The sequence below is a fragment of the Cognatilysobacter terrigena genome (genome assembly GCF_004361065.1).
GTDB classification, from domain to species: Bacteria; Pseudomonadota; Gammaproteobacteria; order Xanthomonadales; family Xanthomonadaceae; genus Cognatilysobacter; species Cognatilysobacter terrigena.
The window spans coordinates 1-54352 of record NZ_SELT01000006.1; the positions used below are offsets into that span (position 1 = coordinate 1).

The window sequence follows — 54352 nt, forward strand, 5'->3', positions numbered from 1 at the left end:
CGGGCCAGACTGAACCTGCCAAGGCTGATGCAGACATGTCGGGGATGGATCACTCGACGATGGACATGTCGGGCATGGACCACAGCGGCATGGACATGTCCGGCATGGACCACGGCGCCGCGACGAAACCGGCGCCCCCGGCAACGCCTGCAACACCCGCGAAGGGCGAGGCGGCGATGTCGGGCATGGACCACAGCGCCATGGACATGTCGGGCATGGACCACGGCGCGATGGCGATGCCACCGGGCCAGACTGAACCTGCCAAGGCTGATGCAGACATGTCGGGGATGGATCACTCGACGATGGACATGTCGGGCATGGACCACAGCGGCATGGACATGTCCGGCATGGACCACGGCGCCGCGACGAAACCGGCGCCCCCGGCAACGCCTGCAACACCCGCGAAGGGCGAGGCGGCGATGTCGGGCATGGACCACAGCGCCATGGACATGTCGGGCATGGACCACGGCGCGATGGCGATGCCACCGGGCCAGACTGAACCTGCCAAGGCTGATGCAGACATGTCGGGGATGGATCACTCGACGATGGACATGTCGGGCATGGACCACAGCGGCATGGACATGTCCGGCATGGACCACCGCGCCATGGCGATGCCGGGGATGCAGGCACCCGCCGACCTCCCCGCCGATGCGGCCCCGCGCACGCCGATCCCGGCCGTGACCGAGGCCGATCGCGCGGCCGCGTTCATGCCGCTCGGTGCCGGTCACCCCGCCCACGACAAGCGCAGCAACTCGTTCTGGCTCGTCGATCGGCTCGAGGTTGCCGACACGGCGAAGTCCGGTGGCTGGGAAGGGCTTGCGTGGATCGGCGGCGACGTCCATCGCACGTGGCTGCGCACCGAAGGCGACGTCGAGGACGGCCGGGTGGAGCAGGGCAACCTGGAAGTGCTTTACGGCCGCAGCGTCACCCCGTGGTGGGACCTCGTGGCCGGCGTTCGCCAGGACGTCGGCGAGGGCCCGGATCGCACCTGGGCCGCCTTCGGCGTCCAGGGCCTGGCGCCCTACAAGTTCGAAGTCGAGGCCACCGCCTACATCGGCGGCAGCGGCCGCACCGCGGCGACGCTTGAAGCCGAGTACGACACGTTGCTGACCAACCGCTTGATCCTGCAGTGGCAGGGCGAAGCGAATCTCTACGGCAAGAGCGATCCCGCGCGCGGCCTGGGGTCCGGTCTGTCCACCGTCGAGGCCGGCGCACGTCTGCGCTACGAGATCACGCGTCGGTTTGCGCCCTACATCGGCGTCGAGGTCGAGCGCGCGTTCGGCGAGACCGCGCGTCTGCGGCGCGATGACGGCTTCGATGCCACCGACACCCGCGTCGTCGCGGGCATCCGTTTCTGGTTCTAGGGGAGGACCTTCCATGAGACCGCACCACCGCAAATGGGCCACGTCCGCCGTGTTCGCCGTCGCCGCGCTGGCACTTGCCACGGGCGCCGCGCTCGGCTTCGTGCGCGCCGGCGTCTACAACATCGCCGCCGACGATCCGCACTACCCGATGACCTACGCGATGCTCGAGCAACTGCGCGATGCATCGATCAAGAAGCGCGCCTCGCAGCTCACGCCGCCGAAGGACCTGATGAGCGAGGCGCGCATCCGGCAGGGCGCTGGCAACTACAACGCGATGTGCACGCAGTGCCATCTCGCGCCGGGTATGGCGGCGACGGAACTGTCCAAGGGGCTGTATCCCACGCCACCCAACCTGACCCGCGAAACGGTCGATGCGGCCGAGGCGTTCTGGACGATCAAGCACGGCATCAAGGCGTCGGGCATGCCGGCCTGGGGCACCAGCATGGGCGATGAGTACCTCTGGAACATGGCCGCGTTCCTGCAGCGCCTGCCCAAGCTCGACAAGGCCGGCTACGACGCGCTGGTGGCGACCAGCGGCGGCCATTCGCACGGTGGCGGGGAGACGGGTGAGGGCGCCGAACCCCATCACGGCGAAGGCGAGCCGTCGCACGAGGACATGGCGATGGACATGCCGATGCCCGGCGGCCACATGCATGCGCCCGGCGCGCCGGCGCATGACGACCCGGCGCCGACGCACACGCATGCCCCGGGCACGCCGCCGCATGACGACGCGCCGCCGGCCGGTTCCGCGCCCGCCCACACGCACGCACCCGGCACGCCGCCGCACACCGACGCACCCAGGCACGTCGATCCGCCCGGCACGCCGCCGCATTCGCATTGACCCAAGGGGAACCGCCATGAAGACCACGCTCTTGTTGACCGCGCTCCTGCTCGCTGCGCCGACCGCGCTTGCGCACGAGGGAAAGGCACATGCCGCGCCCGCGTCGACGCCGTCCAACAATGACGCGCTCGCGCCCGTGATCGCCACCGCCGAGCGCTTCGGCGCTGCTATCAAGGGCGCCGACTTCGACACCGTCCGCACGCTGCTCGACGAAAAGGTGCTGATCCTGGAAAGTGGCGGCGCCGAACGCTCGCTTGAGGAATACCTGGGTCACCACGCGATCGCCGATGCGGCGTTCCTCGCGGGCGCCACGGTCAAGGTGACCCACCGCGCGGGTGAGATGCAGGGCACCACCGCCTGGCTCGCGACCGAGAGCGAGATCACGCCTGCGGCCGGCAGCGATGCAAAACCGCTGCTGAGCACGGAAACGCTGGTGATGCGCAAGGCCGGCAATGCCTGGCGCATCGTGCACGTGCACTGGTCGTCCCGCACGAACAAGGCGGCCACGCCATGAGCCGGCTCGTGCTCATGGCCGCGCTCGCGTTGCCGGTGCTGGGCGCGTGCACGCCGGCGCCGGAGACCGCCACAGATGCCGCTCCGGTCACGCCGGTCGCTGCCGCAGAGCGCACGCCGGATGTGACAGGCCCTGTGAAAACGCCAACCAGTTCAGCGATCGCCGCGAACACGGCGAGCGCGTCCGGCCTTCCCATCGCGCTCGTGCACAAGAGCCCGACCTGCGGCTGCTGCACGGCATGGGTCGAGCACTTGCGCAAGGCAGGCTTCACCGTCGAGGTCGACCAGCGCGAGGACCTGGAGCCGTTGAAAAAGCGCCTGGGCGTGCCGCTGGGCAAGGGCTCGTGCCACACCGCCGAGATCGGCGGGCTCATCGTCGAGGGCCACGTGCCGGCCGAGGACATCAAGCGCCTGCTCGCGAACCGCGGCAGCGCGCGCGGCCTGGTCCTGCCCGGCATGCCGATGGGCTCGCCCGGCATGGAGGCCCCCGACGGGCGCGTGCAGCGCTACACGGTGGAGATGATCAATGCGGACGGTGGCACGACCCCGTTCGCCACGCATGGGGAGTAGCACCCGGGGCGGCGTGGCGGGCGCGCCGATCCACGCCCGCACCCACAAGGAGTTACCACCATGAGCCATCACACCGCCGAGCACCGCAGCACCGAGATGAACCAGTGCATCACCAACTGCTTCAACTGCGCCGCGATCTGCATCGAGACCATCAGCCACTGCCTCCAGATGGGCGGCGAGCACGCCAAGCCCGAGCACATCGGGCTGATGCAGACCTGCGCGGAGATCTGCACCGTGTCGGCCAACGCCATGCTGCGCGGCGTGCAGGCGCACACCGCCACGTGCGGCGCCTGCGCGGAGGTCTGCCGCATGTGCGCGCAGGCGTGCGAGTCGATGGGCGATGACGCGGCGATGCAGCGCTGCGCCGAAGCCTGTCGCCGCTGCGCGGAGAGCTGCCGTGCGATGTCCGGTGGCATGTAACCGCCCCATGCGAACGGCCCCGCCGAGGCGGGGCCGTTCCACGTGCGTGTCGCACCGGCGGTTACTTCTTCGCCGGCGCCTTGTACTTGGCCATGATCCGGATTTCCTCGGCCTGCGCCGCCTTCATCTTCTGCGCCAGGGCACGAAGCTCGGCGTTCTTGCCGTACTTGAGCAGCACGTCCGACATCTGGATCGCCTGCTGGTGATGCATCGTCATCATCGTGGCGAAGTCGGTGTCGACGTTGCCGGTCATGGGCATGGGTCCCTGCATGTGCATCTTCATGCCCTTCATCATGACCTCGTGCAGCTGCTTGCTGCCCTCGCTCATGTTGGCCATCCCGGCCATGTCGTGGTTCATGCCCGCCATCGAATGACTCTGCGCTGCGGGCTTCTTGTCGGTCTCGTGCGCGACCGCGATCGCCGCGCCGCCGAGCGTGGTGGCCAGTACGAGCGCGAGGACGGTCAGTCGGTTCTTGGTGCTCATGGTGATCTCCTTGCCGATCCGCCGGGGGTAGCGGTGGGCGTTGTTTCGCATCCGCGCGGTGCAAGTGCAGTGAACCGCACGCGTCAAACACCGGACTCTGGACTCGTGTCCCGAGTGCGCACTCAACACGATGGATCGGGGAGCACACGATCATGAAGATCGGCGAACTTGCGCGGCGCGTCGGGATTCCGATCGACACCGTCCGCTACTACGAACGCAACGGCCTGCTGCCACCGCCGGCGCGGCGTGCGTCCGGCTATCGCGAGTACGAGGAGGCCGACATTCCGCGCCTGCGCTTCGTGCTGCGTGCAAAGCAGCTCGGGTTCTCGCTCATCGAAATCCGCGAGCTGCTCGAGCTGTCCGACGAACACGTCGGCAACGTCGGCAACCTCAAAGCGGCGGCAAGCGCGAAGCTCGGCGAGATCGAGGATCGCATCGGCCAGCTCACCCGCATCCGCGACGCGCTGCGCACGATGATCCAGGCGTGCCCCGGACACGGTCCCGTGACCGAGTGCCCGATCCGTTCGGCGTTGCTCGACGATGAAAGGCCCCGCGCATGAGCCAGGCGCGCACCGCGACGGACCCGGTTTGCGGCATGCACGTGCCGCCCGACTCGCCGCATCGCTTCTCCTATGGCGGCGGTCTATTCGTGTTCTGCTCCGAGTCGTGTCGCGAGCGCTTTGCGCAGACACCGGATCGCTACCTTGTGTCGGCGTCGGCCGACGTTGCGGCCGCCTCACCGCCCGTTGCGTTCCCTGCGGTGGCTGCGCACCCGCACGCCGAGCCCTACGTGCACGCCCAGCCGCACAGGCACGCGCACACGGACGCCTCTGCCGCTACGCCGGTTGAAACGGTGAGGGCCGGCACGGTGTACACGTGCCCGATGCATCCGCAGATCCGGCAGGACGTGCCGGGCAGCTGTCCGATCTGCGGCATGGCGCTTGAGCCGTTGATGCCGACGGCCGACGAAGGTCCGGTGCCTGAACTCGTCGACTTCACGCGCCGGTTCTGGCGGACGCTGCCGCTGACCCTCGTCGTGCTGGTGCTCGCAATGGCGGGGCACCGGATTCCGGGGTTGTCCGCGGCCGCGCGCAGCTGGATTGAGTTGGTGCTGTCCACGCCGGTCGTGCTGTGGGCCGGCGCGCCTTTCTTCGTGCGCTGGGCGCACTCGATCGCGAACCGCAGTCCGAACATGTGGACGCTGATCGGCACCGGCGTGGGCGCGGCGTACCTCTACAGCGTCGTGGCCACCGTCGCGCCCGGGCTGGTCCCCGCAGCGTTCTATGCGCATGGCCGCGTCGGTGTGTACTTCGAGGCGGCCGCCGCGATCGTATCGCTCACGCTGCTCGGCCAGGTGCTCGAGCTTCGCGCGCGCTCGCAGACCTCGGGCGCGATCCGCGCGCTGCTGGGCCTCGCGCCCAAGACGGCGCGTCGGCTGGGCGCGGATGGGACCGAAGAAGACGTGGCGCTCGAGGCCGTGCAGGTCGGCGACTGCTTGCGCGTACGCCCCGGCGAGAAGGTGCCGGTCGATGGCGTCGTCCTGGAGGGGCAGTCGAACGTGGATGAGTCGATGCTCACCGGCGAACCGGTTCCGGTTTCGAAGGCGCCGGGCGCGAGCGTGATCGGCGCGACCTTGAACACCACCGGCAGCCTGGTCATCGAGGCGCGTGCGGTGGGCGAGGGCAGCGTGCTAGCGCAGATCGTGCAGCTGGTGGCCACTGCGCAGCGTTCGCGTGCGCCGCTGCAGCGCCTGGCCGATCGGGCCGCCTACTGGTTCGTGCTGGCCGTGCTCGCCATCGCGGTGGCCACGCTGCTGGTGTGGGGTTTGTTCGGCCCCGAGCCATCGTGGACCTACGGGCTACTCAACGCGGTGGCGGTGCTGATCATTGCGTGCCCGTGCGCGCTGGGCCTCGCCACGCCGATGTCGGTGATGGTCGCGACGGGCCGCGCCGCCCACGCCGGCGTGCTGTTCCGCGACGCGGAGGCGCTCGAGCGCCTGCGCGAGGTCGACACGCTGATTGTGGACAAGACCGGCACGCTAACTGAGGGCCGGGCCCGCTTTTTCGACCTGCTGGCCACCAACGGCTTTGTTGCGACCGACGTGCTGCGCCTGGCAGCCTCGCTGGATGCCGGCAGCGAGCATCCCCTCGCCGCGGCCATCGTCGCCGAGGCCCACGCGCGGCACCTGCCGCTGTCGCCGGCGGCCGGGTTCGAGTCGGTTACCGGGCTCGGGGTGCGCGGGCAGGTCGAGGGCCAGGCGTTGCGCTTGGGCAACACGCAGCTGATGGTCGATGCTGCGATCGATGTCACGCCGCTGCGCGAGGACGCCGAGCGCCTGCGCGGGCAGGGCGCCAGCGTTATGTTCCTGGCCGTGGACGGGCAAGCGGCGGGGCTGATCGCGGTCGCCGACCCGATCAAGGACAGTGCCGGTGTCGCCCTGCGTGAGCTGCTCCAGGTCGGGATCCGGGTCGTGATGGCGACCGGCGACGGCGTCACCACCGCGCAGGCCGTCGCGCGCACGCTCGGCATCGAGGAGGTGCACGGCGAGGTCCGGCCCGAGGACAAGGCCGCGCTGGTGGCCGAGCTCAAGGCGCAGGGCCGCGTGGTCGCGATGGCCGGCGACGGCATCAACGATGCACCCGCGCTTGCCGCAAGCGACGTCGGCATTGCGATGGGCACCGGCACGGACGTGGCCATGTCGACGGCGCACGTGACGCTGGTGCGCGGTGACCTGCGGGCCATTGCGCGTGCGCGGCACATTTCGCAGGCGACGGTCTCCAACATGCGACAGAACCTCGCGTTTGCGCTGGTCTACAACGCGCTCGGCGTGCCGCTGGCCGCGGGCGTGCTTTACCCGGTCACCGGCTGGCTGTTGAGCCCGATGATCGCCGCGCTCGCCATGAGCCTGTCCTCGTTCTCGGTCGTGGCCAATGCGCTACGGCTCAACCGCATTACCGAACCCGCGACGCCGGCGCCGCCGTCGCCGCCCCCCTCGCAGCGCGCGTCATGCCATTGACCCTCGTTCCCGATGGCATGCCGCGCTGCACCTGTTCCCGACCGACCCGGTCTTTCCCCCAAGGAGTCACCCCATGAAGACGATCCTGCTAGTCCCCCTGCTGCTCGGCACCACGCTCGCGCTCGGCGCGTGCGCCAACAACGCCGATACCAACGCGGACACCGCGTCGGCGACGCCCACAACGGATGCGGCCGCCGCCGCACCGGCGGCCACGCCGGCCACGACCGATGCGACCGCGAGCACAACCGCCGACGCGGCACCGGGCGCCGCCGACCCGATGGCGGGCATGAGCGCGCAGGAGCACGCGGCGATGGACGCGGCCACCAAGGCCCACGGCGACGGACATGCCGCGGCGGACGCCGCCAAGGGCGCGACCGGCATGAGCACCAGCACGCAGGCCGGCTGGTACACCGCCGGCACGTTCCGCGCCTGCGGCAGTGCGCAGGCGATGAAGGTCGACAACACGGCCGAGATCGACGCGCAGATCAAGAAGGGCGGCATGAATGCTGGCGATCCGGTCTACGTGCAGGTCGAAGGCATGCCGATGGGCCAGAGCTACATGCTCACACGCGTGGTGCAGGTCGGCTCCAAGACGCCGGTACGCGACTGCCCGATGACGGGCACCACGACGCAGACCGGCGGCTGAGCCTGCGGCGGCGCCCGCACCGGGCGCCGCCCTTCAACGGAGAATGGCGATGAACATGGATCCGCACGCCGCGCATGGCGCACCGTCGACCACCGCCGGCGGCGCGAAAGCACCGTCGCACTACCGGCGCCTGGCGCTGATGGCGCTGGTCTCGTTCGCGGTGATGTACGTGCTGATGTACGCGATGGTCGACTCGATCGGCAGCGTGTACATGAGTTCGAACCAGGTCTACATGGCGGGCCTGATGGCCGCGCCGATGGTGGCGATCGAGCTCGCGCTGATGGGCATGATGTATCGCGACCGCCGGCTCAACGCGATCCTGATCGGCGCAAGCCTTCTGCTGACCGCCGTGCTCTGGATGTTGATCCGCACGCAGGCGGGCATCGGCGATCGGCAGTTCCTACGCTCGATGATCCCGCACCACTCCGGCGCGATCCTGATGTGCGGCAAGGCGAAGATCACCGACCCGCGCATCAAGGCGCTGTGCGCCGACATCATGGTCGGCCAGCGCCGCGAAATCGACCAGATGAAGGCCCTGCTGGCCGAAGGCGCGCGCTGATGGAGGACGCCGAGTTCCGGCAGTACGTGCAGGCCACGCAGCAGATGATCGGCCAGCTGCATGGGCGGGTCGGCCAGCTCAACGACACGCTCGGCGGCGTGCAGTCGGCGCTGACCGCGAGCGGGGCGGCGGCGACGCAGCAGATCCAGCTCGCGGCCGGTGCCTACGACATGGCGTACCTGGCCGTGCGCGCGATGGCGGACATGAGCCCGGAATTCCGCACGGTGCTGCTGCGCATCGCGCAGGAGCCGGCCATCGTCGAGGCGGCGCAAGGCCACCGCGACGCGCTGCGCGAGGCGCTCGCGGGTGCGCACCGCGCGCTGGGCGAGCGCCCCCGGTTGCGGCCCGTGCCGCCGGATGCCGATGCCTGAGGCGGGGCGGGGCACGGAGGCGGGGTCGACGACGCCACCCCGCAACGGGCGCGCCTGGCGCCAGCTCCACCGCGTGCTTGCGCTGGTGGTGGGGCTGCAGGCGCTGTTGTGGATGGCCAGCGGCCTGTACATGACGGCGATCTCCATCGACGTCATCCACGGCGACCACGTGACCCGTCATCGGCCCGCACTGCTGCCCGCCGGGCCCTTCGTCCCGCCCGCCACCGATGACGCGGTCGAGGCCGTGCGGCTCAAGGCGCTCGCCGACGGACGCGCCGTCTACGAGATCCGCGGGGCCGGCCGCACGCAGTTGCAGGACGCACGCACCGGCGCATCGATCGCCCCGCTCGACGCGGCCGGCGCGCGTGCACTCGCCCAACAGCTCTACACCGGCCAAGGCGCGATCGCCGATGTGCGCTGGCTGACGCACGCTCCGCGCGAGGTGGGCTCGCGCCCGGCGCCGATGTGGCAGGTCACCTTCGACGATGCGATCGCCACGACGCTGTACCTCGCGCCGGACACGCACGAACGGCTGGCCACGCGCCACGATCTGTGGCGCGCGTTCGACGTGCTGTGGATGCTGCACATCATGGATTACCGCGAGCGCGAGGACATCGGCACGCCGTGGCTTCGCGTGCTGGCCGCCCTCGGCCTTGCCTTCGCACTCGCGGGCGTGGGCCTGTTGCGTTTCACCGTCGGGCGGCGTCGATGAAGCCGTGGCTCGCGCGCGTGCATCGCTGGCTGGGCCTCGTCATCGGCCTGCAGGTCGTGCTGTGGCTCGCCAGTGGGTTGACGATGAGCCTGCTCGATCCGGCCGCGGTCGAAGGCGCCGCGACGCGCGCGCCGGCGCCGGCGACGCGCACGTGGCCTCAAGGCACCCGCACGCCCGGAGAGATCCTGGCCGCGCATGGACGATCCGCCGAGCGCATCGAGTCCGCATGGCTGCTGGACACGCCGGTCTGGCGCGTGAGCCACGGCGAGACCAGCGTGCTGCGCGATGCCTATACCGGCGCGACGATCGAGATCGACCCCGCGACCGCGCGCACGATCGCCAGTCGCGACTACAGCGGCGCCGTAGGGCCCGGCACGCCGGAGCGACTGGAGCGCGCGCCGCTCGAGGCGCGCGGCCACGCCGGCCCGCTCTGGCGAGTTCCGTTCGCCGACGACGCCCACACCACGCTCTACGTCAGCGCGCAGGACGGCCGGATTCTCGAGCGCCGCACCGACGCGTTCCGGTGGTTCGACATCGCCTGGATGCTGCACATCATGGATTACACCGGGCGCGCCGACTTCAACCACCCGCTGGTGGTGGCCACCGCGGGCGGGGGTGTGCTGCTGGCGATCAGCGGCCTGTGGCTGCTGGGTTTCAGCGTCGCGCAGGGCGAGCTGCGGCCGCGCGCATGGCGCCGCCGCGGTGGGCTGCGCGTGCTGCACGCCGACGATGCACTCGGCGTTACGGTGCCGGCGCGCGAAGGTGAAACGGTCCTTGCGGCGCTCGCCCGTGCCGGGCTGCACCTGCCGTCGCAGTGCGGGGGCGGGCAGACCTGCGGCCAATGCGCGGTCAAGGTCGACGGCCGCGTGCCGCGGCCGGGTGCGGGCGATCGGGCGCGGCTGCCGCGCGAGCGCCTGATCCATGGCGAACGCCTCGCATGCGCGTTGCCCGTGCGCGAGGGCCTGTCGGTGCACGTGCCGACGCGCGACGCCATGGCCTTGCATGTGGCGCGCATCGAGCGCATCACCCCGATCAGCCCGACGCTGCGCGAGATCGTGCTGCGACCGGCGTCCGCGCTGCCGCCGCTGGCGGCCGGCCAGTTCATCGAGCTCGACATCCCGGCCTTCGAGGTCGACGCGGAGGCGGTCTCCGACCCGCGCGCGCCGTTGCCGGCGTCACTGCTCGCGCATGCGCGTCCAATCGCGTTCGCGCGCAGCCTGGTGCGCGCGTACTCGCCCAGCCTGACCCCGAGCCTGAGTGACGGCGCGTTGCCCCTTCTTGTGCGCCTGGAGCACGGCCTGCCCGACGCCGGCTGGATCGGACGCGGGTCGGGTTATCTCTTCAGCCGTCGAGTCGGGGATCGAATGCAGTTCCGTGGGCCGTTCGGCGCGTTCCGGCTCAAGCCGGGGACGCGCGAGAAGATTTTCATCGGCGGGGGCGCGGGCGTCGCGCCGCTTCGCGCGATGCTCTGGGAGCGTCTTGAGGCCGGCGGCCGCGAGCGCATGCACCTGTGGATCGGCGCGCGCACCCCCGATGAGGTGCCGTATCACGAGGAGCTGCTGGCGCTCGACGCCGCGCATCCGCATGTGGACGTGCACGTCGTGTACTCCGAGTGGGGCAACGCCACCGGCGGGCCACGCTGGATCCACGAGGCGGTATACGACGGGTTGCTGCATTCGCACGGCGCCCTCGCCGAGTGCGAGTTCTACCTGTGTGGTCCGCCCGCCATGCTGGACGCGGCACGGTCCCTGCTGGCGGACATCGGCGTGGAGCCCGCACGCATCGCCTATGACGACTTCGGCTGACGCTGCCTTGGCGTCAAGTCGCGAATGCCGGGCGAGCGCAACCGCGTGCAGCAACCTCCCGGCCGTGGCGGGCACCGCCGCTATGTGCTCCGTGCGGCAATCCGGCCGGGCTCGCGACCGATGGAGCGTGCTCCCCACGCAGTCCGACGGTCACCGGGACGGTTTCTGCGAGCGGCGCCGCGGCGGCGTGGCGATCACCGACGCCTACGCGTCGCGCTCTAACCCTTTGAATTCCAGGAGGCACCATGCAAAAGAGCGCGGGTTTTGGGCAATTCGCGGTTCCCGTGGGCATGGCGCTGGCCACTGCCACGCCCGCTGTGGTGGTCCGCTTGGGCGGGCTGGCGCTGGCGCCGCTGCTTGGTGCCGCCCTGTTCGGCGTGGCAATTCTCGCCGCCGGCTTTCTCCTGTCCTGGGGTGCGGAGGCCGCCGAGCGCTACCTCGCCACCGGCTTCATCGTGGCGCTGGTGGCGCTGGTCACGGTCCTGCCCGAATACGCGGTCGACTTCTACTACGCCCTTCGCGCCGGACAGGACCCCGCGTCGGGCTACGTGGCCTACGCGGCGGCCAACATGACCGGCGCCAATCGCATGCTCATCGGGCTCGCATGGCCACTGATGGTGGGCCTGCATGCCTGGCGCTCGCACGAGCGCGGGATCGCGCTGCTGCGCGAAAACGCGGTGGAGTTCATGTTCCTGGCGATCGCAAGCCTCTATGCCTTCGTGATCGTGTGGAAGAACACGATCAGCGTGGTTGATTTCGTTGTGCTCGCTACGTTGTTCGGCGCGTATTTGTGGCGCACGTCGCGCGCCTCCAACGAAGACGATGAGCCGGAGAGTGAGGAACCCGGGCCCGGCGCTGTGATCGCCAAGCTGCGACCGGGCGCGCGGTGGGCCACCATGGGCGCGATGACGGTGCTCTCGGCGGCCATCATCCTGCTCTCGGCGGAGCCGTTTGCCGAGGCGCTCGTGGCATCCGGCCGACGTTTGGGGATGGACGAGTTCCTGCTGATCCAATGGCTCGCGCCGCTGGCCAGCGAAGCGCCGGCGGTGGCGATCGCGGTGCTTTTCGTTCTGGACGGCCGCGCGCGGGCGGCGCTGTCGACAATGATCAGCGACAAGATCAACCAGTGGACCCTGCTGGTGGGCATGTTGCCCATTGCGATGAGCGTGGGCGCGGGCCATCTCGTCGCGTTACCCCTGGATGCGCGACAGCACGAAGAGTTCCTGCTGACGGCCGCACAGTCGCTGTTCGCGCTCACGCTTTTGATGCGCCTGCGCCTGAGCATGGCCAGCGCGGCGATCTTGGCGACCCTGTTCGTCGTGCAGGTGCTCGTGGCGTTCTTCTACCGCGCCGATCCGGTGCGGGAAGTCGCGATGCTGACCTATGCCGCCTACATCTACCTCGGCCTCGCCGCGCTTCTGTTCCTGGCCCAGGTGCGACGACTTCCCGGCCTCGTGCACGCCGGGCTGCGTCCCGAGCCCGGCGGCGCTGCCGCGGATTCGCCCGTCGCTTGACCCCGTAGCGGCTACGGACCGTACCGTCGGCGCTTCCGGTCCAGGAGCACGACCATGCCCAGCGATTTCGACGTTGCCGTGATCGGCGGCGGCCCCGCCGGCTACCCACTCGCGTTGCGGGCAGGACAGCTCGGACTCAAGGTGGTGTGTATCGAGCAACGCCGCCGCCTCGGCGGAACCTGCCTCAATGTCGGGTGCATCCCGTCGAAGGCGCTGCTGGAATCGTCCGAGCGATTCGCCGCCGCATCGCACGAATTCGCGGCACATGGCGTCGAATTCGAGGGGCTGCGACTGAACCTGGCGCGGATGCTCGCGCACAAGGACGAGGTCGTCGCCGGGCTCGGCCGCGGGATCGACGGCTTGCTGCGCAAGCAGGGCGTTGAGCGTCGGATCGGCACGGGCCGGCTGCTCGAGCCCGGTCGCATCGAGATCACCGGCGAGGACGGCAGCAAGGACATCATCACCGCCCGCTCGGTGGTGACCGCCACCGGTTCCGAAAGCGCGCCGCTTGCGAACGTCGCGGTCGACGAGGACCGCATCGTGTCGTCGACCGGTGCATTGTCATTTCCCGAAGTGCCGCAGCACCTGGTCGTCGTGGGCGCGGGTTACGTCGGCCTCGAACTGGGCTCGGTCTGGCGCCGCCTCGGCGCGCGCGTCACGGTCGTGGAATACCTGGACCGCATCACCCCCGGCATGGACACCGAGATCGCGGGCGTGCTGTACAAGGCGCTGGCGGATCAGGGCATCGAGTTCCGGCTCGGACAGAAAGTGACCGGTGCCACCGTCGAGGGGAGCGGCGTCACTCTGACCGTCGAGCCGGCGGCTGGCGGGGCGCTTGAGGCGCTGCAGGCCGACCGTGTGCTGGTCGCCATCGGACGACGTCCCCACACGGCGGGTCTCGATCTCGAAGCACTTGGGATCGAGCGCGATGCACGCGGCTTCATCCGCGTCGATTCGCGTTTTAAGACCAACGCGGCGGGGGTCTATGCGATTGGGGACGTCATCGGCGGCCCGATGCTGGCCCACAAGGCGAGCGAAGAGGGCGTCGCCCTCGCCGAACAGCTGGCCGGCCTTCCGGGCCACGTGAACTACGCTGCGATCCCGGCGGTGATCTACACCGCGCCGGAAGTTGGATCAGTGGGCCAGACCGAGGAGCAATTGCGCGACGCCGGCATCGCCTACCGGGTGGGCCGATTTCCCTTCGCCGCCAATGCCCGCGCGCGTGCCAAGGCGCAGACGGACGGGCTCGCCAAGGTGCTTGCGGACGCGACGACCGACCGCATCCTTGGCGTGCATATCGTCGGACCGGAGGCGGGATCATTGATCCACGAGGCCGTGGTGGCGATGGAGTTCAACGGCTCGGCGGACGACGTCGCGCGCAGTTGCCACGCGCACCCGACCCTGCCCGAAGCGCTCAAGGAAGCCGCCATGGCCGTCAACGGCTGGGCACGGCACATCTAGGGCGGGTCGCGGTAGCCGTTGCTGATCGGATAACGACGCTCACGACCGAACGCGCGTCGCGTGAGCTTCGGCCCGGGGGCGGCTTGATGTCGCTTCCATTCGGACGTGCGCACCAGCTTGAGCACGTTCTCGACGGTGCCCGCATCGAACCCCGCCGCCACGATCTCATCGCGCGACTGCTCGCCATCGACATGGCGCTGGAGAATGGCGTCGAGCACGTGGTAGGGCGGCAGCGAATCCTCGTCCTTCTGGTTTTCGCGCAGCTCGGCCGAAGGCGGCCGTTCGATCGCCCCTTCGGGAATCACCGCGTCGCCGACGGTATTGCGCCAACGGGCGAGGCGGAACACGTCCGTCTTGTAGACGTCCTTGATCGGCGCATAGCCGCCGGCCATGTCGCCGTAGATCGTCGCGTAGCCCACGGCGTATTCGCTCTTGTTGCCGGTGGTGAGCAACAAGCCGCCAAACTTGTTCGACAGCGCCATCAACATCGCGCCGCGAATGCGCGACTGAAGATTTTCCTCGGTCGTGTCGACGTCGCGACCCTCGAACGTATGGGCGAGCGTGTCGAGATAACCCTCGAACGGCTTGGCGATCGGGAGCGTCAGCATGGTGACGCCCTGCCGTTCGCACTGGTCGGCGGCGAGGTCGTTCGACAGCCCGGCGGTATAGCGCGACGGCAGCCGCACCGCTGTGACGTTCTCCGGGCCCAGCGCATCGACCGCGACTGCAAGCACCAGCGACGAGTCGATGCCGCCCGACAGCCCGAGCCAGACCTTGTCGAAACCGTTCTTGCGGCAGTAGTCGCGCGTGCCGCGCACCATCGCGCGGTACATCAAGCCGATCGTGCTTTCGTCGGCGTCGGTCGGCCAGGACGCCCGGTCAAACCGCCCGGTGTTCGCGTGGAAGTCCGCCACCAGCAACTGCGCAGTAAAGCTGGTCGCAGCCGGATGCACGCTGCCGTCCGCGTCGGCCAGCAGGCTCGCGCCATCGAACACCGTGTCGTCCTGCCCACCCACGACATTGACGTAGGCGATCGCGCAGCCCGCGCCGGCGGCCCGCTCGGCCAGCAAGGCATCGCGCTCGGCGTGCTTGTCGCGCTCGAACGGCGAAGCATTGGGCACCACGACCAGCGCCGCGCCGGCTGCTGCGGTCTCGAGCATGGGCTCCAGGCCCCACAGGTCCTGGCAGATCAAAAGACCGATCGGCACGCCGTCGACGTCGAACACGCACACGCCACCGTCGGGATCCACCTCGAAATAGCGGCGCTCATCGAACACCGCGTGGTTGGGCAGGTCACGCTTGCGATACGTGGCCTCGATGCGCCCGTCCCGGAGCACGCTCGCCGCGTTGTAAACCACCGCGCCGGCGGCCTCGGGCCAGCCGACCACCGCGGTGATGCCGTGGACCTGCGCGGCCAGCCGCGTCACGGCGGCGGTGCAGTCGGCCAGGAACTGCGGTCGCAGCAGCAGGTCCTCGGGCGAGTAACCGCTGACGCACAACTCGGGGAAGACGACCAGCTGCGCACCGTGCACGTCGCGCGCGCGCGCGATCAGCGAGCCGATCTGCTCGGCGTTCGACGCGATCGCGCCCACGGGAAAATCGAACTGCGCGAGCGCGATGCGCAGCGTCATCGCGCCTTCGCCAACGCGCGACGGGGCGCGGCGTCTTTCAGCGCGCTCAGCACCGTGCAGTGGGCGCGGTCGCCACCCCGACAGCCGCTGATCGCGCGCTCCAGCTCCTGCGCGACGCGCTTGAGATCCTCCATGCGCGCATACACGGCCGCCAGATGCGTCTGCGCCAGCGCAGTGACCTGCTCGCAGGTGAGCGAGGGGTCCTGATCGAGCTGCAGCAGGCTGCGGATCTCGTCCAGGCTGAAGCCCAGATCCCGGCTGCGGGTAATGAAGCGGATCCGCTCCACGTCGGCCTCGGCGTAGTCGCGGTAGCCGGATTCCGTCCGGGCCGGCGGCGGCAGCAGGCCGATGCGTTCGTAATACCGCACGGTCTCGAGGTGGCAGCCGGACACCCGGGCGGCGTCACTGATTTTCATTCGCATCTGTTGACTCTGTAGGAGCTACGGACTTTAAACTGCGCGCCAACCCGTCACGTGAAGCGCTGATGCGCCCTGTTGCCCGCGTCCTCCTCCTGATCCTGGCCTTGCTCGCCGCCCCTGCGCTTTGGGCGACGGACGCCGCGACCGAGGCCCGGCAGGCGTGGCAGCTGCTGGAATACATCGCCGTCGACTACGGTGGCGCCGTCGATGCACGTGGCGACGTGGCCAACGCCGGTGAATACGCGGAGATGCAGGAATTCGCATCGACGATCGGCCAGAAGCTGGCGGCGCTGCCCGCTGCGCCGGGGAAGGCCGAGCGCATCGCCGGGGCAGGGCAGCTGCAACGACTCGTTGCCGAACGCGCCGCGCCCGCTGCCGTCGCGAGCGCCGCCCACGCGCTCGCCCGCCAGGTCCTGGAGGCGTATCCGATCGACGCGGTTCCCGAATCCGCGCCCGACCGTGCACGCGGCGCGGCGCTGTACGCCGCGCAGTGCAGCGCGTGTCACGGCGGTACCGGTGCGGGCGACGGCCCGGCGGCCGCCTCGCTGGATCCGCGACCGGTGGCGTTCACCGACCACGGCCGCGCGATCCAGCGTTCGCCGCTCGCGCTTTACCAGGTCATTTCCCAAGGCTTGAGCGGGACGGCGATGCCCAGTTTTGCCGGGTTGCCGGCGCAGCAACGCTGGGACCTCGCGTTCTACGTCGGCGGCCTGTCCGCCGATGATGCGTTGCGCACTCGCGGGCAACAGCTCTGGGCGGCGAACGCGGCCGCACGCGCAGCCGTGCCCGACCTCGCGAGCCTGGCGCAGTCGCGCGAGGACGATCTGGCCCTGCGCTTGGGCGCCGAAAACGCGCGCGCCATCACCGCCTACCTGCGGGCCAACCCTGGCGCCCTGGCCCCGGCGGCGTCGCCGCGCGCGTCCTCGCCGGGCCCGACGCTCGCCGTGGCACGCCAGCGCCTGGCCGAGGCCGTCGAGAGCTACGACCCGGCGCAGCCCGCGCAGGCGGCGCAGCGCGCGCTTTCGGCCTACCTCGACGGCATCGAGCCGATCGAACCCACGCTCGCCACGCGCGATCCCGCGCTGTTGCGCGAAATCGAGGCCGCCATGTCCGAGCTGCGCACCCGCATCCAGGCGCGCGCGCCGGTGCGCGAGGTACGTGCGCAAGCCGATGCGGTTCGGGGCGTGTTTGATCGCATCGAAGTCGCTCTGGCCGACAAGACGACGTCATCGGCCGCCGCGTTCGCGGGCAGTTTCACCATCCTCGTGCGCGAAGGCCTGGAAGCGCTGCTGATCGTGGTCGGCATGCTGGCCTTCCTGCGCAAGGCCCAGCGCGCGGATGCCATCCGCTACGTGCATGCCGGATGGGTGGGTGCGTTGCTCGCCGGCGGCGTCACCTGGGCGGCCGCCACGTACCTCGTCGGCATCAGCGGCGCGAACCGCGAAGTGACCGAGGGACTTTCATCGCTGTTCGCGGCGCTCGTCCTCCTGAGCGTCGGGATCTGGATGCACGGCAAGAGCGCCGCGGGGCGTTGGCAGCAATACCTCAGCGAGCGGATGTCCGCGGTGCTCACCGGGCGCTCGGCGATGTTCCTGTTTGGACTGTCCTTCATCGCCGTGTATCGCGAAGTCTTCGAGACCATCCTGTTCTACGCCGCGATGTGGACCCCGCAGGACAGCGCCGCGATCGTCGGGGGCCTCGCTGCGGGCATCGGCTTGCTGGCCGTGATCGCCTGGGCGCTGCTGCGCGCCGGCATGCGCCTGCCGGTCGGCACGTTCTTCTCGGTGAGCGCCGTGCTCATCGCGATCCTCGCGGTCGTGCTGGCCGGCAAGGGCACCGCGGCACTCCAGGAAGCCGGATGGATTTCCCAGACCGTGCTGCATGCACCGCGCGTTGATTGGCTGGGCCTGTATCCCACCGCACAATCGCTCGTCGCCCAGCTCGCCGTCGCGGTAATCGCCGGTCTCGGCTACCTCTGGGCGGCGCGCGCGCCGCAGGCCACCGGGAAGGGGCGCTGAGCATGTCCGACTGCGGCTGCCATCTCGAGGCGCAGACGGCGGCCGAGCGCCGCACGCTCAGGGTGGCGCTCGTCCTGAACGCGACCATGGCCGTGCTGGGCGCGCTGGCCGCCTGGTGGGCGCACTCCTCGGGATTGCTCGCCGACGCGCTCGACATGCTGTCGGACGCCACCGCCTACGCGATCGGGCTGGCGGCGTTGGGCCGCAGCGGGATGTTCAAGCGGCGTGCCGCTGGACTAAGTGGCGCGGTGCTTGGCGCCCTGGGCTTGGGCGTGCTGGTCGAAGTCGGCCGTCGATACGTAGACGGTGCCGAGCCCGTCGGCGGTTGGATGATCGCGACCGCGTGCCTTTCGCTCGCCGTCAACCTGTACGTCCTGCGCTCGCTCGCCGCGTTCCGCACCGGCGAAGTCCATCTTCGAGCGAGCTGGATCTTCACGCGCGCCGATGTGGTCGCCAACGTCGGCGTACTGCTGGCGGGCGTGCTGGTGACACTGACCGGATCGGCCACCCCGGACCTCGTCATTGGCGCGGTGATCGGTCTGTACATCCTGAAGGAGGCCATCGAAATCCTTCGCCAGGCCACGAGCACTGCTGCGGCGCCGACTCCCGGTGAAAACGGTGGTTGAAATAGTATCCCTGCGAGTTCACCGGTAATCTGCCCCCGATGACGTCCCGAATCCGCCGCCGCTGCGCATCTACGATTCGCCTTCTGGCGATCGTGCTGTTCGCGTTGGCGTTGCTGCTGCGCCCGGTTGTCGACTCCGTCAGCGAGTTGCACGAGTTTGCACATGGCGGGCACGGCAGCGTTGAGTACAGCTCGGCCGACACGAGGGGAATGTCCACGTCCGGGCCCGCCGCCGGCGAGGGCAGGCAGGCCGCGTCGCTTCACAGTCTGCTGAGCTTTGTGCATTGCTGCGGCACAACCTTGGCCGCGCTGCCGGCGGTCGGTTTCCAGCCGCTTTCCGAACTGCAGGCCGATGCCCCGGCGGGCGCTTTGCCGCGGGCGCACCGCGTCGCCCCTCTGATCAGTCCCTTCCGACCTCCGATTACGGCCTGACCACTGCGCGCCCCCGTGCGGGGCCACCCGGTTTGCCGTCTTCTTCGGAGTGATCATCCATGTTCTTGCGACTCGCAGCGTCTGCTGCGTGCGTCGCCGTGCTGTGTGCGCCCTGCGCCCTGCACGCCGCGCCGCCCGACCTATCAGCCATTCCCGCCGCACCTGTGCCGCCCGCTGTGCCGGCGTTGGCGACGACGCTGGCGCCACTATCCCTGCGCGAGGCGATGCGCGCGGCATGGGAGCACCATCCGGCGGCCACGTCGGCAAGGGCGCAACAGGCCGCTGCGCGTGCCCGCCTCGATGCTGCAGGCAGGCCGCTGTACAACCCCGAGGTTGAGGTCGCGGTCGACAAGGAGGGCCCGGACACCAGTGTCACCGGCGGCCTGAGCCTGACACTCGACTGGCACGACAAGCGCGGCGCCCGCCGTGATGCCGCGGCGGCGCGGTTGACGCAGGCCGAAATGACGGCGCGCCGCATCCAGCGCGACTTCGTGCGCCAGTGGTTCGCCAGCTGGGCGGATTTGCAGACCGCGCGCCAGCGCGTCGCGACCGGAGAACGGCGTCTGGCGCTGGTCACGCGGTTCGTCGAAGTGGCCCGCCGGCAGTTCGTGGCGCAGGACATCTCGGGCCTTGAGCGTGACTTTGCCCAGCTCGCTCTTGACGAGGCGCGTGCCGAGCAATCCCGGCTGCTCGCCGAGGTCGCTGACGCCGAAGCGCGGTTTCGCAGTGTCGGTGGCGATCCGGCCACCGTCGCGGTGGACACGCTTCCCACCGACCGGTTGCCGCGGCAGGCTCCAGCAATGGGCGATGTGGGGCAACTGCCCGACCTTCAGATCGCCGAAGCCGCCGCGTTGGCCGCCGAGCGCGACATCACGGTCGCCCAGCGAAACCGGCGGGGCGATCCCACCGTCGCCGTCCGGGCGGGCCGCATCGACGTGGACGGGCTGCAGGACAACGTGCTCGGCGCATCGGTGAGCATCCCGCTGTTCGTGCGCAACAGCTACCGCGCGGAAGTCACCGCGGCGCAGGCCGACGCGCAGGTGGCGGGCGCCGACGCCGCGCGTATCCGCCTCGAACTGGAGTCCGAGCGCCTGCGTGCGGTGTCGACCTACGCGGCGACCCGGGAGGCGTGGGCGCGGTGGGAAGCCAGCCGCGGGACCGATGTCGAGCGCCGCACCGGCCTTCTCGAGCGCCTTCTGCGCGAAGGCGAGCTCTCGCCGTCCGACTACCTGGTGCAACTGCGGCAAACGCTGGACACCCAGCTCGCGGGCGCCGAACTCGAAGCGCGCGTCTGGCGCGCCTGGACCGATTACCTCGCCGCCACCGGACAGCTCGAACGCTGGGCCGGGCTGGAGGCCACCCCATGAGAACGAATCCCATGCTTCGATTTTCAACCCTGGCCGTGGCGCTCGCTCTGAGCTTGGCATTGCCCGGTTGCAAGAAAGAGTCCGAGGTTGCCCCAGCCGAGGCAACCCCTGCGCAGGCCGAGGAGGCCGCGCCTTCAGCGATCAAGCTCGACCCGGCTGCATTACAGTCCGCCGGCATCAAACTCGAAACGTTGCGACCGTCCTCGCTCAGCGAACAGCTGCGCGCACCGGGCGAGGTGATCGACAACTCCTACAACACCACGCTGATCACGCCGCGCGTCGAGTCGTTGATCGTGCGCCGCCACGCCAAGCTCGGCGATGAAGTGCGGGCCGGTGCGCCACTGGTGACGCTTGCCAGCGTTGATGTTTCGGATGCACAAGCCGACCTTCGCATCGCGGAGCAGGAATATCGCCGCATGGCCGCCCTCGGACCCGAAGCCGTGGCGGGCCGCCGCATCATGGAAGCGCGCGTCGCCCTCGACCGCGCACGCGCCAAGGCGCAGGCGTATGGGTTGCCCGGCACGGCGACGGGCACGGTCAACGGGCAGTTCACCCTGACCGCACCGCACGCCGGGCGTATTACCGAAGACAGTTTCGTTGTGGGCGAGCGCGTCGAGCCGGGCAAGGCGTTGTATCGCCTTGTCGAAGAATCGACGGTCTGGGTCGATGCACGCTTGCCGGCAGGAAGCGTCGCGCGCATCGAGTCCGGTCGCGCGGCGACGGTCCTGTTCAATGGCCAGCGTCTGCCGGGTACCGTGTTGCTGAGCGCGCACCGCACGTCGGATGCAACGCGCAATGCCACCGTGCGCGTGGAAGTGGCCAACAAGGGCGACACCCTGCACGGCGGTGACTTCGTCGAAGTCTTCTTCGACGCCGGCTCCAATGCGAGCGTTGGCAACCGCAGCGTCACCGAACTGACCGTACCGAGCGACGCGCTCGTGCAGCTGCAGGGCGAAACGGTGGTGTTCCGACGCAACGCCACGGGCGCGCTCGAGCCGGTGCCCGTGCGCGTCGGCGAGGCGATCGGTGATCGAACGATCGTGCGCGAGGGCCTCAAAGCCGGCGACGTCGTCGTCGCCACGGGCGCATTCACGCTGAAGTCGCAGATGCTGAAGTCGCAACTGGGAGAGGACGAATGAGCCGTCTGCCCCTGCTGCGTGGAACGGGAGGCAGCTCATGCTGAACCGCCTCGTCGAAGCTTCGCTTCGGTACAAGTTCCTGGTCATCATCATCTTCGCCGTGGTCGCGTTCCTCGGCATGAACGCCGTGCGCAACGTGCCCATCGATGCGTTCCCGGACGTGACGCCCGTGCAGGTGAACGTCTACACCGAGTCCCCGGGCCTGGCCGCCGAAGACATCGAAGAGCTGCTCACCACGCCGGTGGAGTCGGCGCTCGCGGGGCTGCCGAAGGTCCAGGAAATCCGCTCGGTCTCGCTGTTCGGCCTGTCGTTCGTGTCGGTCTATTTCCAGGACGACATGGACATCTACTTCGCCCGCCAGCTGGTCGGCGAGCGCCTGCAGGAAATCGGCGACCGTCTGCCCGAAGGCTACGGCAAGCCTTCCATGGGGCCGAACACCTCGGGCCTCGGCCAGGTTTACTGGTACACGGTCGAGCGTGCCAAGGGCGTTTCCAAAGAGCAGGTCACTGACATGGACCTGCGCACATGGCAGGAGTGGACCGTGCGGCTGATCCTGCGCACGGCGCCCGGCGTCGATGATGTGAGCTCCTGGGGCGGCGGCGAGCGCCAGTACCAGGTACAGATCGATCCGCAACGGCTCTACGCGCGCGGGCTTGGCTTCAAAGACGTCATAGACGCGCTGCCGGCGAACAACGGGCAGGTTGGCGGCAACGTCATGGACGTGGGCCGGGAACAATTCCTGGTGCGCGGTCTGGGGCTGCTTAAGAGTAAGGAGGACATCGGCGCGATCGTGCTCAAGGCCGAGGATGGCGTGCCGGTATTCCTGCGCGACGTCGCGGCCGTGGTCGAGGCGCCTGCGCCGCGGTTCGGCGCCGTCACCCGCGACGGCCAGGAAGTCGTGATGGGGCAGGCGCTCGCGCGTATTGGCGAAAACGCCAAGGACGTGGTCGAGGCCGTCAAGGCGAAGGTCGACACCGCGCGTGCGGCCCTACCCAAGACGATGGTGCTGCGGCCCATTTACGAGCGCACCGACCTAGTGAACAAGGCGGTCGAAACGGCAGTGCGCGCCCTGGTCGAGGGCTCGCTGCTGGTTGCCGTGATCCTCTTCCTGTTCCTGGGCGAGGTGCGGTCGGCGCTGGTGGTCGTGATCACGCTGCCACTCGCGATGCTCATCGCCTTCATCGGCATGGGACAGGTTGGCCTGTCGGCGAACCTGATGTCGCTCGCCGGCCTCGCGATCGGCATCGGCATGATGGTCGATGGCGCGGTCGTCATGGTCGAGAACGCCTTCCGGATCATGGCCGAGCGGCTCGAGCATGGCGAGAAAGTGGACCGCACTTCGGCAGTGCTGGCGGCAGCGAAGGAGGTTGCCAACCCAATTGCCTTCGCGATCATCATCATCATCGTGGTGTTCCTGCCGCTGTTCTCGCTGGAGGGCCTCGAGGGCAAGATGTTCAAGCCGATGGCCTTCAACATCGCGTTCGCGATGGCGGGCTCGCTGATCCTGAGCCTCACGCTGATCCCTGTGCTCGCGGCCCTGATCCTCAAGCCCAAGCCCGAGCGCGACACATGGCTCGTCGCCAGGATCAAGCGCGTGTACGGGCCACTGCTTGGCAAGGCGCTGGCGCGGAAAAAGGTCGTCGTCATCAGTGCGATCGCCGCGCTGGTCGGCAGTCTTGCGATCTTCCCGTTCCTGGGCAAGGAGTTCATGCCGCAGTTGCAGGAAGGCTCGATCATGTGGCGCGTTACGGGTATTCCGTCGACGTCGCTCGACGAATCGATCCGCACCAGCAACACGATCGCCGCGGCCTTCAAGAGGTTTCCGGAGGTGGAAACCACGCTCGCCATGATTGGCCGCGCCGAGAAGGGCGAGACGGCCGACGTCAATTACATGGAGATCTACACGGCCCTGCGGCCCGAGGACGAGTGGACGTCCGGGCGTGACATCAAGCAACTCGAAGCGGACATGCAGAAGACGCTGGAAGAGGTCGTACCCAATGTCGTACCCGGGTACACCCAGCCCATCCAGATGCGCGTCGAAGAGCTTATGTCGGGCGTGCGCGCAACGCTCGCGCTCAAACTCTATGGCGAGAACCTAGGCGAGCTCGATCGACTCAGCGGGCGCGTCAAGACGGCGCTCGAGAAGGTGCCGGGCGTCGCGGACCTCGCGCTCGAGGCCAACATCGGCAAGCCGCAGATCCGCATCCGCGTCAATCGCGACGAGATGGCCCGGCACGGCATGAATGCGGAAGACGTGCTCACGATCGTTCGCAACGGCTTGGGCGGCGAACCCGTAAGCGTCCTGCTCGACGGCGTGAAACGGTTCGACATCGCAGTCCGGCTCGGCGACGAGAGCCGGGCGACCGTCGAAGATCTGCGCCGGATCCCCATGCGCACGGCAGCGGGGGCCTTGGTGCCCTTGTCGGAGGTAGCGACGATCGAGGTCGCCGAAGGCTATTCCTTCGTTCGTCGGGAGCAGCTGCAGCGCTATGCCGTGATCCAGATGGATGTCCGCGGACGCGACGTCGACAGCTTTGTCACGGACGCCAATGCCGCGCTCGCGAAAAGCGTGAAGCTGCCGCCGGGCTACTGGGTGGAGTGGGGCGGGGCGTTCGAGAACCAGCAGCGCGCCCTTGCAAAGCTGGCGCTGATCGTGCCGATCACGATCTTCTTCATCTTCGTGCTGCTCTACACCGCGTTCAACTCACTTAAATACGCAGCGCTGATCCTGGCGAACGTGCCGTTCGCAACGATCGGCGGACTGATCGCGCTGTTCGTCACCGGTCAGTACCTCTCGGTGCCCTCGGCCATCGGATTCATCGCGGTGTTCGGCGTGGCGATGCTCAACGGCATCGTGCTGGTGAGCTTCCTTAACGAGTTGCGCGAGAAGGGCTTGTCGGTGCGTGAGGCCGTGGTGCAAGGCACCGCCATGCGGTTGCGACCGGTTCTGATGACTGCGAGCGTCGCGATCCTCGGGCTGGTTCCGATGCTGCTGTCATCCGGCGTTGGCGCGGAGACACAGCGACCGCTCGCGACGGTCGTTGTCGGTGGCCTCATCAGCTCGACGCTTCTGACGTTGATCCTGTTGCCCGTGCTCTACGAGTGGCTCGAGGACCGGGCCGAACGCCGCCGCCAGGAGGTCACCCCGTGAAGCAGATCAAGGCCTACATCCATCGACACCGCGCCGCGGACCTCCTGCACCGACTCGGTGCGGGCGGGTTCGACCGGATCAGCGTGTTCGACGTCAAGGGGCTGCTGACGGCCCTCAATCGCCGTGAACAGCAGTATTCGGTCGAGTTCGGGGAGCCCATCGTCAACGAACTGCAGATCGAGATGTTCTGCGCCGACGGGGACGTCCCCCGAGCCGTGGAACTCTTCCGGCTGTACGGACGCACCGGCCAGACCGACGCCGGTTGGATATACGTCCTGCCCGTCGAAGCAGCCCACCGGATCAGCGAAGACCCGGGTGCCGTGTGATCAATGCCGCACGGCTGACGACCAAAGGTATTGAGGTCCGCACAGCTGACGGAGCTGCGCGCAGATGCGAGGGCACTGTGCTGCACCAAGCATGGCCACGCCCGGCCGGGAAGCGCGCCGGCAATTCAATCGTCCCGCACGTTCTGTCGCACCTGATTTCCGCGATCCGCCAATCTTTGAGAATTCCCACCCCATGAGCGACAAACTGCGCTTCGACATTCCCCTCCTGCTTCCGGAAGTACGAGACGCGGCCGACCGCTGTGTGCAGCGCGTGCTCGCCGCATTGGAAACCCGCGAGGGCGTGGAGAAGGTGCACGTTGTTCCGGCCACGGACACCAAGCCGCCGCAGCTGTGCATCCATTTCGACGGCGCGGTTCTGTCGCTGACGCGGATTCGCGAGGTGGTGCACGCCACAGGGGCAAAGATCGCCGGGCAGTTTGGCCACGCCGCGTGGACATTCGACATGCCGCATGCGCGTCGCGCCCGGACCGTCGGCGATGCGCTGCTGGCGATCCCCGGCGTCCTTGATGCACACGTGGGCGCCTCCGGCGCAGTGAGCGTCGAGTTCGACCGAGCGGTCACTTCACAAGAGGCGATCCAGCGTGAACTGGAGCGCCGCAGCGGCGAAGCGCGACCGCGGCCAAGCTCTGCAGATGATCGGCACAGCCACACTGCGGGTGAACACGCGCGAGCGGTCGACACGCCTGTAGTCGCGCTCGCACCTCGGACGCCTAAGGAGAGTGATGTCGGACGCGGCGGCGCACAGGCGCATGCCCACTGCGACCACGCTGGCAACGCGCACGTCGACGGGGGACATGCTCGTGCGGCGGCCCCGCCGGGGCGCGCCGACGACCCCGGCAAGGTTGCCCCCGACGCACACGACCACGCCAAAAGCGCCGCCAAACACGACGACGCCAACCACGGTGAACATGGTCATGCCCACGGCCACGGCGGTTTCTGGTCGGGCAGCGAAGTGCGCTTCGCCCTGGCTTGCGGCGTGTTGTTGCTCGCCGGCTTCCTGGCGGAGCGCTTTCTCCATGTGCCGACGTGGGTGCCCATCGCAGCCTACGTTGGAGCTTATGGGTTCGGCGGCTGGTTCACGCTGCGGGAGGCGATCGAAAACCTGCGCATGAAGCGGTTCGAAATCGACACGCTCATGCTGGTGGCTGCGGCCGGTGCCGCAGCACTCGGCGCATGGGCGGAGGGGGCGCTGCTGTTGTTCCTTTTCAGCTTCGGCCACGCACTCGAGCATTACGCGATGGGCCGCGCGAAGAAGGCCATTGAAGCCCTTGCCGAACTGGCCCCGCGCGTCGCCACGGTGCGCCGCGGTGGGGACATGGTGGAGATCCCGGTTGAGGAGCTGGCGCTCGGGGACATCGTTGTCGTGAAGCCCAACTCGCGCCTGGCCGCCGATGGCTTCATCGTCGAGGGTGAGAGCAGCATTGACCAGGCGCCGATCACCGGCGAGAGCATGCCGGTCGACAAGCGTGCGGTGTCAGACGTCGCGAGCGCGCGCGCCAATCCCGGCGAAGTGGTGGCCATGCATAAGGCTTTCGCCGGCACCATCAACGGCAACGGTCTGATCGAGATTGAGGTCACACGCAAGTCCACGGACAGCGTGCTCTCCAAGGTGGTCCGCATGGTGAGCGAGGCCGAGACCGAGAAGTCACCCACACAACGCTTCACCGATCGTTTCGAACGGATTTTCGTGCCCGCGGTGCTTGCGCTGGTCGTGGTGCTGCTGTTTGCCGGAGTGGTCGTTGACGAACCGTTCCGGGACAGCTTCTACCGCGCCATGGCGGTGCTCGTCGCCGCAAGCCCCTGTGCACTGGCGATCGCTACGCCGAGCGCGGTTCTGTCGGGCGTGGCGCGTGCCGCGCGCGGCGGGGTGCTCATCAAGGGCGGCGGCCCCCTCGAGAACTTGGGCTCACTGTCGGCAATCGCCTTCGACAAGACCGGCACGTTGACCGAAGGCAAGCCGCGCATCACCGATGTGGTGCCTGTGGAAGGCGTGGAGGAAGCCGAGCTGCTTCGCGTGGCGGTGGCCGTCGAAAGCCTTAGCGACCACCCCTTGGCACGCGCCATCGCAGCGGATGGCCGCGAGCGCCTCCAGGGCGCGGAGCTTGCGCAGGCCTCGGATCTCGAGAACCTGATCGGCCGCGGCGTGCGGGCCACGCTCGATGGCGAGACGGTATTGATCGGCAAGGCTGAAATGTTCGGCGTGGACGGCGTCGCACCCCTTTCCCCGGGGATGACGGCAGCCATCGCCGCGCTGCGCGAGCAGGGGCGCACGAGCATGATCGTGCGCCTCGGTGATCGCGACCTCGGGGCGATCGGCCTGATGGACACGCCGCGTGAGGCGGCTAAGGCTGCGCTTCTGCGCCTGAAGTCGCTCGGCATTCGCCGCATGATCATGATTTCGGGCGATCACCAGAAGGTCGCCGAGGCGATCGCGAAGGAGGTCGGGCTCGACGAAGCTTGGGGCGACCTGATGCCCGAGGACAAGGTCGAGGCGATCAAGAAGCTGCGAGCGCAGGAAAAGGTGGCGATGGTGGGCGACGGCGTCAACGATGCACCGGCCATGGCAAGCGCGACCGTCGGCATCGTCATGGGCGCAGCCGGCTCCGACGTGGCAATGGAGACCGCGGACGTCGCACTGATGGCGGATGACCTCTCGCACCTTCCGTTCGCAGTTGGGCTCAGCCGCAGCACGCGCCGGATCATTCTGCAGAACGTGTTTGTCAGCCTCGGGGTGGTCGCCGTACTGGTGCCGGCCACCATCTTCGGACTGGGGATTGGCGCCGCCGTCGCGTTCCACGAGGGTTCGACACTACTCGTCGTAGTCAACGCATTGCGGCTTCTCGCTTATCGCGACCGCTCTGCCTAATCGCTGAGCACCACTGCCCGGTAGTTCGGCGCAGCGTCGTCGGCGAATGTCAGCGCGGTGCAATCTCGTCCGGCAGCCCTGCGGGCTGCCGATGCGCGTGTGCATTGATCGAAAGCATGCGGGAACCCGTGGCACTGGCAATCGACCTGAACTCGACGACTTCTCCAATCTGGATCTGCGCCCGGAGTTCGGGCGTTGCCGACAGGGTGACGACGTGAGCCCGCCGAACGGCGGTACCCGCGGAGTCCTTGCCGAGAAGTATCGACACGGTGCCCGCCGCTTTATCGATAGATTGGACCTGGCCGATAGCGGTGCGCGTAGTCTCCTCGGCGGCGCTGTGCGCGTGCAGGGGCGCCGACGCCCCGGATTCTGCGGCCCCGCCGGATTGCTGCCGCGTACCGCAAGCCACGAGGGCAGCGACCGACAAAGCGAGGAGGCAATATCGATTCATGATGTTTCACTGCTGTCGAAGCGGAGTAACGCGGGTCGCTGAAAAGTGCTGTGCCTTGTCAGCGTAAACCTTCCTCGAGAACGATGAGTAGGAGGAAACCAACGAAGAACAGGGCGGTGGTGATGGGTCCGTCCTTTACTTCGTGCGCCTCAACCAGAAGTTCTTCGGTCACCAGGTAGAGCAGCGCGATCAGGGCGAACGAAAACAGCCCGCTGAGCAGATGCGGCGGCAACGCATGCGCCGGCGCGCCGAGAAGGGCACCGAGGGGGAGCAGCAGTGCAACAGCAGACGTTGCCGCGACGGCCTTCCAGCGAGGAACTTCTTTCTCAAAAGCCGTCGTCACCGCCAGGCCCAGAAACAGGACCTCGACGCTCAGCGCGATGCCGAGCACGAGGCCTTCCCGCTCGCCGGCTGCGAAGGCCAAGCCCAGAACCAGCCCGTCGATGAGGATGTCGATCGCCACGAGCGTGATAAGCCCGACTGGGCCTTTCAGGCGTTCGCTCAGGGCACGCAGACCGAGCATGGCGGCGATTCCCGCGGCGCCACCGACGACGACGGGCGCGATCGCGCCGTCATGGAGGATCGTCGGAAGCACTTCCGCGGCCGCGGCCGCGAACACGAGCCCGGCAGCGAAATGCTGGAGCGCAGCAGTCAGCTTGGGGCCCGGCGGCCGCCACGCAGCGGCGATGGCGCCCACGATGGCCGCCAGCACGGCGATGACGAGGATCAGACTCATGCTTCAACGTCCAAGTGGTCATCGCCGAGTCTGCGGCAGTGATCAGTGATCGGGCAATCGTGTAGGCGAGGCCGAGGTACTTCTCTCGGTCTTAACGTTTGCTCCAAAGAACGGGGTAACCTTCCGAAATGTCCCGGCACACCGTCCGCATGCTGACCCGGCGCCACGCTTTGGCGCTATTGGCCATGCTCGTGCTGGTCTGGTGCCAGATTGCGGCCTCCGCGCAGCCTGGCGCGTTTTTCCGCCTGGACGGCGCGGGAGTGGTTAGCGCGGCCACCGTCACGAAGGCGGCCGACATGGCCGGGATGGTCGGATGCCAGGGCGCGTCCGATGAGCAGGGCCTTTCCACGTCGCATTGCGCGTCTGACCACGCGACCTCCGACCACGCGAAGGTGCCGGTCATCGCCGCCCTGCCGCCGGCGCTGCCGTTCGCGTTGGTCTATGCCGTCGAGCGCGGACCCGTTGAACTGGTCCGTTACCGGGTGCCGCAAGGCCGAGGCCCCCCTCGATCCCGGCTCTGCTGCTGGCTCATCTGAGAAGCTCCGATCGCTGATAACAGGTTCCGTCACTAAGGGTGACGGCCCGACGTCGTGATTGGAGTTTTGTCATGTCTGCGCTTTGCACTCCGCGCCCTTCGCGCGCGGTTCGCCGTCGCGTTAGCGCCGGTGCGGTCAGCCTTCTATTGGCTGCGTTCCACGTATTTGCCGCGCCGCCGGTCGGCGTCCCGCCAGGGACCGTGACGTCCAGCGACACGCGCCTTCAAGCCGCCCGCGGCGGATCGCTGCGCCTCGAGCAGGCGATCACGATGGCGTTGTCGCGTGCCCCGCTGCTGTCGGCTCGGCAGGCACGCGTTGAAGCCGCGCGCCAGGAAGCGGGACGGGCAGGGCAACTGCCGGACCCGGAATTGATGCTTGGCATCGACAACCTGCCGATCACTGGCCCCGACGCGCTGGATTTCAGCGCCGACGAGATGACGCAAAAGCGCATCGGCCTGCGCCAGGTGCTGCCGGCACGCGCCAAGCGCGCTGCCGCGCGCGCCGTCGCCGCACGCCGGGTTGATGAAGCCGTCGCGAACAGCGCCGCGCAGGCGATCGAAGTCCGGCGCGCCACGGCCCAGGCGTGGATCGACGCCTGGGCTGCCGCACGGGAGCTGCACGCGCTGGGGCTGCTTCGCGAGCAGGCGCAGCTCGCTTCGAGGATCGCGACCGCGCGCGTCAGCACGGGCGCGCAATCGCCTTCGGATGCGTTGGCGACCCAAGCCGAGATCCTCGAGCTCGACAATCGCATTGCCGGCGTGGAGGCCGACCGCAGCGCCGCCCTGGCCGACCTCAGCCGCTGGACCGGGGTCGAGCTGGCGCCCACCGCGGATGACGCGCCCGACTTTGGCTCGCTTCCGCTTCCAGCCGCGCAGCTGCTCGCGTCGGTGGATCGCCTCGGCCCGGTGCTGCAATCCAACGCGCTGGTCGAGACCGCGGCGGCCGAAGTCGACGCCGCACGCGCCGAGAAGCGACCCGACTGGAGCGTGGCCGCGGCCTTCGCCCAGCGCGACGGCGGCCGCAGCGACATGGTCATGCTCGAGGTCGGCGTGGGTCTTCCGCTGTTTCCGCGCAATCGCCAGAACCGCGGGATCACCGCACGGCAGGCGGAGTACGAGGCGACCGTTGAGGAGCGGGAGGATCTTCGGCGCCAGCTGTCGGCGAAGATCCGCGCCGATCTAGCGCGATGGCAGGGACTCAAGCGCCAGGTCGCGATTCATGTCGACTCGCTGTTGCCGCTGGCGCGCGACCGCAGCGCCGTTGCGTTGGCCGGCTACCGCGCCGGGGGCGATCTGCAGCCGTGGATCGACGCGCGCCGCGCCGAGATCGAAGCCCACCTTTCGCACGCTGAGCACCTGGCCGAGCTGGGCCAGGCCTGGGCCGCCCTTGCATTTCTCCTGCCCGAGGAGGGCGCCCGATGAACCCTCGCATCAAGCCGCTCGCGCTTGCCGTCGCGGCATTCGCTCTCGTCGCCGCCGCCGTGGGCGCCGGCTACTGGTGGGGCCATTCGAACGACACCGCTGGCGCGATGGGCGATGCGTCCGGCGAGCGGCGGATCCTCTACTGGTACGACCCCATGGTGCCGCAGGAGCGCTACGAGAAACCCGGCAAGTCGTCCATGGGCATGACGCTGATCCCGAAGTACGCCGACCCAGCCAGCGGTGGCGGGGAGCGCGAGGTGCTGTACTGGTACGACCCGATGGTGCCAGACCAGCACTTCGACAAGCCCGGCAAGTCGCCCTTCATGGATATGGCGCTGGTGCCCAAGCACGCCGACGGCGACGCCGGCGCCGACAGCGGCATCCGCATCACCCCTGGCGTGCGCCAGAACCTCGGCATGCGCACCGAAACGGTCGAGCTGGGAAGCCTTGCAGGCACGGTGCAGGCCCCGGGCACGGTGACCTGGGATCTTCGCAAGGAGCGCGTAGTCAGCGCCCGCGTCGACTCCATCGTCGATCGCCTCTACGTGCGCGCGCCGTTTGACACGGTGCGCGCGGGGCAACCGCTTGCGAGCGTGATCGCGCGCGAATGGAGCACGGCGATCGCCGAGGCGCGTGCGCTGCGCGGTGCACGCACCGCCGCGGCGCGCAGCATGGGCGGGGCCGCCAGTGAGCGGCTACGGGTGCTGGGCATGCCGGCCGGCGCGCGTGCGGGTGCGGGCGGGACCGTGACGTTGACGTCCCCGGTCTCCGGCGTCGTTAGCGAGATCGGCGTCCGCGAAGGCCAGTTCGCCGGCATGGGCGCGCTGCTCTTCCGCGTGAACGGGACCGACACCGTGTGGCTCGAGGCATCGGTGCCGCAGGCGAGCGTGGGCGACATCGTTCGCGGCACGCCGGTCACGGCGATGGTGACGTCAATGCCAGGCAAGACATTCAACGGCCGTGTCGAGGCGCTGCTTCCGCAACTCGATGCCACCAGCCGTACGCAGAAAGCCCGCATCGTGCTCGACAACCCGGGCGCGCTGCTTTCGCCGGGCATGTTCGCGCAGGTCACAATCCGGCCTGTCGATGGCGTTGAGGTGCCCCTGGTTCCGACCGATGCGCTGGTGGGTAACGGCACCAATGCGCGGGTGATCGTCCTCGGCACCGGTGAGCGGTTCAAGCCCGTGCTTGTGCGCACCGGGCGCAGTAGTGGCGGCAAGACCGAGATCCTCGAAGGTCTGCGCGGCGGCGAGCGTGTGGTGGTATCAGGCCAGTTCCTGATCGACTCCGAAGCCAACCTGTCGGGCGCGCTGACTCGCCTCGGCGTTGGCGCGCCGAACGAGCCGGCGGCGCCGAAACAGTCCGGCAGCGCGATGCCCAACGCGGCGCCTGCAGCGCCGCCGAAGTCCCCGGCAGCGACGGAGGCGCGTCGATGATCGCCCGCATCATCCTGGCCGCGATCCGCAATCGCATCTTCGTCCTCGTCGCGGCGCTGGCGCTGGCCGCGGTCGGCATCTGGTCGGTGAAGCACACGCCGCTCGATGCGCTGCCCGACCTGTCGGACACGCAGGTGATCATCCGCACCGAGTGGCCCGGACAGACCCCGCGCATCGTCGAGGACCAGGTCACCTATCCGCTGACCACGACGATGTTGTCGGTGCCGGGTGTCAAGGCGGTACGCGGCTTTTCGTTCTTTGGCGATTCGTTCGTCTACGTCCTCTTCGACGACGACACCGACCTGTACTGGGCGCGCTCCCGCGTGCTCGAGTACCTGAGCCAGGTGCGCGACCGGCTCCCCGCGCAGGTCAGCCCGGCATTGGGACCGGATGCAACGGGCCTGGGCTGGATCTACGAGTACGCGCTCGTCGATCGCAGCGGTACGCACGATCTCGGCCAGCTGCGTGCGATGCAGGACTGGTTCCTGCGCTACGACCTCAAGACGATCCCCGATGTGGCGGAGGTCGCGAGCATCGGCGGCATGGTGCAGGCGTGGCAGATCGTGCCCGATCCGCAGGCGTTGTCCGCGCGCGGCATCACCGTCGCCGCGCTGGTGGAGTCGATCGAAGACGCCAACGGCGCGACCGGCGGTTCCGTGATCGAACAGGGTGAGGCCGAGCTGATGGTGCGCAGCGAGGGCTACCTCCAAAAACGCGAGGACTTCGAGCAGGTGCCCGTCATGACCGGCGGCGATGGCGTGCCCGTGCTGCTGCGCGACGTCGCCATCGTGCAACGCGGCCCTGCCTTGCGCCGCGGTATCAGCGAACTCGACGGGGAAGGGGAGGTAGCCGGCGGCGTCGTCATCCTGCGCTCGGGCAAAAATGCGCTGGCCGCGATCGCGGCCGTCAAGAAAAAGCTCGAGGAGCTCAAGGGGAGCCTGCCCAAGGGTGTCGAGATTGTCCCGGTCTACGACCGCTCCGAGCTGATCAAGGAGGCCGCGCGCAACCTGACCCACAAACTGGGCGAGGAATTCCTCGTCGTCGCGCTCGTCTGCGCGCTGTTCCTGTGGCACGTGCGCTCGGCCCTGGTCGCGGTGATCAGCCTGCCGTTGGGGGTGCTCGCTGCCTTCGTCGTGATGCACCAGCAGGGGTTGAGCGCAAACCTGCTATCGCTCGGCGGCATCGCGATCGCGATCGGCGCCATGGTCGATGCGGCGGTGGTCATGATCGAGAACGCGCACAAACACCTGGAGCACTTCAAGGAGCGGACCGGGCGCGATCCCGATAACGAGGAACGATGGACATTGATGGGCGAGGCTTCGATCGAGGTCGGGCCCGCGTTGTTCGTCAGCCTCCTCGTGATCACGCTATCGTTCGTACCCGTGTTTGCCCTGCAGGCGCAGGAAGGGCGGCTGTTTTCGCCGCTGGCATTCACCAAGAGCTATGCGATGGCCGCCGGCGCGGGCCTTTCGATCACGCTCGTGCCGGTCCTGATGGGCTACCTCATCCGCGGCAAGATCCGCCCCGAAGCGCAGAACCCGCTGAACCGGGTCCTCATCGCCGGCTACAAGCCGCTACTGGAAGCGGTTCTCCGGCATCCGCGCTCGACATTTGCTGCCGCCGCGATCGTGCTCATGTTTTCGGTAATCCCATACTCCAAGCTGGGCAGCGAGTTCATGCCGCCGCTGGAGGAAGGCACGCTGCTGTACATGCCCACAGCGCTGCCCGGGCTGTCGGCAGGAAAGGCTTCTGAGCTGTTGCAGATCACCGACCGCATGATCAAGACGGTGCCCGAGGTGGCACACGTGTTCGGCAAGGCCGGCCGGGCCGATACCGCAACCGACCCGGCGCCGCTGGAGATGTTCGAGACGACGATCACCTTCAAACCGCGCGCGCAATGGCGCGCGGGCATGACGCCCGAAAAGCTTCGCAAGGAGCTCGATGCCGCAGTCAAGGTGCCGGGGCTCACGAACCTGTTCGTGCCGCCAATCCGCAACCGCATCGACATGCTCGCCACGGGGATCAAGAGCCCGATCGGCATCAAGGTGTCGGGGCCGGATACCGAGGTGCTCGCGCGGCTGGGCGATCGCATCGAGCAAGTGGCCAAGACGGTGCCCGGTGTCAGCTCGGCGCTCGCCGAGCGCATCGCTGGTGGGCGCTATCTCGACATCACGGGACGACCGGAGACGGCAGCGCGGTACGGTCTGACACAGGCGGACATCCAGCGCCTGATCGCGACCGTGATCGGCGGCGACCCGGTGGCGGAGACGATCCAGGGTCGCGAGCGATATCCGGTCGTCGTTCGCTACCCGCGCGAGCTTCGCGACTCGCCGCAGGCGCTTGCGAACTTGCCGATCGTCGCGCCCGGGGGCGTGCAGTTGACGCTGGGGCAGGTAGCCGAGATCGGCTTCTCCGACGGTCCGCCCATGCTGCGCAGTGACAATGCACGCCTCACAAACTACGTCTATGTGGACGTGGCCGATCGGGACCTGGGCTCGGTGGTCGCGGATCTGCAGAAGGCGGTGGGCGAGCAGGTGCAACTGCCTGCGGGCTACGCGGTTGGCTGGTCGGGTCAGTACGAGTTCCTCAAGCGCGCAAGCGAGCGGTTGCGCGTCGTCGTGCCCACGACGCTGCTGATCATCTTCGGCCTGATCTTCCTGGTTTTCCGCAAGCTGCCCGAAGCATTGATCATCATGCTGAGCCTGCCGTTCGCACTTGTCGGCGGGCTCTGGCTGGTGTGGCTGCTCGGCCACGCCGTGTCGATCGCGACGCTGATTGGCTTCATAGCGCTCGCGGGCGTCGCCGCGGAATTCGGAATCATCATGCTGCTCTACTTGCGTCATGCGTGGGAGGCGCAGGTGGCGCGCAATCCGGCGTCGGGCTTCGCCGAGCTGGATGATGCGATCCGCGAAGGCGCCGTCCAGCGCGTGCGGCCGAAGGCGATGACCGTTGCCGTCATCCTCGCCGGCCTGTTTCCGATCCTAGTGGGAAGCGGTGCCGGCTCGGAGGTCATGCAGCGCATTGCTGCCCACATGGTCGGCGGGATGCTCAGCGCACCGCTGCTGTCGATGCTGGTGATCCCCGCGGCGTACCGACTCCTTCAACGACGTCGCATCACCCGCGAGCGCGACGCCGCGTCCACGCACGCGCGCTCAGCGGGCGCATGAACGCCTGCCGCGCGATCCCCGGCTGTCCACGCAGCTGCCTACCGCCGGGTCGTCAGCGCTTTCTTCTCGTTCGTCATTCCGCCCCGTTCCCCTTCCATCACGGAAATTAGTCATGAAGATCCAAACTGCTGTTGTCGCTGCACTCCTGCTTGTTGGCTGTGCCAGGCGGGGCAGCAGCGCCGAGCCGTCCAGCGCCGGCGAGGGCACACGGAGCCGCGGAGCCGCCGCCAGCGCGGGCGCGATGCCCGCCGCCTCCGACGCGACCGATGCAGTTGACGTGCGCGCCGGGGAGCACAAGCCGACGGCCGCCGACACGATGGACATGCCCCCGGCCGAGCATGCGGCCATGCAGGCGGGCGACGACGCGGTCGCCGGTGGCACCGCGTCAGCAACGGGCGTGGTCAAGTCAATCGACCGCGACGGCGGGCGCATCACGATCGCGCACGGGGCAATCGCCTCGCTTAAGTGGCCGCCGATGACGATGGCGTTCCACGCCACGGCGGACCAGCTGGGCACGGTGCAACAGGGGGAGCGGGTCGACTTCGAGTTCAAGCAGGCGGACGGCGCCAGTGTGTTGACCGCGATCCGCGCGGCCCGCTGACGAAGCCCGTCAATCTGAATTACGGGTCGCCCGATCAGCTCGCACCGAGGAGCGCGCGGCCGTTTCGACAGCGGTGCCTGCGACCCGTGCATCGACTGATGCCGAGACCACCACTTGCCCGCCGGACTGATAGCGTAAACGCACATTCAGGGCGTCCACCAACTCGACGCCCCATGCGCCGAGCGACTTGATCGTGTCACTGCGTGCGAGACTGCCGAACGCAACGATCAGGGAGCCCGCGGCGGGGACCACAACCATCCAGGTCAGCATCGTCGACGGCGCCATCTTCGACGCGATCTGAAGCGCGACCGCGCCGAGCAGCGCCAGTACAAAATACCCGGCGAGGTAGCCCGCGATGGCCCACCGGCGATACCACGGTTCGCGAAGCCGGACATTGGCCAGCAGCACTCGTCCAGTCGCTGCTTCGTAGCGAAGGTGCGGCCAGATCAGAGAGAGGCGTTGCAACTGCTGGGTCGGAAACGCCAGCGCCGTCGCGGCGCGGATGACCTCCGCAGGCAGGTAGTCGCCAAACAGATGCCGCGTAGCAACCTCAAGCGCGATGTCGTCGCTCTTGTCGAGCGTACGCCACAGGTCGAGAAAGTCCCGGCGGCTCTGCCGCGATCCGGTATGCAGATCGGTCACCAGTTTGGCGAACCACCCCAGAATCAGCGCCGCAAGCGCCGGGACGATGAAACCCGGGCCCAGCTGTTTGGCGATGGTCTCGAGCACGCGGTGTTCCTCCAGATTTGCCCGTGGTCATTCAACGTCCGACGGATGTTGCCCTACACCCAGCGCACCCGTCCGTGCTCGATGAAGTAATGCGAGTTGCACCCACGTTGGCGCCAGACCGATGGGGACAGCGTGACACGCCCCGCCGTGTCGCGGTGTAGCTTCCAAGCCGGGCGAATTGTTCCGATTAGCGACAACTCGACGGAGTCACCGCATCCGCAAGGGCATCGGAACGCGGCTCGCCACGGGGGCCGTCCGAGCACGTAGACCGTGCGAAAGGCCAGCCGATCGGGGAGCTCCTCGTCAACCTGCTCGCTGACGCAGTAGGGCCACCACCGCGTGGTCCATGTTTGCCACTCACGACGCCAACGCTGAAAGCGGCTCACCGCTGCCATGACGAGATACCCAAAGGTGGGGTGCAGTCACCGCGCCCAAGATGCGGACTCATCGTCGGACACGGGCTGCCCGCGGGCTCGAAGCGCGTGTACTCCTCCCGAAGGTGGACGCGGCGCGCCGCGAAAGCCGTGTCGCTATCGCCCCGGAATCCGTGCACGCGCGCGAGCAACTCATTGACGGCCATGCTCGCGGCAAAGGTGTTGAGCGAGATCACGGCGGGGCGATCTTCTTCAACGTGCTCGATATACCCGACCCGCCGTTGTTCGGCGTAGCGCTCAGGGCTCTCGCGACGCAGGGCTTCGGCCTCTACGGTACTCATGCGATACCCCTTGCGCGCCAGCAGGCTATCGCCGCCGGGCTGCAGGTAATGCACCGCCGCGCCGACGTAGCGCACACCCCCGTGCCCGTCCGCGCTGATATCCACGCCGACATCGAAGTAAGGCAGGGTGTAGTGGTGGCAGAGCAGGTCGAGGTGCATGCGGGCCTCGGCGCTATCGGTACAGCCGAAGACGATGTCCGCAGTCGCAACTACCGGCCATGCGTCCTGCAGGGTGCCTGCGATGCACTGGAACCGGGGCGCGCAGTCGCCGAGATTGCGCGTCACGGCATCGGCCAGCGCACGAACCTTGCTGCGGCCGGCAGCGACGTCGGCGACACTCGAATTGATGATTCGATTGAGGTTGCGCTCCTCGACGACCTGCGGGTCCACGAGGATGAGCTCCCCCACGCCCAGACGACTCAGCAGCTCGACGACGACACTACCGGTGCCCGAACACCCGACGATGGCGATACGCAACGGCCGGAGCCGGTCACGCGTGCCATCCCCGAAGGCCTGCCGCTGGCTTGCGAGAAATGCCCGGTCCGTGACCGCGTCGTCGAACTCGCTGACGATGGTGATGCGTTCACCGACGACGCAGATGCGTTCGAGGGGCGTGGCTTGACCGTCCACGAAGCTGCGCCCGCGCATCCGCCCGTCCGGCAGCAGGATCAGGCTCGCCGTTGGCAGGCCGTCGTTGTAGACCTTCGCCAGGTCTTCGTGCAGGGCTGCATCGGCTTCGTCGTCCACTCGGGAGAAGCGCTCCGCGCCGGCGGGATGGCTGTGGACGTGCACGATCGCGGGGGTGTCGAGCTGCGCAGCGGCGGCGAACACCGGTGCCAGGCTGCTTGTGTGCCACGTCACGTGCGCGGCGCCGCGATCCGTCGCGGCATGATCGATCGGAAACACGTCGCGGACGCAAAGGACATGCCGATCGGCGCCGGCACGGCGCCCGCAGAGCAGCCACGCAGCGGCTTCCTGGCCGTCGCCCGGGTGCAAATGCTCGAGCAGACGAGCGTGCTGCCCATGCGTCATTCGCAGCCCGACGGCACTCACGAGGCGCTCGCCGCCGCCGCCAGGAAGTGGGCCACGAACGCCAGGTGGCTATCCAGGCCGTCCACGCCCGGCCGCCAGCTGTTGGGAGTGCGATGGCGCGACCACTGCTGCCACGAGGCGTCGCCGACCGGCACCATGGCGAGGTTCGGAATCTCGCGCGGCTGGGCCGAATTCAGCGGTGGGTTGAAGTACGCCATATCGATTTCGGTCATCGGGTAGTTGGCGCTGAGCCGCAGCCCGAGGTCCGCCTGTGCCGGCAGCAATCCGGCCGGGACCGGGTAGCCGCGCAGGAACAGCCAGCGCTCTCCATTGAGGGTGCGCGCCTCCCACGCCAGACCCGTGGCCTCGAGTGCCGCCTCGTCGTCGGCCAGCAACTCGAAGTCCCGGCACCCGCCCTCCAGGCCATTGGTGTGCTCGTTCTTCATGGTGAAGAAGCGCTCGAGCCCGGGGTCGCCCAGATCGACCGTTTGGCCGGGCGCGATCTCGTCCCGTGCGCCGCCCTTCATCGCCCGCACCAGGATCAGCAGGGCCGGGTCCAGGCCGGCCGCCGCCAGGATCGCGGCACCGGTCAGGTGGCGCTCCTGGGTCTCGAACGCCTGCTTGTCGACGCGGAACCGGTAGACCGGCGCCGGGTGGGGCTTGCTCTTTTCCTGCTTCTCGTTGTGCTCGCTCATCGCCGGCGCCCTCTGGTAGGATCGGTTCAAGCCGGATGGGAAGTCAGGCTTTAGCGAACCCTAGCAGGCCTATACGGCTATAGCAATACTTGGAGTGCGGTTTGAGCGAACCTTCGACTTTTGGGAGCCGCCTGAAGGCGGCCCGCCTCGAGGCCGGGTTGAGTCAAGACGAACTGGCGCGGCGCGCCGGTTCGTCGAAGGGCTACATCTCCGAACTCGAAACCACCCAGACCGGGCGCCCCTCCGCCGATCTGGCCCTGAAGCTTGCGGAGGCGGTTGGCGTCACCGTGGAGCACCTGGTGCGGGGCGATGCCAAACAGCAGGACATGGCGTTCTTTCGCTCGTACCAGGCGTTGGACGAGCCCACCAAGAGCAAGCTCAACGGCATCATGAAGGTGCTTAAGGGCGGAGCCGATTGAGACCCCGGGCCGCCGCGAACCAGCTCACCAAGGTGCTGCGGCTCGCGTTGCCGCCCGAGCAGTGGTTTCCGGTGCGTCCATTGGTGATCGCCCGCGAGTTCGGTGTCCTCGTTGAGGAAGACGACCTCGGGCCGACCTTCGAAGGCGCGCTCCTGCAGGCGAACGGCAGGTGCGCGATCGTCATCAACTCGCGCATTCGCGAGGACGGTCGCCGGAGCTTTACTGCCGGGCACGAGCTCGGGCACTACAGCCTGCACCGGGATCGGCCGGAGCTTCGATGTTCGCTCGACGATCTGCTTGATGTCGCCCCGCACCCGGTCAACATCGAACAGGAAGCCAATGAGTTCGCGATGACGCTGCTCATGCCGGCCGACGATGTACGCGCGCAGATCGCCGCCAGGCCGCCATCGATCGCGTTGGTGCGCGAGCTCAGCGAACGGTACGGAACATCGCTGGTGTCCACGGCGCTTCGCGTGCGCGAGCTGTCGGCCGGTGCCTTGTGCCTCGTCTATGTCGCTTCGGGTCGCGTGAAGTGGTGCTGGCCAACGTCCCGGTTCCAGTGGCGCGCCGCACGCGGCGCGCCGTGGCCGCTCCAACAACTTTCGTCCCTGGAGGGCGAACCGTTTCCAACGCTGACCGCGTTCGGTCCGGAGGCCCATGCGCGCGTCGGCGCGCAGCTCATCGTCTCGGCCGCCGACATGCCCCATTACGACGCGAATCTGTGGATGCTGGTCACTCGCGATCCCCGGCGGCCCTGGGAGTGGGGAGAGGTGGACGCCGAGCTGGGATGAGCGCGCGTACGCGCTAACCGCTCGCCGTCACAACCGTGCGCATGCACGTTCCGGTGCGGGGGTGAGAAGCGCGAGCTCGCTGGGCACGAGCGGCCAGAACGCATCGCGAAGGTTCGTGAGCTCGTACGCGAAAAGTTGCGACAACGCGCTTTCCGGTCGCGTGACGTGCGGGACGAACGAAGCGTTCGGCCATTGTCCCGACGCCACGGACCCAACGCGGCGCGTCAGGTCCGCATAGATGGCTTGGCGAACCGTTTCGGGCTCCGGGCGCCGCAACTGCAGCGCCACGGACGCGCCTTGTCGCGTGGCGACCCACGCGCAGTACCGCCACTGCGCCGCCGATAGATCGGCACGCGTTTCCCGCTGAACGAAGATCAGGTCCTGTGCCCATGCGGGGTCGAACTGGTGCTTTGCGAGCTGTTGTTCGAAGAAGCGTTCGCCCTCGGCCAAGACCAGATCACGCCAGACGCGCAGCCGCAGGGCGATCCCGTACTCGTCACGCTCCACCGACCGCAGGTAATCGGCGACAGCCTCCGGGAGCCTCTCGACCGGATACGCCTTCCACGCCAGGCGCCATTGCAGACCCTCGATCGGGGTCTCCTTGGACTCGGGCGCAATTTCCCAACGCGGCTCGGGCCACGGCACGTCAATCAGCTGCGCTTCCCTGAGGCGCTCCATCAGGGCGAGCGTCATGCGACGCGTCGGTGCCACGCGCAGGCGCCCGGATTGCGCCAAGGCCAGGGCGCCAACGTCCAGCGCACCCGAGAGGCCCAAATCCTCGACGGTATCCGGCAGACCCGAGGCCATCGGCGCCCCTCCCGGCTGCTGGCAGGTGATCAGAATAACTTAGAATAGGCAGGAGGCCCCGAGTTGACGACCCTATGGCGCATCGCCCTACGGAAATCGCCGCGTGTCGGTCGAGGTTCGAGACCTACCGGTGTTCGCCCGCCGCCTGCGCTTCGCGCGGGAGCGGGCAGGGTTGTCCCAACGGGAGCTGGGTCGGCGGATCGGCATGAAGGACGATGCAGCCAGCCCGCGCATCAACCAGTACGAGACCGGGACCCATGTGCCGCGGTCGGACACGATCGAGGCCATCGCCCGTGAGCTGAAGATCCCCGTCGCCTATTTGTTTGCCGACGGCGAGCGCCTGGCGCGCATGATCCTGGCGTTCTCGCAGCTGAGCGTGGCCGAGCAGGAGCGCCTGATGCGCGAGGCCGAGAGCCGGGGGCGACACCGCTAGACACGCCCGCGTGGGCGGGGGAGTAGGGCGGGTGGGGTAGCGCGATCGGGCGCGCGGCTGCGACCGGGTGTTCGACCTTGGGACGTCGTGATGCGATCGCGCCACGTGGTGACTCCACCGACGCCCAAGCGCGGTCAAGCCGCCTTGGTGCGGCGAGATGCAAGCCTTGCGACGCGGCGCCAAGTGCACCGTCGTGTATCGCCATAGCCATCGCGGCAAGGAAAACGGCGTGGTAGCACCATGCCTCGTCGCTTGATGAGGGCAATCAGCGGCCGAGCGGGTAGTACAGGGTCAGCGCGCTATCGCTGGTCGGGCGAAAGCCGTAGGCCCTATAGAACGCCGCAGCGCGATCGTGGAGGGCGTCGACGAGAACAACGCAGACGCCCACCTCCGATTGGCGCAATGACAGCGCGCGATCGATGATGTAGCCCAGCAGGGTTTCGCCGTGGCCTTGGCGCTGGTCGGCCGTTGCAACGGCCAGGCGTCCTACACGAAGCGCAGGCAACGGATACCGCGGTAGGCGACGCCGATCTTCCGGTTGAAGCGCTTCGAGGTCCAACTGCGCCATCGCCACGCTCGCGTATCCGATGATGCGGGCAGGCGCCTCGTCATCGACGAGGACGTGCGTGGTCGCCAGGCCGAGTCGGTGGTTCTGACTGGCATAGCGCGCAATGAACTCGTCAAGCGTCGCCTCGCCGCAGCGGAAGCCGGCACGATCGTGGACGGCAGGCTCCAGCAGGGTGAAGCGCAGCGTCACCGGGCAACGCGGCGCGAACGCTCCAGCGCACGCTGCAGTTTCGGGTTCGGCGCAAAGGGCGCGTCGAACACATCGAGGAAATGTTCGCTTTCCTCGGCCGACAGGGTGACGCGCGTGCTCTGGGCGATGACCTGTCGCGCCCGCTCACGGGCCGCTTCGCGCACGAACGCCGAGACCGGCGTCGACATCAGCGAGGCGGCAAGGGCCAGCTCCTGCTTGTCGGAGGCATCCAGACGCAGGTCGAGGCGGTCGGAGTGGGTGGCCATGGCGGAACTCCTGTACGGTACAGAGCTGTACCGATGTACGGGATCATACCGTACACCGTTCGGCAGTGGGATCCGTGCCGTGGATCAAGGTTCAGTCAGCCGGCGTCTTCGGACCCTCGTCATCCAGCAGCCGTGCTGCCGGATTGTCCTGTACACCACCGGCCTGGAAGTAGCCGATGACGCTCGCCACCGAGCGGTGTTCGGTCATGGCCATGATGGCGGGCAGGGCGACGCCCTGTCGGCCGCCCTCGGTGATGAAACCCGAGCGCAGGCTGTGGCCAGCAAAGTCGCCTTCCAGCCCCGCCCGCACGGCGCGCCGCTGGACGATGTCGGCGATCGCCGCCGGCGACAGGGCGGGACCGACGCCTGTGCCGTTCCAGATGCGGCGAAAGATTGGTCCCTCCGTCAGGCCGCTCGCTGCGATCCACGCCTCAAGGGCGTCGGCGGCAACGCCGAGGATCGGCTTGTCGGGCGTCGAGTTCGCCTTAGGCCCGGCCTGCTGCGTCTTGCTGTACTCGAGCCTGTAGACGTACTGGCGCTCGCCGACCTTGCGCAGCGCACTGAACTCGGCAGCCGCGACCTCGCTGCGGCGCCGGCCGCCGCTCGCGAACGCGAAGTAGAGCAGGGCGCGGTCCCGAAGGCCTTCCAGGCTCCCATCGCATGTCGCAATGAGGGCGTCGAGCTCGCGCTTGGTGATGGCCGTCTTCTTGGTCGGTCGTTCCCCGCGCTTATTGGCGGCGCGCCGCGCGCGCGCGAGCAGATGCCGTACGGCCGGCTGCTCGCACGGGTTGTCGGCCTTGCGCAGCTGGTGGGCCTTGGACAGCACCGCGATCCGATGCACCACGGTCGAAAGCTTCAAGGCGCCGGGTTTTTGCTTGAAGCGCGCGGCGACGAGCTGGCGATCGAGCTCGGGCGGCAACTCGAACTTCATTCCCGAGGCTGAGCGGCGCGCGACGTGGTCGACGATGAATTGAACAGCCGCGACCTCGGGAACCGGCAGCTCGATCGGGCGGCCGTAGCGACCCTGGAACCAGGCGGCCCAGTACCGCAGCGCGCTCGCGTAGCTGCGCGTCGTGTTGGCCGACGCGGCTTCCTCGAGGATCTCGCGCACCGCGTCTTGCGCCGACGCGGCCAACTGGTCGGGCAGCAGATCGGGGATGCTGGACAGCGGCATGAGATTAGCGTTTGAATGCATATGTACTATGTATTCCCTACTACGTTTAGTCGTCTCAACCCACGATAAGCATCCCTTATCGCGGGTTGATAAATCCGAGAGTAGGGCACCCGACAAGGAGACGCAAATGGCCCGTGGAATCACCCAATCCGACGTCGATCGCGCCGCCGACACCCTGCTCGCGCAAGGCGAACGCCCCACCGTCGACCGGATCCGCCAGTTCCTGGGCACGGGTTCGCCCAACACCGTGACCCGACTGCTCGACGCCTGGTGGAAGTCGCTCGGCGGCCGGCTCGCTACGTCGGCCGAGAAGGTCGCGATGCCCGAGGCGCCGGCGCCGGTCGCCGCGTTGGCGTCACAACTCTGGGAGCAGGCGCTCGCGTCCGCCCGCGAACTGGCCGAAGCCGCCCTGGAGGATGAGCGCACGAGCCTCGCGGCGTCCCGGCTCGCGGCCGACGCCCTGGTCGCGGCAGCCCAGCAGGCCGCCGAGGTATCGGAGGTTCGGGCCAGCGAGGCGGCGGCCGCCCTGCTCACTGCGCACCAGCGCCTTGAGGACCGGCAACGTCTGGTCGATCAACAGGCGCAGCAGCTCGCAGACCTGGCGCAGCAGCGCGATCAGGCCCTGGCCCGGCTGGACCGGGCCGCCGGAACCACACAGGAACTCCGCGATCGCATCGATGCCCTCCTGCGGGAGGCCGAGACCGCACGGGACGCCCACGCCGCGCACATCCGAGCGGTGGAAGATCGCGCCCACGTCGAGGTCGATCGCGCCCGCATGGAGGCACGCGAGCGCGAGAAAGCGCTGCAGGTGGCCGAAAAGGCCCATTCGACCCGCGTGCGCGAGTTGGAGGCCGAGCTCGCGCGAACGCGCGGGGCGGCGGCGGACACCCTGCGGGACCTCGCGGCAGAACACGCCCGGCGCGAGACGCTGGAGCAGCAACTCGCCGAGGCGCATCGACGCCTCGACCTGGCGCTCAAGCCCACGGTTCGACCGCCCAGGCTCTCGGCGGCGCGGAAACCCGCACCGACCCCGCGCCGCCCGCGGGGCCGGTGATGTCCTCGGCTGACATCTAAGTAATACTGATCACCGTGACCACGGTGACCGAGCTCGAACGACTGCGTGCCAAAGCGATGGCCGATCCCAGCCAGGAAGGGGCGTACCTGCGCGCGTTGCTGACCGCGACGCTGTACGCGCATCTCCCGCGATCGGACGACACGGGTCGGATGCACCTGGTGATGTTCACGCGTCCCGATGGCCTTACCGTCATTCCGGTCTTTACCGATCTGCCGAAGGCGCAGGCAGCGGCGCAGGGCCACGCACGCGTAGCGCAGGTGCCCGGTCGCGAGCTGCTCGAGGCGACGCGAGGCGCGACGCTGATGCTCGATCCAAACGATGAGAGCATGACCCTGTACCCCGAGGAGGTCAGCGCGCTGCTGGACGAGGGCCTGGCCCCGCCGGCGCCGGTCGCGTTTGACGGGCCGGACATGGTGCTTCTCCCGGCGCACGTCCACCGGGATGCCTGGTTGCTCGACCTGCTCGAGTCGGCCTTGGCGCCGATTGAATCGATCCAACGCTTCCACCTCGCGGCCGCTCGGCCAAGCGACGCCGAGGGCTCCGCCGACCGTCTGTTCGTGATCCTGGAAGCGCCCTTGGTGATCGTCGAGCGGGCCGCGCGGGCGATCGCCGTCGCGCTGGAAGGCTCGCCACAGATCCCATGGCTGCCCATTGACCTGGCCAGCTATCGATCGGACGAGCCGTTGCCGCCGTCGATGGCCGAGGGCCTGGTGCATGCGTGGACGCGCGAACTGCGCCAGGGTGATCGTCCGCACGATGGCTGAGGACGACGGCCAAGATCCGCCAGAGGCGGGCAAGCGACTTCGACGCAACGGGGATGGTCGCCTGAGCAACTCGCAGGCACCGGGCAGCGACGCCGCGCTCCGACGAGCAGCCCGGTCGACGGTATGCCTGCGAGGCCTCCGTGCGGGCGCACTGGCGTCCGCGCCGCCCGGCGACGCTGAAGTTCTGGCGAAGGCCGCCCGGCGCACCGCACTCTGGCTCAAGGTCGATGCCGTGGTCTTCGAGACCGCCACCGGACTCGAGCTTCATGGCGATACCGAGCCCGCGATCGAAACCGATGTCTGGGACCGTTGCTTGGCGCTGGTTACGCTCGGTGGCCGCTTGGAACGCGCGCTGGGGCGCCGCGGGGTCGTCGTTGCGTGGCTGCACGGCGCGCACCTGCAGCTGCAGCCGACGCCCATGGCCGTCCTCGGCACGGTCGGCGGGCTTCAGGTCGTCCACGCCTACCTCGACGCGTTCGAGCGTTGACGCTGGACCAGGAGGGACCTGCCGAACGGCGGTTGAGGCGGGTCGGCGTCGACCCGGGTACGCAGGCTGGTCAGCAACCACTGCGCGACGTACAGGGCTTGCCGGTCGCCGCTGGCGGCGGCATCAACCGCGTCGTGAAGCGTTTTCATGTACTCGTCCATGAGTCGGTCTCCGGTTAATAGATGGCCAGCACGAAGGCAGCGAAAAGACTCGCGGCTCCAAGCAGCGCCAAGGCATGCAGGCGCGTAAGCCAGCTTCGAAAAGGACGTGTGCTCGTCATGCCAAGCAGGATGCCGACGCCACGAGCGCCGGTCCGTCAGTCGCCTACGACTCGTAGTGTCGGAGTTTTCCGACCTCGACCGTAGGATCCAGGCACTGAACTGAAAACGCGGTAACCGATTGAACTTAAATGTTTTTTCGCGAGGTGTGATCGGTTTTTACACGTATCTCGGCTGTACCCCCGGACGAGCCCGGCGACTTCACGGCGCGCGGAGCGCAACCGCAATTTGCGTAGCGACAATGGTTGCGACGCCGAAAAGAAAAACGGACCAGCGCATGGCGCTGGCCCGTCAGTCTGGTGCCGGAAGTGGGACTCGAACCCACACGCTTTTAAGGGCGGCGGATTTTGAGTCCGCTGCGTCTACCGATTCCGCCATTCCGGCGCGGACGCGAAGTATAGCCGGCTGTCAGAGTCCGCCGTAACGCGCCATGCCGGCCGCGGCGATGACGATCACCACGATCAGCGCGAATTGCACGCGGACGAGCAGCCGCGCGCGCGACCAGGCGACGTTGCCGGGGCGCCACGACGGGTCGGTCGACGCCGCCTTGCGCCAGCGCGCGTACATCACCGTCGGCACGATCGAGATCGCGGCGGCGAGCAGGAATGCGCCGAGCTTCGCGTGGAACCACGGGTTGTGGAGGTAGAAGTCCTCGCCCTTGATGCCGTGGAAGACGCGGACGAGCCCGACGACGAGCAGCAGGCCCGCGATGCTGCCGTAGCCGCGATCGAGCTTGCCGAGGCGCTGGAGCGTCGCGATGTCGGCGTCGCCGCGAAGCAGCGTCATCTGCGCGGCGAGCATCGCGATGAGGCCGACGACGAGCACGTGGTGCGCCGACGCCAGCAGGAAGTCATGCCACACGTCAGCAGGCCTCGTCCGTGCTGAGCGTGCGGTCGACGCGCGAGTACCACTCGTGCTCGCCCTGCGGCGCGAACATCGAACAGCACTGCATCTCCGCCTTGTAGATGTGCAGTGACACGGCGACGCGGTCGTCGCTCGCGTTGCGGATGGTGTGGTACTCGTGCGGCGGAATCAGGCTGCCCGCGCTGCCGGGACCGGCCTGGATGCCGCCGGCGGGACGGAAGCGGAACCGTTCGCCGTCCCGTTCGAGCAGTTCGTACTGGGTGATCTCGAGTTCGCCGTCCCAGACGCCTTCGACGCACCACAGGCCCGAGTGGTCGTGCACGGGCGTGCCCTGGCCGGGGCCCCAGGTCATTGCGACGACGCTGTAGCCGTGGATCGGGCTGCGATACAGCTCGCGGCGCGCGTAGTGATCGCTGATGGGTTCGTAGACGCAGGCCGGCAGGTGCACGTCGCGGTCGCGGATCATGTCGCAAAGCGTCTGCCGCACCGCGCGCGTCACCGCCTGCGGGTCGCCGGCGCAGACCGCCGCATCGAGCGCCGCGATCATCTTGTCGTGACCGGGGAAGGGAATGTCGGGCAGGGCGGCGGCAGCGTTCATGCCCGGATTCTAGCCGCGCCGTCCCGGACGGGCTCCAGCGCATCGAGGAAACTGCGGACGGCCGGCCCAAAACGCTCGATGTCGACGAGGAAGGCGTCGTGGCCCTGCGGCGATTCCAGCGGCAGGAAGCGGGCGTCGACACCACCGGCCGACAGCCCTTCGGCGACTTCTTCCTGCTGCTGCAGCGGGAAGAGGATGTCGGTGTGCACGCCGATGACGAGCGCCTTGTCGAGGCGGATCGATGCCAGTGCCGACCGTGTGTCGGTGCGCGGGTCGTCGCAGCAGTCGCCGATGTCGAACCAGTCCATCGCGCGGCTGAGGTAGAGGTAGCAGTTGGGATCGAACCGGCGCACGAAACGTCGCGCGTGCGCTTCGAGATAACTCTCGACTTCGAATTCGAGGCCGAAGGGATCGCCGTCCTGACGATCGGAATCCAGGCGCACGCGACCGAATCGGCCGTCCCACTCCAGCGCGGAGCGATAGGTGATGACGCCGAGCTTGCGCGCCATGCGCATGCCGGATTCGGGGTACGTCGAATCGTCGTAGCGACCGTTGTTCCAGTTGGGGTCGAGTCGGATTGCTTCGCGCTGCAGCGAGCGGATCGCGATCGAGAACGGCAGCGCGCGTGCGGCGCCCGAGATGTTGATGTGGTTGCGCGCAAGACCCGGATGCCGCAGCAGGAACGCGAGCGCGACCATGCCGCCCATCGAATTGCCGACGATGCAGGCGAGCTGCGCGATGCCCAGCGCGCGCACGACATGCGCCGCGGCGTCGGCGCAGTCTTCGATCGACAGCGGCGGGAAGTCGAGGCGATAGAGGTCGCCTGTCGATGGATTGATCGACGCCGGGCCGGTCGAGCCCTTGCAGCTGCCCAGTGTGTTCACGCAGACGACGAACCAGCGGTCGGTATCGATCGGCTTGCCCGGGCCGATCATCGCTTCCCACCAGCCGGGCGACGGGTCGGCCTCGTTCGCCGCGGCATGCGCGTCCGGCGAGAGGCCGGTGACGATCAGCAGCGCGTTGCCCGCGTCGGCGTCCAGCGTGCCCCACGTTTCGTAAGCGATGCGCGCGCCCTGCAGCGCGCCGTCGCGGCGCGTGGGAAACGGCGAGGGCAGGTCGACGAATCGCGTTCCGGGCGGGATGAATTCGGTCATTGCGTCAGTCCATTCGGCAGCGTGAATTGTGCCTGCGCCGGCCGCCTGAACGCCAAACGGGCCTGTTGCGGCCGCTTGGACCGCCGCTACACACGGTCGAAGCGAGAGTCGGGATTCCTCCCGCACGGAGTTTCACCATGGCGAAGAACACCAACGACACCACCGACATGAATCGCGATCCCATCACCGGCGCGCCGGGTTCGCACCCGGTGGGCACCGGCGTCGGCGGCGTCGGTGGCGCAGCGGTCGGCGCCGCGATCGGCAGCGCGTTTGGTCCGATCGGCACGCTGGTCGGCGGCGCGATCGGCACGGTCGCGGGCGCGGCGGTCGGCCACAACGTCGGCGAACGCGTCGATCCGACCGGCGAGACCGAGGCGTGGCGCAGCGATGCCTCGACCCGCCCGTACTACGACAAGAGCCTCGACTACGACCGCGACTACGCGCCGGCCTACCGCTACGGCACCGAAGCGCGCAGCGAGAACCGCACCGAGGCGTGGGACCGCGCCGAAAATCGCCTGCAGTCGGGCTGGGACAGCGCGAAGGGCGAGTCGCGCCTGGCATGGGACAAGGCGCGCGACGCCGTACGCGACGCGTGGGACCGCAGCGATCGCACGTACAAGACGTATGACGCGACCGATCGCTATTACGAGAACCGCTTCAACCAGGCCGACTACTACAAGGCCGACTACAGCTTCGACGACTACAAGCCGGCCTATCGCTACGGCACCTACGCACGCAGCCAGTCGAAGACCGGCCAGTGGGACGACAACACCGAACGCGAACTCGAGCGCGGTTGGAATGCGGCCAAGGGCACGTCGCGACTGGCGTGGACCGATGCCAAGGGCGCGGTGAAGGACGCGTGGCACGGCGTCGAGCGCATCCTGCCGGGTGACGCCGACCACGACGGTCGCTGATCCTTAACGTCGGGGGATCGGAGGCGCCGTGCTCGCACGGCGCCTTTTTCCTGCCGCGTCGTGCCTCGAACATAATAGGCATTATGCGAAGTAACAGATCGGCAACGTCTTCGCTCTCTCGGGCGTTATTCGGCGCGCCGCACCGGCTTGACCACGACGGGTTCGAAAAGCTCTGCATCTGATTCAAAGGCCAAAGGATGGTCGGCCGTCAGCACAACTGTGTTTCGCGCAACTTGCTCCATGTGATGCAGCGCGCTGATTAGAGCAAGTATTGCGCGGGCGAGTTCGCTGACGTGACTGACACTTGCGTCGCTCATCGCGTCCTGCACGTCGACGGCCCGCGCGGCGCGAATAAACTTTCCAACTTTCGCCGCGAACTCAGGATGCTCGATCTGATGCGCCACCTTGTTGCGCAGATCGTTCAATGCCGCGCAGGCCTTCCAAACCGGCTCCGCTTTGGCGAAGCCCGTAAGAGCTTCAGCGAGCCTGAGCTTGATCGCGAACCCAAGTCGGTCACCTAACCGGTTCGGTACCGCGCAGTAATGGCCCACTGTCGATGCGATCACTTCCTCGACGAGCAGATGGCCTTTGAGGATCGTGAGCGTCGGATCCGCGTCGCTGGGCAGATGCGCGACGAGTCGCTCGAGGAAACCAGGCGCGACCTCAATATCCGGGCGAATAGCTAGGTTGCGTACTCGCATGAAAGACTCCAAAGACTCCTAGGTCGCAGTTTCGCGTCGGACGATGTGATGCCGTCAGTCTTTTGGGAAGGCGCGAGCGACGTCGGCAAACAACGCAATGACACGATCAGCCAAATGCCGGCGATCGGTTTCGTTCATCAGTGCAATGGCACCGGCCACTGAGTCGGCGCCGTACTCGATGTCTGCGACCAGCTCATCGAAGCGTGGTCGAAGCACTTCAGGCAGGTCGCGATCCGTTGAAATTCGAGCGAGAAACGTGTGCGAGAGTGCGAGTCGATCGACGAGCGTGCCCTCCCCTGTCAAAGCTGCGATTGCGTCGCGCGCGTGTTCGTAGGCGATGGACATGAGCGTTACTCGGTGGAAAGCGCATTTCTTGTAGGCGAAAAAAAACCGCCGGCCTTTTAGGGGCCGGCGGTTCGAATGCGGATCAGACCGCAGCGTCCTTGAGCTTCTTCAGCGGACGCGCCTTGAGCTTGACGCTCGCCGGCTTGGCGGCGAACCACTGCTCTTCCTTCGTGAACGGGTTGATGCCCTTGCGCTTCGGCTTGGCCGGGACGTCGACCTTCGTGACCTTGAGCATGCCGGGGAAGGTGAAGGTGCCACAGCCCTTCTTGTGCAGCGAGCCGTGGGCCGCCTCTTCGAGGGACGCCAGGACGGCGCGGACGTCGCGCGGGGCGAGTTCAGTGCGCTCGGAGATGTAGTTGACGAGACCGCTCTTGCCCAGCGGCTCGGTCACAGGCTTGATCTTGGAGGCACCGCTCGCTTTCTTCGTCGCCATGGTTTGCAGGTTCCGGGTGGAAGGAATGCGCGTTATCGCGCGACCGCGGCCGCGTTGCAAGTGGTTTTTGTCGATTTGGGCCGAAAAAACGGTGTTTGGCTACTGTCCGCCCGGGACAGGCGCCGTCTGCGGCGTGTCCGGCGGCGGTCGCGGCACGCCGTATTCGTCGAGGATCGCGGCGATCGCGGCCGCCTCGCGCTGCAGTGCGGTATCGAGTTCGCGGCGCAGCGCGCGGTCCTCGCGGCGCACGCCCATCGAGATGTCGAACACCATCGGTTCCGCGCCGTCGAGCCAGGGCGTGACCGGCGTCAGGCGCAGCGGCGCACCGGCCTGCCGCGCGTAGTAGCCGGCGGTCGGGCCCCAGACAACGGCGACGTCGACCTCCCCGTTCGCGACCGCGTCGAGGATGGGCTTCTGCGGGGTGGAATTCGCGTAGTCGCCGTAGACGGTGTACCCGCGCACGTGCTCGTGCAGCCCGCGCCGCGCGAGCGCCTGCGCCGGCGGCGGATTCGCGCCGTCGTCGCCGATCAGCTGCACACCGATGGTGGCGTCGCGCAGGCGTGGGTCGTCGAGCGAGTTGACCGTCGCCCACGGCGTGCCTTCGCGTGCGACGAAGACGTAGGTGGACCGGTAGTACGGCTGCGTGGTCGACAGCATGTCCACCCCGCTGGCGACGCCGGGAATGACGTCGCAGTCGCGCTCGCCGAGCGTGTTGCGCACGTTGCCGCGGCGCTGCGCCCACCACGTGTACCGCACCTCGGCGCCGAGGTCCTTGGCGATCAGCGCGACGATCCGGTTCTCGAAACCGCTGCCGTCCTCCTTGGAAAACGGCAGGTTGTTCGGGTCCGCGCAGACGCGCAGTTCCCGCGCCTGCACTGCGGGCACGGCGAGCAGCGCGAGCGCGAGGATCAGGGACCGACGGCGACGCCCCACGGCTTGCCTCCCGGGTGGATGGTGGTGATGGTGCGACCGCTGGCGAGATCGACGACGCCGACGTCGCCCGACAGCCCGTTCGCGGTGTAGAGGCGCTTGCCATCACGCGACAACGCGATGCCCCAGACGCGATGCCCCGCCGGCAGGTAGCGCAGGATGCGGCCGCTCGCGGTGTCGACCTCGCCGACGCGGTCGCCACGCCCGAGCGCGACATACAGCCGCGACGTCGACGGCGACAGCGCGAGCCCGACCGCCTGCACGGTGTCGTTCGCACCGGGATCGCGATCGAAATCGACGACCTTCGACGGCGTGCGTGTGCGCATGTCGAACAGCGTGGCGGTGGCGCGCGTTTCCGACGTCACCCACAGGCCGCGGCCGTCCGGGGTGAACAGCGCATCGCGCGGCCGGGTGCCGACCATGCGGCTGTCGACCAGCTTCATGGTCGCCGCGTCGATGAAGTGCACGAGGCTCGCGGTTTCCGACGTCGCGATCACCCAGCGACCGTCCGGGCTCACCGCCATGCCTTCGGGCTCGGCGCCGACGCCGACTTCCGCGACGATGCGCTTGCCGGGGATGTCGACCGCCGAGACCTTGGAGTCCGCCTCGTTCGCGACGTACAGGCGCTTGCCATCCGGCGACAGCGCGAAACGCTCCGGGTCCGCACCGGAGGGCAGATGGTCGACGACGCGCTTCGCGGCGAGGTCGATCACGTCGATGCGGTCGTCGTCGCCTGCCGCGATCAGCAGGCGGCGGCCGTCGCGGCTCATCTCGAGGCCGCGCGGACGGCGGCCGGTCGCGATGGTGTTGTGCGTCCAGTTCGACGCATGGATGACGTGCACGACGTTGGCCTGTTCGTCGCTGACGTAGACCGTCTCCGCACGTGCGAGCGGCGCGACGAGTACGGCGAGCAGTGCGAGGCCGACCGAACCGACGGTACGGGACGGGACGTCGACGAGTCCGCGCGCGAGCAGCGCGATGCCGGCCGCGGCGTGCACCAACCCGCCGGGCACCCACATCAGCAGGCCGGCGAGCTGCTGGTCTTCGGTGGGACTCAGGCCGAAGGCGTCGAGCCGAAGCGCGGCGTAGCCGGCGTACCAGGGGCTGTGCGAGAACGCCATCAGCGCACCGAGCGCGCCGCTGGCGGTCGCGGTGAAGAACAGGCAGCCGACGACCAGCCCGCGCTGCGTGCGTGGCGAATGCAGCATCGCCCACCAGACCAGCAGCGCAGTCACCAGGAACGACACGTGCTGCGCGATGTGCCAGCCGGAGTTGGCCAGCGCACGGTCGAACGCGGGCGGCGCGTGCCAGCCCCACAGCGCGGCCATCTGCACGAGGCTCGCGGCGACGGGCGCGGTGAGGAAGCGCCACG

General features: G+C 68.2%; 58 protein-coding genes and 1 tRNA gene (1 of these 59 cut by a window edge). 34 read left to right on the plus strand and 25 right to left on the minus strand.

Annotation, left to right across the window (positions count from 1 at the left end; translation table 11 throughout):
- Positions 1–49: 49 nt before the first annotated feature.
- Both EVS83_RS15610 and EVS83_RS15615 read right to left on the minus strand, forming a co-directional pair.
- The gene (locus EVS83_RS15610) at positions 50–217 is read right to left on the minus strand and encodes a hypothetical protein (RefSeq protein ID WP_166636812.1); all 168 of its coding nucleotides are present in this window, start codon (positions 215–217) and stop codon (positions 50–52) included.
- Positions 218–292: 75 nt separating this feature from the next.
- Entirely contained in the window at positions 293–460 is a 168-nt protein-coding gene (locus tag EVS83_RS15615) for a hypothetical protein (protein WP_166636812.1), read from the minus strand.
- Between the two features lie 61 nt (positions 461–521).
- On the opposite strand from EVS83_RS15615, the gene EVS83_RS05425 reads away from it, so the two are divergent.
- Genes EVS83_RS05425 through EVS83_RS05445 form a run of 5 tightly spaced genes read left to right on the plus strand, consistent with a single transcriptional unit; the run spans position 522 to position 3708 of the window.
- Positions 522–1364, plus strand: a complete 843-nt coding sequence (locus tag EVS83_RS05425; RefSeq protein ID WP_246022785.1) for a copper resistance protein B — start codon at positions 522–524, stop codon at positions 1362–1364.
- A gap of 13 nt (positions 1365–1377) precedes the next feature.
- Positions 1378–2205, plus strand: a complete 828-nt coding sequence (locus EVS83_RS05430; protein WP_133500022.1) for a c-type cytochrome — start codon at positions 1378–1380, stop codon at positions 2203–2205.
- A 16-nt stretch (positions 2206–2221) separates the two neighbouring features.
- On the plus strand, positions 2222–2719 hold the full coding sequence (locus EVS83_RS05435; protein WP_166636813.1) for a YybH family protein: 498 nt from the start codon (positions 2222–2224) through the stop codon (positions 2717–2719).
- Positions 2716–3288 (plus strand): DUF411 domain-containing protein, encoded by a 573-nt coding sequence (locus tag EVS83_RS05440; RefSeq protein ID WP_246022786.1) that lies wholly within the window; start codon positions 2716–2718, stop codon positions 3286–3288. Before EVS83_RS05435 ends, EVS83_RS05440 begins: the two co-directional genes overlap by 4 nt.
- Positions 3289–3348: 60 nt before the next feature.
- Positions 3349–3708, plus strand: coding sequence for a four-helix bundle copper-binding protein (locus tag EVS83_RS05445; RefSeq protein ID WP_133500024.1), 360 nt, complete (start codon positions 3349–3351; stop codon positions 3706–3708).
- Between the two features lie 61 nt (positions 3709–3769).
- Here EVS83_RS05445 and EVS83_RS05450 read toward each other — a convergent pair whose 3' ends face one another.
- A complete protein-coding gene (locus tag EVS83_RS05450) occupies positions 3770–4192 on the minus strand; it encodes a DUF305 domain-containing protein (RefSeq protein WP_166636814.1) in 423 nt (140 codons plus the stop codon).
- Between the two features lie 152 nt (positions 4193–4344).
- Between EVS83_RS05450 and EVS83_RS05455 the strand changes: the two genes are divergently transcribed.
- The 9 genes from EVS83_RS05455 (at position 4345) to lpdA (ending at position 14276) form a co-directional block, all read left to right on the plus strand.
- A complete protein-coding gene (locus EVS83_RS05455) occupies positions 4345–4752 on the plus strand; it encodes a heavy metal-responsive transcriptional regulator (RefSeq protein ID WP_133500026.1) in 408 nt (135 codons plus the stop codon).
- Complete coding sequence (locus EVS83_RS05460) at positions 4749–7208, plus strand: heavy metal translocating P-type ATPase (protein ID WP_133500027.1); 2460 nt, start codon at positions 4749–4751, stop codon at positions 7206–7208. Before EVS83_RS05455 ends, EVS83_RS05460 begins: the two co-directional genes overlap by 4 nt.
- A 73-nt stretch (positions 7209–7281) precedes the next feature.
- Positions 7282–7854, plus strand: coding sequence for a hypothetical protein (locus EVS83_RS05465; protein WP_133500028.1), 573 nt, complete (start codon positions 7282–7284; stop codon positions 7852–7854).
- Positions 7855–7903: 49 nt separating this feature from the next.
- On the plus strand, positions 7904–8413 hold the full coding sequence (locus EVS83_RS05470) for a DUF305 domain-containing protein (RefSeq protein ID WP_246022787.1): 510 nt from the start codon (positions 7904–7906) through the stop codon (positions 8411–8413).
- A complete protein-coding gene (locus EVS83_RS05475) occupies positions 8413–8784 on the plus strand; it encodes a hypothetical protein (protein ID WP_133500029.1) in 372 nt (123 codons plus the stop codon). The genes EVS83_RS05470 and EVS83_RS05475 overlap by 1 nt, the downstream gene beginning before the upstream one ends.
- Positions 8777–9496 carry a hypothetical protein gene (locus tag EVS83_RS05480; RefSeq protein WP_166636815.1) on the plus strand — a complete coding sequence of 240 codons (720 nt, stop codon included), beginning with the start codon at positions 8777–8779 and terminating at the stop codon, positions 9494–9496. Before EVS83_RS05475 ends, EVS83_RS05480 begins: the two co-directional genes overlap by 8 nt.
- Positions 9493–11301: a 2Fe-2S iron-sulfur cluster binding domain-containing protein gene (locus tag EVS83_RS05485; protein WP_133500031.1), complete on the plus strand. Its 1809-nt coding sequence runs from the start codon at positions 9493–9495 to the stop codon at positions 11299–11301. Before EVS83_RS05480 ends, EVS83_RS05485 begins: the two co-directional genes overlap by 4 nt.
- A gap of 245 nt (positions 11302–11546) precedes the next feature.
- The gene (locus tag EVS83_RS05490; protein ID WP_133500032.1) at positions 11547–12815 is read left to right on the plus strand and encodes a sodium:proton exchanger; all 1269 of its coding nucleotides are present in this window, start codon (positions 11547–11549) and stop codon (positions 12813–12815) included.
- Between the two features lie 54 nt (positions 12816–12869).
- The gene (lpdA, locus tag EVS83_RS05495) at positions 12870–14276 is read left to right on the plus strand and encodes a dihydrolipoyl dehydrogenase (protein ID WP_133500033.1); all 1407 of its coding nucleotides are present in this window, start codon (positions 12870–12872) and stop codon (positions 14274–14276) included.
- Here the strand turns inward: lpdA and EVS83_RS05500 are convergent.
- Complete coding sequence (locus EVS83_RS05500; protein WP_133500034.1) at positions 14273–15907, minus strand: NAD+ synthase; 1635 nt, start codon at positions 15905–15907, stop codon at positions 14273–14275. The genes lpdA and EVS83_RS05500 overlap by 4 nt on opposite strands.
- On the minus strand, positions 15904–16329 hold the full coding sequence (locus tag EVS83_RS05505; protein WP_246022788.1) for a MerR family transcriptional regulator: 426 nt from the start codon (positions 16327–16329) through the stop codon (positions 15904–15906). Before EVS83_RS05505 ends, EVS83_RS05500 begins: the two co-directional genes overlap by 4 nt.
- A gap of 62 nt (positions 16330–16391) precedes the next feature.
- On the opposite strand from EVS83_RS05505, the gene EVS83_RS05510 reads away from it, so the two are divergent.
- From EVS83_RS05510 to EVS83_RS05545, 8 genes are all read left to right on the plus strand, one after another.
- Positions 16392–18344, plus strand: coding sequence for a cytochrome c/FTR1 family iron permease (locus EVS83_RS05510; protein WP_133500035.1), 1953 nt, complete (start codon positions 16392–16394; stop codon positions 18342–18344).
- A gap of 2 nt (positions 18345–18346) precedes the next feature.
- A complete protein-coding gene (locus tag EVS83_RS05515) occupies positions 18347–18970 on the plus strand; it encodes a cation efflux transmembrane domain-containing protein (RefSeq protein WP_133500036.1) in 624 nt (207 codons plus the stop codon).
- A 38-nt stretch (positions 18971–19008) separates the two neighbouring features.
- Entirely contained in the window at positions 19009–19401 is a 393-nt protein-coding gene (locus EVS83_RS05520) for a hypothetical protein (protein ID WP_133500037.1), read from the plus strand.
- 59 nt (positions 19402–19460) lie between these two features.
- Positions 19461–20768, plus strand: a complete 1308-nt coding sequence (locus EVS83_RS05525; protein WP_133500038.1) for a TolC family protein — start codon at positions 19461–19463, stop codon at positions 20766–20768.
- Positions 20765–21907 (plus strand): efflux RND transporter periplasmic adaptor subunit, encoded by a 1143-nt coding sequence (locus tag EVS83_RS05530; RefSeq protein WP_133500039.1) that lies wholly within the window; start codon positions 20765–20767, stop codon positions 21905–21907. The genes EVS83_RS05525 and EVS83_RS05530 overlap by 4 nt, the downstream gene beginning before the upstream one ends.
- 37 nt (positions 21908–21944) lie before the next feature.
- On the plus strand, positions 21945–25058 hold the full coding sequence (locus EVS83_RS05535; protein ID WP_133500040.1) for an efflux RND transporter permease subunit: 3114 nt from the start codon (positions 21945–21947) through the stop codon (positions 25056–25058).
- Positions 25055–25384, plus strand: a complete 330-nt coding sequence (locus tag EVS83_RS05540) for a P-II family nitrogen regulator (RefSeq protein WP_133500041.1) — start codon at positions 25055–25057, stop codon at positions 25382–25384. Before EVS83_RS05535 ends, EVS83_RS05540 begins: the two co-directional genes overlap by 4 nt.
- Positions 25385–25577: 193 nt before the next feature.
- Complete coding sequence (locus EVS83_RS05545; RefSeq protein ID WP_246022789.1) at positions 25578–28271, plus strand: heavy metal translocating P-type ATPase; 2694 nt, start codon at positions 25578–25580, stop codon at positions 28269–28271.
- A 49-nt stretch (positions 28272–28320) separates the two neighbouring features.
- Here EVS83_RS05545 and EVS83_RS15850 read toward each other — a convergent pair whose 3' ends face one another.
- Together EVS83_RS15850 and EVS83_RS05555 are read right to left on the minus strand one after the other, a co-directional pair.
- Entirely contained in the window at positions 28321–28722 is a 402-nt protein-coding gene (locus EVS83_RS15850) for a hypothetical protein (RefSeq protein ID WP_133500042.1), read from the minus strand.
- A 58-nt stretch (positions 28723–28780) separates the two neighbouring features.
- Entirely contained in the window at positions 28781–29458 is a 678-nt protein-coding gene (locus EVS83_RS05555) for a ZIP family metal transporter (RefSeq protein ID WP_133500043.1), read from the minus strand.
- A gap of 149 nt (positions 29459–29607) precedes the next feature.
- Here EVS83_RS05555 and EVS83_RS05560 point away from each other — a divergent pair, with 149 nt between their 5' ends.
- The 5 genes from EVS83_RS05560 (at position 29608) to EVS83_RS16020 (ending at position 36619) form a co-directional block, all read left to right on the plus strand.
- Positions 29608–29994, plus strand: a complete 387-nt coding sequence (locus EVS83_RS05560; protein WP_133500044.1) for a hypothetical protein — start codon at positions 29608–29610, stop codon at positions 29992–29994.
- A gap of 200 nt (positions 29995–30194) precedes the next feature.
- Positions 30195–31415 (plus strand): TolC family protein, encoded by a 1221-nt coding sequence (locus EVS83_RS05565; RefSeq protein ID WP_246022790.1) that lies wholly within the window; start codon positions 30195–30197, stop codon positions 31413–31415.
- Positions 31412–32851, plus strand: a complete 1440-nt coding sequence (locus EVS83_RS05570; RefSeq protein ID WP_133500046.1) for an efflux RND transporter periplasmic adaptor subunit — start codon at positions 31412–31414, stop codon at positions 32849–32851. Before EVS83_RS05565 ends, EVS83_RS05570 begins: the two co-directional genes overlap by 4 nt.
- Positions 32848–36018, plus strand: coding sequence for an efflux RND transporter permease subunit (locus EVS83_RS05575; protein WP_133500047.1), 3171 nt, complete (start codon positions 32848–32850; stop codon positions 36016–36018). Before EVS83_RS05570 ends, EVS83_RS05575 begins: the two co-directional genes overlap by 4 nt.
- Positions 36019–36130: 112 nt before the next feature.
- Positions 36131–36619 carry a copper-binding protein gene (locus tag EVS83_RS16020; RefSeq protein ID WP_246022791.1) on the plus strand — a complete coding sequence of 163 codons (489 nt, stop codon included), beginning with the start codon at positions 36131–36133 and terminating at the stop codon, positions 36617–36619.
- Between the two features lie 9 nt (positions 36620–36628).
- Here the strand turns inward: EVS83_RS16020 and EVS83_RS05585 are convergent, their stop codons facing one another.
- Genes EVS83_RS05585 through EVS83_RS05595 form a run of 4 tightly spaced genes read right to left on the minus strand, consistent with a single transcriptional unit; the run spans position 36629 to position 39790 of the window.
- Positions 36629–37348 (minus strand): hypothetical protein, encoded by a 720-nt coding sequence (locus EVS83_RS05585; protein WP_133500048.1) that lies wholly within the window; start codon positions 37346–37348, stop codon positions 36629–36631.
- Positions 37349–37401: 53 nt separating this feature from the next.
- A complete protein-coding gene (locus EVS83_RS16235) occupies positions 37402–37743 on the minus strand; it encodes a ubiquitination-like system serine protease family protein (RefSeq protein ID WP_425456068.1) in 342 nt (113 codons plus the stop codon).
- Entirely contained in the window at positions 37731–39116 is a 1386-nt protein-coding gene (locus EVS83_RS05590; RefSeq protein ID WP_133500049.1) for a ThiF family adenylyltransferase, read from the minus strand. The genes EVS83_RS16235 and EVS83_RS05590 overlap by 13 nt, the downstream gene beginning before the upstream one ends.
- On the minus strand, positions 39113–39790 hold the full coding sequence (locus EVS83_RS05595) for a multiubiquitin domain-containing protein (protein WP_133500050.1): 678 nt from the start codon (positions 39788–39790) through the stop codon (positions 39113–39115). Before EVS83_RS05595 ends, EVS83_RS05590 begins: the two co-directional genes overlap by 4 nt.
- Positions 39791–39891: 101 nt before the next feature.
- On the opposite strand from EVS83_RS05595, the gene EVS83_RS05600 reads away from it, so the two are divergent.
- The gene (locus EVS83_RS05600) at positions 39892–40209 is read left to right on the plus strand and encodes a helix-turn-helix domain-containing protein (protein ID WP_166636816.1); all 318 of its coding nucleotides are present in this window, start codon (positions 39892–39894) and stop codon (positions 40207–40209) included.
- A gap of 32 nt (positions 40210–40241) precedes the next feature.
- Positions 40242–41000 (plus strand): ImmA/IrrE family metallo-endopeptidase, encoded by a 759-nt coding sequence (locus tag EVS83_RS05605; protein ID WP_166636817.1) that lies wholly within the window; start codon positions 40242–40244, stop codon positions 40998–41000.
- Positions 41001–41027: 27 nt separating this feature from the next.
- Here the strand turns inward: EVS83_RS05605 and EVS83_RS05610 are convergent, their stop codons facing one another.
- Positions 41028–41807 (minus strand): hypothetical protein, encoded by a 780-nt coding sequence (locus EVS83_RS05610; protein ID WP_133500053.1) that lies wholly within the window; start codon positions 41805–41807, stop codon positions 41028–41030.
- Positions 41808–41910: 103 nt separating this feature from the next.
- Here EVS83_RS05610 and EVS83_RS05615 point away from each other — a divergent pair, with 103 nt between their 5' ends.
- Complete coding sequence (locus tag EVS83_RS05615) at positions 41911–42240, plus strand: helix-turn-helix domain-containing protein (protein ID WP_133500054.1); 330 nt, start codon at positions 41911–41913, stop codon at positions 42238–42240.
- Positions 42241–42505: 265 nt separating this feature from the next.
- On the opposite strand, the gene EVS83_RS05620 is transcribed toward EVS83_RS05615, so the two are convergent.
- The 3 genes from EVS83_RS05620 to EVS83_RS05630 form a co-directional block, all read right to left on the minus strand.
- A complete protein-coding gene (locus tag EVS83_RS05620; RefSeq protein ID WP_246022792.1) occupies positions 42506–42997 on the minus strand; it encodes a GNAT family N-acetyltransferase in 492 nt (163 codons plus the stop codon).
- Positions 42994–43263, minus strand: coding sequence for a type II toxin-antitoxin system TacA family antitoxin (locus EVS83_RS05625; RefSeq protein WP_133500055.1), 270 nt, complete (start codon positions 43261–43263; stop codon positions 42994–42996). Before EVS83_RS05625 ends, EVS83_RS05620 begins: the two co-directional genes overlap by 4 nt.
- A 91-nt stretch (positions 43264–43354) precedes the next feature.
- Positions 43355–44437 (minus strand): site-specific integrase, encoded by a 1083-nt coding sequence (locus tag EVS83_RS05630; RefSeq protein WP_246022793.1) that lies wholly within the window; start codon positions 44435–44437, stop codon positions 43355–43357.
- A 127-nt stretch (positions 44438–44564) separates the two neighbouring features.
- On the opposite strand from EVS83_RS05630, the gene EVS83_RS05635 reads away from it, so the two are divergent.
- Genes EVS83_RS05635 through EVS83_RS05645 form a run of 3 tightly spaced genes read left to right on the plus strand, consistent with a single transcriptional unit; the run spans position 44565 to position 46763 of the window.
- Positions 44565–45491, plus strand: coding sequence for a DNA-binding protein (locus EVS83_RS05635; protein WP_166636818.1), 927 nt, complete (start codon positions 44565–44567; stop codon positions 45489–45491).
- A gap of 35 nt (positions 45492–45526) precedes the next feature.
- Positions 45527–46276 (plus strand): SseB family protein, encoded by a 750-nt coding sequence (locus tag EVS83_RS05640; RefSeq protein WP_133500058.1) that lies wholly within the window; start codon positions 45527–45529, stop codon positions 46274–46276.
- Complete coding sequence (locus tag EVS83_RS05645; RefSeq protein ID WP_133500059.1) at positions 46269–46763, plus strand: antitoxin Xre/MbcA/ParS toxin-binding domain-containing protein; 495 nt, start codon at positions 46269–46271, stop codon at positions 46761–46763. Before EVS83_RS05640 ends, EVS83_RS05645 begins: the two co-directional genes overlap by 8 nt.
- On the opposite strand, the gene EVS83_RS05650 is transcribed toward EVS83_RS05645, so the two are convergent.
- The 5 genes from EVS83_RS05650 to metX all read right to left on the minus strand — a co-directional run bounded on the left by EVS83_RS05650 (position 46739) and on the right by metX (position 49657).
- A complete protein-coding gene (locus tag EVS83_RS05650; RefSeq protein WP_133500060.1) occupies positions 46739–46924 on the minus strand; it encodes a hypothetical protein in 186 nt (61 codons plus the stop codon). The genes EVS83_RS05645 and EVS83_RS05650 overlap by 25 nt on opposite strands.
- Before the next feature lie 414 nt (positions 46925–47338).
- Positions 47339–47425: transfer RNA gene (locus EVS83_RS05655), tRNA-Leu, on the minus strand.
- Between the two features lie 24 nt (positions 47426–47449).
- The gene (locus EVS83_RS05660) at positions 47450–47902 is read right to left on the minus strand and encodes a DUF2214 family protein (protein WP_133500061.1); all 453 of its coding nucleotides are present in this window, start codon (positions 47900–47902) and stop codon (positions 47450–47452) included.
- A 1-nt stretch (position 47903) separates the two neighbouring features.
- Complete coding sequence (locus EVS83_RS05665; RefSeq protein WP_208108692.1) at positions 47904–48503, minus strand: cysteine dioxygenase family protein; 600 nt, start codon at positions 48501–48503, stop codon at positions 47904–47906.
- Positions 48500–49657 carry a homoserine O-acetyltransferase MetX gene (metX, locus tag EVS83_RS05670; protein WP_133500062.1) on the minus strand — a complete coding sequence of 386 codons (1158 nt, stop codon included), beginning with the start codon at positions 49655–49657 and terminating at the stop codon, positions 48500–48502. Before metX ends, EVS83_RS05665 begins: the two co-directional genes overlap by 4 nt.
- 137 nt (positions 49658–49794) lie before the next feature.
- Here metX and EVS83_RS05675 point away from each other — a divergent pair, with 137 nt between their 5' ends.
- Positions 49795–50571, plus strand: coding sequence for a glycine zipper domain-containing protein (locus tag EVS83_RS05675; RefSeq protein ID WP_133500063.1), 777 nt, complete (start codon positions 49795–49797; stop codon positions 50569–50571).
- A gap of 125 nt (positions 50572–50696) precedes the next feature.
- Here EVS83_RS05675 and EVS83_RS05680 read toward each other — a convergent pair whose 3' ends face one another.
- The 5 genes from EVS83_RS05680 to EVS83_RS15855 form a co-directional block, all read right to left on the minus strand.
- Positions 50697–51272: a hypothetical protein gene (locus tag EVS83_RS05680; RefSeq protein ID WP_133500064.1), complete on the minus strand. Its 576-nt coding sequence runs from the start codon at positions 51270–51272 to the stop codon at positions 50697–50699.
- A gap of 54 nt (positions 51273–51326) precedes the next feature.
- Complete coding sequence (locus EVS83_RS05685) at positions 51327–51617, minus strand: hypothetical protein (protein WP_133500065.1); 291 nt, start codon at positions 51615–51617, stop codon at positions 51327–51329.
- An 82-nt stretch (positions 51618–51699) separates the two neighbouring features.
- On the minus strand, positions 51700–52050 hold the full coding sequence (locus EVS83_RS05690) for an HU family DNA-binding protein (protein WP_115648051.1): 351 nt from the start codon (positions 52048–52050) through the stop codon (positions 51700–51702).
- A 99-nt stretch (positions 52051–52149) separates the two neighbouring features.
- Entirely contained in the window at positions 52150–52983 is an 834-nt protein-coding gene (locus EVS83_RS05695) for a substrate-binding domain-containing protein (RefSeq protein WP_208108693.1), read from the minus strand.
- On the minus strand, positions 52959–54352 hold the 3' portion of the coding sequence (locus tag EVS83_RS15855) for a PQQ-dependent catabolism-associated beta-propeller protein (RefSeq protein WP_208108694.1). It continues 448 nt past the right edge of the window; only the last 1394 of its 1842 coding nucleotides appear in the window; its start codon lies beyond the right edge, outside the window — the gene reads right to left on this strand; it ends in the stop codon at positions 52959–52961. The genes EVS83_RS05695 and EVS83_RS15855 overlap by 25 nt, the downstream gene beginning before the upstream one ends.

What these genes read in the sequence shown, in the direction of transcription:
- EVS83_RS15610 (WP_166636812.1), bottom strand. Translation starts at nt 217, where the DNA reads ATGCCCGACATGTCCATGGCGCTGTGGTCCATGCCCGACATCGCCGCC.
- EVS83_RS15615 (WP_166636812.1), bottom strand. Translation starts at nt 460, where the DNA reads ATGCCCGACATGTCCATGGCGCTGTGGTCCATGCCCGACATCGCCGCC.
- EVS83_RS05425 (WP_246022785.1), top strand. Translation starts at nt 522, where the DNA reads ATGTCGGGGATGGATCACTCGACGATGGACATGTCGGGCATGGACCAC.
- EVS83_RS05430 (WP_133500022.1), top strand. Translation starts at nt 1,378, where the DNA reads ATGAGACCGCACCACCGCAAATGGGCCACGTCCGCCGTGTTCGCCGTC.
- EVS83_RS05435 (WP_166636813.1), top strand. Translation starts at nt 2,222, where the DNA reads ATGAAGACCACGCTCTTGTTGACCGCGCTCCTGCTCGCTGCGCCGACC.
- EVS83_RS05440 (WP_246022786.1), top strand. Translation starts at nt 2,716, where the DNA reads ATGAGCCGGCTCGTGCTCATGGCCGCGCTCGCGTTGCCGGTGCTGGGC.
- EVS83_RS05445 (WP_133500024.1), top strand. Translation starts at nt 3,349, where the DNA reads ATGAGCCATCACACCGCCGAGCACCGCAGCACCGAGATGAACCAGTGC.
- EVS83_RS05450 (WP_166636814.1), bottom strand. Translation starts at nt 4,192, where the DNA reads ATGAGCACCAAGAACCGACTGACCGTCCTCGCGCTCGTACTGGCCACC.
- EVS83_RS05455 (WP_133500026.1), top strand. Translation starts at nt 4,345, where the DNA reads ATGAAGATCGGCGAACTTGCGCGGCGCGTCGGGATTCCGATCGACACC.
- EVS83_RS05460 (WP_133500027.1), top strand. Translation starts at nt 4,749, where the DNA reads ATGAGCCAGGCGCGCACCGCGACGGACCCGGTTTGCGGCATGCACGTG.
- EVS83_RS05465 (WP_133500028.1), top strand. Translation starts at nt 7,282, where the DNA reads ATGAAGACGATCCTGCTAGTCCCCCTGCTGCTCGGCACCACGCTCGCG.
- EVS83_RS05470 (WP_246022787.1), top strand. Translation starts at nt 7,904, where the DNA reads ATGAACATGGATCCGCACGCCGCGCATGGCGCACCGTCGACCACCGCC.
- EVS83_RS05475 (WP_133500029.1), top strand. Translation starts at nt 8,413, where the DNA reads ATGGAGGACGCCGAGTTCCGGCAGTACGTGCAGGCCACGCAGCAGATG.
- EVS83_RS05480 (WP_166636815.1), top strand. Translation starts at nt 8,777, where the DNA reads ATGCCTGAGGCGGGGCGGGGCACGGAGGCGGGGTCGACGACGCCACCC.
- EVS83_RS05485 (WP_133500031.1), top strand. Translation starts at nt 9,493, where the DNA reads ATGAAGCCGTGGCTCGCGCGCGTGCATCGCTGGCTGGGCCTCGTCATC.
- EVS83_RS05490 (WP_133500032.1), top strand. Translation starts at nt 11,547, where the DNA reads ATGCAAAAGAGCGCGGGTTTTGGGCAATTCGCGGTTCCCGTGGGCATG.
- lpdA (WP_133500033.1), top strand. Translation starts at nt 12,870, where the DNA reads ATGCCCAGCGATTTCGACGTTGCCGTGATCGGCGGCGGCCCCGCCGGC.
- EVS83_RS05500 (WP_133500034.1), bottom strand. Translation starts at nt 15,907, where the DNA reads ATGACGCTGCGCATCGCGCTCGCGCAGTTCGATTTTCCCGTGGGCGCG.
- EVS83_RS05505 (WP_246022788.1), bottom strand. Translation starts at nt 16,329, where the DNA reads ATGCGAATGAAAATCAGTGACGCCGCCCGGGTGTCCGGCTGCCACCTC.
- EVS83_RS05510 (WP_133500035.1), top strand. Translation starts at nt 16,392, where the DNA reads ATGCGCCCTGTTGCCCGCGTCCTCCTCCTGATCCTGGCCTTGCTCGCC.
- EVS83_RS05515 (WP_133500036.1), top strand. Translation starts at nt 18,347, where the DNA reads ATGTCCGACTGCGGCTGCCATCTCGAGGCGCAGACGGCGGCCGAGCGC.
- EVS83_RS05520 (WP_133500037.1), top strand. Translation starts at nt 19,009, where the DNA reads ATGACGTCCCGAATCCGCCGCCGCTGCGCATCTACGATTCGCCTTCTG.
- EVS83_RS05525 (WP_133500038.1), top strand. Translation starts at nt 19,461, where the DNA reads ATGTTCTTGCGACTCGCAGCGTCTGCTGCGTGCGTCGCCGTGCTGTGT.
- EVS83_RS05530 (WP_133500039.1), top strand. Translation starts at nt 20,765, where the DNA reads ATGAGAACGAATCCCATGCTTCGATTTTCAACCCTGGCCGTGGCGCTC.
- EVS83_RS05535 (WP_133500040.1), top strand. Translation starts at nt 21,945, where the DNA reads ATGCTGAACCGCCTCGTCGAAGCTTCGCTTCGGTACAAGTTCCTGGTC.
- EVS83_RS05545 (WP_246022789.1), top strand. Translation starts at nt 25,578, where the DNA reads ATGAGCGACAAACTGCGCTTCGACATTCCCCTCCTGCTTCCGGAAGTA.
- EVS83_RS15850 (WP_133500042.1), bottom strand. Translation starts at nt 28,722, where the DNA reads ATGAATCGATATTGCCTCCTCGCTTTGTCGGTCGCTGCCCTCGTGGCT.
- EVS83_RS05555 (WP_133500043.1), bottom strand. Translation starts at nt 29,458, where the DNA reads ATGAGTCTGATCCTCGTCATCGCCGTGCTGGCGGCCATCGTGGGCGCC.
- EVS83_RS05560 (WP_133500044.1), top strand. Translation starts at nt 29,608, where the DNA reads ATGCTGACCCGGCGCCACGCTTTGGCGCTATTGGCCATGCTCGTGCTG.
- EVS83_RS05570 (WP_133500046.1), top strand. Translation starts at nt 31,412, where the DNA reads ATGAACCCTCGCATCAAGCCGCTCGCGCTTGCCGTCGCGGCATTCGCT.
- EVS83_RS05575 (WP_133500047.1), top strand. Translation starts at nt 32,848, where the DNA reads ATGATCGCCCGCATCATCCTGGCCGCGATCCGCAATCGCATCTTCGTC.
- EVS83_RS16020 (WP_246022791.1), top strand. Translation starts at nt 36,131, where the DNA reads ATGAAGATCCAAACTGCTGTTGTCGCTGCACTCCTGCTTGTTGGCTGT.
- EVS83_RS16235 (WP_425456068.1), bottom strand. Translation starts at nt 37,743, where the DNA reads ATGGCAGCGGTGAGCCGCTTTCAGCGTTGGCGTCGTGAGTGGCAAACA.
- EVS83_RS05595 (WP_133500050.1), bottom strand. Translation starts at nt 39,790, where the DNA reads ATGAGCGAGCACAACGAGAAGCAGGAAAAGAGCAAGCCCCACCCGGCG.
- EVS83_RS05610 (WP_133500053.1), bottom strand. Translation starts at nt 41,807, where the DNA reads ATGGCCTCGGGTCTGCCGGATACCGTCGAGGATTTGGGCCTCTCGGGT.
- EVS83_RS05625 (WP_133500055.1), bottom strand. Translation starts at nt 43,263, where the DNA reads ATGGCCACCCACTCCGACCGCCTCGACCTGCGTCTGGATGCCTCCGAC.
- EVS83_RS05630 (WP_246022793.1), bottom strand. Translation starts at nt 44,437, where the DNA reads ATGCCGCTGTCCAGCATCCCCGATCTGCTGCCCGACCAGTTGGCCGCG.
- EVS83_RS05635 (WP_166636818.1), top strand. Translation starts at nt 44,565, where the DNA reads ATGGCCCGTGGAATCACCCAATCCGACGTCGATCGCGCCGCCGACACC.
- EVS83_RS05645 (WP_133500059.1), top strand. Translation starts at nt 46,269, where the DNA reads ATGGCTGAGGACGACGGCCAAGATCCGCCAGAGGCGGGCAAGCGACTT.
- EVS83_RS05650 (WP_133500060.1), bottom strand. Translation starts at nt 46,924, where the DNA reads ATGGACGAGTACATGAAAACGCTTCACGACGCGGTTGATGCCGCCGCC.
- EVS83_RS05665 (WP_208108692.1), bottom strand. Translation starts at nt 48,503, where the DNA reads ATGAACGCTGCCGCCGCCCTGCCCGACATTCCCTTCCCCGGTCACGAC.
- metX (WP_133500062.1), bottom strand. Translation starts at nt 49,657, where the DNA reads ATGACCGAATTCATCCCGCCCGGAACGCGATTCGTCGACCTGCCCTCG.
- EVS83_RS05675 (WP_133500063.1), top strand. Translation starts at nt 49,795, where the DNA reads ATGGCGAAGAACACCAACGACACCACCGACATGAATCGCGATCCCATC.
- EVS83_RS05680 (WP_133500064.1), bottom strand. Translation starts at nt 51,272, where the DNA reads ATGCGAGTACGCAACCTAGCTATTCGCCCGGATATTGAGGTCGCGCCT.
- EVS83_RS05685 (WP_133500065.1), bottom strand. Translation starts at nt 51,617, where the DNA reads ATGTCCATCGCCTACGAACACGCGCGCGACGCAATCGCAGCTTTGACA.
- EVS83_RS05690 (WP_115648051.1), bottom strand. Translation starts at nt 52,050, where the DNA reads ATGGCGACGAAGAAAGCGAGCGGTGCCTCCAAGATCAAGCCTGTGACC.